The organism is Mesorhizobium sp. CA15 (assembly GCF_020165215.1).
Taxonomy (GTDB): Bacteria; Pseudomonadota; Alphaproteobacteria; order Rhizobiales; family Rhizobiaceae; genus Mesorhizobium.
The window spans coordinates 114,950-172,620 of sequence record NZ_JAIUHQ010000002.1; the positions used below are offsets into that span (position 1 = coordinate 114,950).

A 57,671-nucleotide genomic window follows, 5' to 3' on the forward strand; every position below is an offset into this window, starting at 1 on the left:
TGCTGGCGAGCAAGTCGCGCCACCAGCAGAGTAGGGATTTGCGATTCGTCGGCGAACGGCTCGTCCCAGGCACTCGGCAATTCCGGAATGACATCGCGCGCGGAAGCAGGGGAAAGGTGCAGCTCTGTATGATCGCTGCCTATGTACTGAGCGACCGCAGCAGCATGAGGAGCTTCATCAAATCCGTGCTCCCCGAAGGCGATCGTAAAAGTGCGAATAGATTTTCGGGATTGGACCTGCATTAGCGCGGCTACGGTCGAGCTATCTACGCCGCCCGACAGGAAGGCGCCGAGCGGCACATCCGCGCACATGCGCTCTCGAACAGAAAGCCGAAGCAGCCGATCGAGTTCATTCGTTAAATCCTCGTCGCTGCCGACGATCGGGTCTTGCCGGCCCTTCGCGGCGACGTCCGCCAACGACCACCAGAATCGAACTTTGTTTCGAACAGTTCCCGTACGGCGCGCTTTCGCGAAATCCGCTGCAGTCAAAGATAGGGCCGATCCCGGCGGCAATTTGAAAACGCCGCGCCAGATACAACTGTCGTCCGGCACCCAACCTTGCGACAGCATAGCCCTTACGGCGCTGGGATTGAGTTCTGGACGGAAATCCGGGAAACACCGAATGGCCTTGAGTTCGGAGCCAAAAACCAGGGCATGGCGGGTCGGAGCGACGTAGATCGGCTTTTCCCCCATCCGGTCGCGGGCCAGATGAAGAGTTCTCGTTTTTGCGTCCCACAATCCGAACGCGAACATGCCGACAAATCGCTTAAGCGCAGCTTCGAGCCCCCACTGCTCCACGGCCCCAAGCACAACTTCTGTATCGCATGTTCCGCGAAAGCTGTGGCCGGCATCCTCAAGCTCTCGGCGCAAGTCCCGAAAATTGTATATCTCCCCATTGAAGGTGATCACGTACCGGCCGCTGTCCGAGCGCATGGGCTGGGCGCCGGTTTCCGACAAATCCACGACTGCCAGCCGGCTGTGGCCGAAAGCGATACCAGCCTCCACATCTTTCCAGAAGCTTTCGCCGTCGGGCCCTCTGTGACGGAGGGCTGTTGTCATCTGCGCTATAGCTGCGAGCGGCCTTGTGCTGGGCGAGTCTGGCGCAAGAAGGATCCCGGCGATTCCGCACATATCAACGGCTCCTCGCTCCTGCAGTTGCCGCGATAAACTTGGGCTGCCCGGCTACGAGGCAAAGTGTGATCGAGAACCAAACGATCGGGTGGCGAATGACCAAATGCGGGAAGCCGAAGATGCCGATCGACAACGCAAGTGCCACCAGAGCGTCGAGCCTTGCACGCCAGGCAGAGATGGCCGCGAGGCCAAGGATCCACAACAGGGCGAGAACCGCTAGAATGCCTCCTTGAGTATACAAGTCCAGTAGCGTGCTGTGAGCCTCGAAAGGCAGGTCGATAAACTCCTTGGTCACGACAGATCTGTCGACATGTGGTCCCGGGCCGAGGCCCAGCGAAGCAGACCCCAACCCCTTGCCCAGAGCATTGGTCCAGATATTGATGCGCAGATTGGCTGTCTCGGCTGTCGCCTCACCACCCTCGCCTTTGGTCAGGCTCTTGGCGAAATTTTCAACAGTGCTCGTTTCCGCAAGCACATAGGGTGTTGCGGAGATTGCAAGAGGGACCAAAGCAAGCAACAGCAAAAGGCTGATTTGACGACCAAGAGTGACCCTTCCGCCAACCGCGACCCATCTCCGGACGCGCAACATCAGGAAAACCAAACCGGTTATCACTATTGTCAATAGATAGGTATCGCTCTTAGTCAATCGTCCGACGTATACTATGAGAACAATGCTTACTATGCCAAATGTCCTGGCTATCATATTACTTGTTGTCATTGAAAGGTATAGTGCAAGGGGACCGAACAGCGCGCAATAAAGTGCCAGTTGATTTGGGTTGTCCGACCATCCTGTGAACCTGTCCCAAAACCAAGGGTTCACTCCGGACTGGTGGAGTAAGCCGAATCCAAGCGCCAGCTGGAAAACAAAACACGCGTTCGCAATGACGATCACCCACCACGCGGTGCGACGCAGATGGCGATCCGCCTGAGGATCAGCCGCAAGCAGACATGTAACGAATGCCAGCAACAGATAGGCAATCATGTCGTGAACCGGCGCGTCCATGTACTGAACGCTCGTAAGCATGCCGACAATCATGCCTAGCCCGAGAGCGAATGCCATGATCCCCCAGAGGGCGGCAAAAATCGACAGGGCCGGCGTGGCTTCAAGTCGACCACCGGCAAGTACGCGGCCAATCGAAATCAGTATCCAAACCGCCAGCAACAATTCGCTGATTCCGAACGGCGCGCCTGGAATTTCGAGTTGCGATGCATAAGCCATTGCAACGCCGCCGGCCAACAGGACGTCTCGGATCATTGGCGCACCTCGCCCAACGGACCAAATGCGGCATTCTTTTCGGTCTGCGAGGCCTCAACTGAGGCGCCAACGGCTTTGTCATCGAGAATATGCCGGTAAAGATCGCAATACTGGGCGACCACCAGCGGCAGCGCGAAATGCTGCTTGACGAATTCGATGGAACGAGCGCCCATGGCCGCCCCGGCGGGGCGGTCGGCCAAGACTTGATTTATCCTGGAAGCAAATGCCTCGGCATCGCCAGGCGGAACCAGGTATCCGTTCCAACCGGGCTGGACCACTTCGTTGCAGCCCGGCATATCTGACGCCACGATAGGCAGCCCAGCCAATCCCGCCTCGAGCAGGACGCGTGGCACTCCCTCCCGATATTGTGTCGGAAAGGCAAACAAATCCGCCATGCCAAGAAGGGCAGGAACATCGCGCCGTGGACCCAGGGCAATGACGTGAGGGGAATGGCGTTCGATTTCCGATTTGTCGACGGCGAACGGCCCCTCGGATTCCCATGGACCAACAAGCACGAAACGCGCATTCGGCCTTTTTTCAAGAACGCGGGGTACTGCCTTAAGCAGCGTTGGGATGCCCTTCTCGCGCGTCAGCCGGCCGACAAAAATGATCACTTCAGCCGATGACAGCCCAAGCTGCTCGCGCATGGCCTGCGATGACGGAGCGCTCTGTCTTGCCCTGGTAAAGCCATCGACGTCGATGCCGGAACTGCAGATCAGGCGACCAGTCCCGCGCCCGATGAGCCGGTAGCGCTCGAAGAACGCCTTGTCATCACGGTTTTGGAAAACCGTGGCAGCCGTCCAGCGCGACGAAAGCCACTGCAGCCCCGAGAAGATCGGGCGCAGCGCCATAGCCCTCGGCTCACGGGAAGAAAACGTCCAGCCAAGACCATTGATGGTGCGGATGACCGGAACGGCCCCCCTTATCGCCAACGGCGTCAAGAGATTAGGCTTGGTATCAAAGCTCTGTACAATGTCCGGGCACAGGTCCGAGATCAGTTTTCTGATCGTCCTTACGGCGCCTCCACTCCCGCTGGAAAATCGGTCGAAGCCGTAGCGTCGATGCGGAATGTCGTGCTGCGAGAATGCTGTATCCGGACCGCTCGACACCGCAGTGACTTGGAAGCCCTTCTGACGCAGCGACAGCAGAAACGGAATCCTGAAGGCGTGGTCCTCGCCTCCAACACACACAAGATGCGGATTCATGCTGTCTCCCCCGACCGCCCGTCTGACTTGGGTCGCGTGCACTGGCCAGCATTTCTTCGTGCTTCCATGATCCTGGTTCGCTACTCAGATACATGTTTTGCGCCAAGGTTCACGGTACGGGCAGGCTTGCCCAATGTCCTCGTCCGTTTGAATGAGCGGACCGATCTCGGGGTGCGCGCGGCTGCGTCGGAGCGCGAATTGAATGTCCATTTCGGCGAGAGGATTCGAGGCTCGGCTGCCTCTGAGCCGGTGACAAGGCCTCAGCTTGAATTGCGTCGGTTCAACCGTTCCTCAAGTCCAAGTTCGGCGAACGCGGTTGATCGCAGAACCCCGGATCTGACGAGCTATCGACGAAGATACGTTCCTAGCAAAATGCCTAGAGGAAGAGAGCACTCAAGCGAAGTGTCCTTCGCTCGAAAAAAGGGAGTGCCTCGCACTGGGCACACCCGAGAAAATTTCAAGTTTTCCCAAAAAACCGGGAATTGATCCTGACAACCGTTTCCTTATTGCTGTGTTCTGTGCCCAGCATCAATGATTCTACCGGTATCGGGTTGTTTTGGTTCCAGCAGCGTTTCGGTCGCCGCATCGTCGGTCTTTGTGGCCTGAAGGTTGAGTAACGGAATCGTGTTATCCCCGGCTAATTTGATGCATCATCGAACACCGAAATTCGATGCAAATCACTGTAAGGTTAGGCGTTTTTGGTGCTGGTAAAGTACTCGATCAATCATTCTATCAACATATTTCCGTATTTGATTTGGCGCTAATGTACCCTCTCGGTTAGGCAGGGGGTGGGGCGCTTATCAATCAGAAGAAGGATGTTCGCATGGCTACCATGCATTACGCCTATGGCGCCCCCGCCTCCGGCGCCATAGCTAATGGCTTCAACTTGATCGACCTTCAGTACGCGTCATCGGTCAACGCGCTGCCTGACGGCACCAAGGCTTTGATATATCTCAACGAGAGCAGCGGGGTGACCCAGTCTTTCATAGACAAGGTGACGCCCCTCCTCGGCAATTCCAAGGTTTTTGGCTTTTATCTCACTGACGAGCCTGATCCCACGGGCAAATACCACACACAGGTCAGCGCTGCGAATCTGAAGGCTGAATCCGACTGGATTCACTCTCATTTCCCGGGTGCGAAAACCTTCATTACGCTGATGGATATGGGGTCGTTCACGGCCTCCGATTACACCAACACGTACAATCCCGCCAACACGGGGATCGACTATTACGGGCTCGATCCCTACCCCGTGCGCTCGACCGCGGTCGACTTCAACTACATCGACAGAGCCGTCGCTGCAGCGGAGAAGGCGGGCATTCCGCAGAGTGCGATCATTCCTGTGTTCCAGACGTTTGGCGGCGGCGGGTGGTCGACCAATACGGGCGGGTCTTATGTGATGCCTACCACCGCCCAGGAACAGACCATCATGGACCATTGGGCAAAGCTCGTCCCGTCGCCAGCCTTTGACATGGCCTATAAGTGGTCCTCGCAAAATGGCGAGACCTCGCTTGGCAACACGTCGTCGATGCAGGCGTTTTTCCTGGATCACAACACCCATACCAGCACCAGCACCAACACCAGTACTGGTAGTAGCACTGGCACCAGTAGCGGCACGACAACCCCACCTCCCGTCACGGCCCCGATCGCCGACATAAAAGGCACCAGCGGCAACGACGTTTTACGCCCGGCCGACAACGCCGCACACACGATGGCGGGCTATGGGGGCAATGACGACTTCTATGTCAACAATGCCGCCAGCAAGGTGGTCGAGGCCGCTGGCCAGGGCCAGGACAGGGTGTGGACGTCGGTGAGTTATGCGCTTGCTGCCGGCTCGTCGATTGAGGTCCTCGGTACCCAGAAGGATGCCGGCACGACGGCAATCAATTTGACCGGCAACGAACTGCGTCAGCACATCATCGGAAATGCCGGCGACAACGTCATAAAGAGCGGCGGCGGCGGCGATTGGCTGACCGGCAATGGCGGCCACGACACCTTCGTTTTCAACAGCACCCTCAGCAAGAGCAATGTTGCCACGGTTACCGACTTCAGCCCGTCTGTGGACAAGATCCACTTGGATGACGCTGTCTTCAAAGGGCTCAGCGTTGGGGCGCTCGCAAGCAGTGCTTTCTATACCGGTACCGCCGCTCACGACAGCACCGATCATATCGTCTACAACAGCACGACCGGAGCGCTCTACTTTGACAGTGACGGCGCAGGCGGCGCAGCTCAGATTCAGTTCGCCGCCCTTTCCCCGCATCTTGCGGTTACGGCGAGCTCGTTCGCTGTGGTCTAGGACGGGCATGCTCTGGCGGTCTAGCGCGTACCTGCCATAAGATCGCCGTCGATAGGAGCCTGCAAGCTCCGCAAAGCAGGCATTACCGGCGACAATGTTCGCCGGTAATGCCTACTCCACCGTCACCGACTTCGTCAGATTGCGCGACTGGTCGACGTCGGCGCCCATGAAAACGGCGCTGAAATAGCCAGCATCTGGATCTGCAGCGCATAGATGATTGCATGGATGCCACCATTATACTGGCTTGGCAGCAGCTCCGCCTCGAAGCTGGTCCATCGATCGAACAGATGAAGCCGAATTTTTCCGTACAGCCTAAAAAGGAGACCGGTGCGGGGCGATTTGGTGGATAGTTGGAGCATGCCGACGAGTTCAACGTGCGGGTATGGCGCAGCGGTTGGAGCCGCGCAATCCATCAAGTCGGAACCCGTCGCGCCAACAGCTTGGTCGCCAAAGTTCACACGCATCAGCAATCTGTGCATATCGGCGTTGCTCATGATGCTGATCTGCAGCCAATCGGCGCTGTCTGCGGGCGGCAGCGGCAAGACGCTTCACTACACCTCCGGTGGGCCGGGCGTTGCAATCGCGAGCGCGGGCTTCGACCTCGCCGATGTACAATCCGTAGAGCAACTCAATGCCTTGCCGCCAGGGATGAAGGGGCTGATATGGCTAAATGAATCCAGCGGCGTGACGCCACGCTTCATTGCCAAGGTGAGGCCATTTATCGGCAATCCGCGGCTGTTCGGTTTTCGCCTCTGCGATGAGCCGGACATCACCGGCAAATACCATTCTCCAGCAGTTAGTCCGGCGGCCCTCAAGGCGGAGACCGAGTGGATCAGAGCCAATGTCCCCGGGGCGGTTACATTTGTTACTTTGATGGACATGGGGTCTTTCGAAGCCCCCGCCTTCATGAATACCTTTAATCCCGCCAACACGGGGATTGATCTTTTCGGCCTGGATCCATATCCGGTCCGCGGCAAAGCTTTCGATTTGGACTTCATCGATCGAACGGTCGAGGCAGCCGTTGCCGCTGGCATCCCTCTCGACAGGATTGTGCCTGTATACCAGGCCTTCGGCGGCGGCAATTGGAAGACCCGTACCGGAGCGGCTGCGGACGTCTATGTACTGCCGACACCGGACCAGGCAAAGCAGATCTTCGCGCGCTGGGCCACCTACTCTCCGGCTCCTGTATTCGACTTTGCCTATGCCTGGGGTTCACAAAACGGAGACACCAAGCTAGGCAGCGCCAGCCCTGAGGCGCTCGAACTTCGCTTGGCGTTCAAAGCGCACAACACGGCGCCGTAGCAACTGCCGCGATCATTTCACCGAAGATACCCCAGCTGTTGCAGAACGCAGATCCCCATTGCTGCGCATCAGCCATTCAACAGCTAGGAGCAATTCCAGGAAAAGTGTGAGCGGTTTTCCGTCCGGAATTGCGTAAAAAACAAAGAGATAGGGCGTTTCGCCGTTTCCGTGTAACGGTGAAACGCACTAGCCGAACAGACGATGAACTTGGCCGTTCAGCTGTATGCCGAGTCCTCGGCTGCGAAACTTATGGACGATTGACCTCTTCTCTTGCCAGCGACGCTTCTCAGCTTGGCGCTCATGGAACCAAAGGAGACCGCCAGCAAGAAGACAACATACGCCAATGCCGAATATGAAGAGAGGATCGCCCTGTTCACCGCCACCAAAAAATATCGCCGAGACGATAAACACACCGCCCGCGAGCGCGCCGACCCAGGCTGCTATGCCGCATCTGGAAAGCCCATCGTGCTGGCCGCAAAGAAAGCGGTAGCGCTCAGCAAGGCGCGCTTCGTCTTCGCTCAGATTTAGCGCGCAGTCTCCGTTGGCTTCATGCAGCATATTTCACCCCCTGCTTACTTTGCATACGGGGTATCGGCGACAAATGTTTCATTCAAGCGAGGGACAAGTTGCAATTTTTCGCACCGTTATGATGCCGTCGCGATGCAATGTGCAATAACCGGGTCAGCGGCAATGCTGAGCGTGGCTGGGCCGCTCTACGGAAGCCGCGACAATCCGTATGGCACTTTGCTTGGCCGTGATTCAGGGGCGGTGTTGTTGAGAGCGGTCCTTCATTCGCACGGCGGAGGCTCCATCGAGATTTGTTATAACAACATCAGCCGGCGCCCTGTATCTAGTCCGTGCCCCCGCCGGTCAGGCCCGGCCCGTGGGCTCCCCCGTTCTCGTGCCGGGCCGCTCGCTTATTGAGCAGCGATACGCAACACCGGGCCGATTTCTCAGAGGTCGACCAGGCGCGGCGGTTCAACTAACGCCACTCCAGCGGGCGAGTTGTCGAGCCGCCCTTCGCGGTCCGGCTTGCGATCAGCCAAACGCCGCTGAGTGCTTTTCGAACAACGCCAATTTGTCGGCATACCCGATGCGGTTCGCAGCTCCGCAGCCCTCGCATTTGAAGGTCGAGATCACCTTGAACCACGACCCTTTCCTTTTGAAGGCATGGTTACATTCCAAGCACTTGAATTCCAAGTCGGCATCATTCAGCGCCGCGGACAGGGGCATCGCTCACCTCCAATGACGTGTTCCTCATTCGCAATCATGCTGCCCGAAGACTATGAGCAAGATCACATGTTGATGCTGGGCCTGTTGCGGCTTGATGACAGGACCTCAGTCCCAATCGGCGTGCCCGCTCGCGATTGACGCCGCTCTCCTATCGCCCGATCAGCGTCAGCCCGAAAAGAATGGCGAGCCAAAGGCCGGTTGCCGCGACGGCGAGCCGCGGCAAGGTGCCTGTCAGATGCATGAACAGCAGGGCGATCAGGACCGCCTTGGCGGCCGCGATCGCCAGGTTGAGGGCGACATTGAAGCCGCCTAGATCGAGGAAGGAGGAAGCCACCGTCAGCGCCAGCAGCGCAAGCAGCCCGAGATAGCCGAAGGTGAGTTTGCGCAGTTCGCTCATCGGTTGATCAGGTAAAGGACGGGGAACATGAACACCCAGATGACGTCGACGAAGTGCCAATAGAGGCCGACGGCAAACACCCGGCGCAGGCGGTTGGCAGGGCTGGAGGGCCGCCAGAATGCGATCATGCCGGCGATGACGACGATGCCGCCGATCAGGTGCAGCGCATGCAGCGAGGTCATCGCGAAATAGAGGCCGAAGAAAAGCTGGGCGTGCACGGGATCTGGTCCTGCATAGCGGAACGGCAGGTCCAGGACCGGTGCCAGTCCTTCGCTGATCTCCTTGCCGTATTCGATCCCCTTCACGATCAGGAAGGATACGCCCAGCGCCGCAGTCGCGACCATCGCCCAAATTGTCGGGCGCCAACGTCTATGAAGCGCAAGCATATGCGCCAGCGCCATGGTGAAGCTGCTGGTGATCAGCACGGCCGTGTTGAAGGTGCCGAGCGGCAGCGAAAGATGCTTGGAAGCCGCCGCGAAGGCCGGGCCGAAATCGATATGCGCGATGAGGAAGACCAGGAAAATCGCGCCGAACAGCATCGCCTCGGAGCCGATGAACACCCACATCGCAAACGTGTTGGCGCGCCTTTCGCGCTGGGGCGTGTCGAAAGCGACGCTTTCGGTGCCGCTCATCGCGCCGCTTCCTCCCGGTGCGGGCTGAAGCGCTCGTGCTCGAGCCCCTTCATGTCGTAGGCATAGGCGGGTCGCGTCACGACCGGCATGGTCTCGAAATTATGTGGTGGCGGCGGCGAACTCGTCTGCCATTCGAGCCCCGTGGCGTTCCACGGATTGTCGGGCGCGCGGGCGCCGCGAAACAGCGACCAGCCGAGGTAGAACAAGGGCATCAGATAGCCGATCGCCAGCACCACCGCGCCGCCCGAGGACAGGACGTTCCAGAACTGGAACTCAGGCGGATAGGTATGATAGCGCCGCGGCATGCCGTCGAAGCCCAGCACATATTGCGGGAAGAAGGTCAGATTGAAGCCGACGAAAGTGACGGTCGCCGCTATACGCCCCGCGGTTTCCGAATACGTGCGGCCGGTCAATTTCGGCCACCAGAAATGCAGGCCCGCCATGTAGGCCGTCACCATGCCGCCGACCATGATGTAGTGGAAATGCGCGATGACGAAGTAGGTGTCGTGGACATGCACGTCGACCGCCAACGCCGCAAGGAACAGCCCCGCCAGCCCGCCGAAGGTGAACAGCGCCAGGAAGAACAGCGCGTAAAGCATCGGTGTCTCGAAGCTGATCTCGCCCTTGCGCAGCGTCAGGCTCCAGTTGAAAACCTTGATCGCCGACGGGATCGCGACGCAGAAGGACAGGAGCGAGAACACCACGCCGGCATAGGCCGACTGTCCGCTGACGAACATGTGGTGGCCCCAGACCAGGAAGCCGAAGACGGCGATCGCCATCGACGACATCGCCACCGCCTTGTAGCCGAACAGCGGCCGGCGGCTGAAGCAGGGCAGCACCTCCGACACCACACCCATGCCGGGCAGGATCATGATGTAGACGGCCGGGTGCGAGTAGAACCAGAAGAGATGCTGGAAGAGCAGCGGATCGCCGCCGAGATCGGGATTGAAGATGCCGATGCCGAACACGCGCTCCAGCACGATCAGGATCAGCGATGCGGCGAGCACCGGCGTTGCCAGCACCATCACCAGGCTGGTGGCGTAGAGCGTCCAGACGAAAATCGGCAGTCGGAACCAGGTGAGCCCCGGCGCGCGTAGCGTGTGAACCGTGACGATGAAATTGATGCCGGTCATGATCGTCGAGAAGCCGACAATGAAGACGCCGAAGGCCGCGGTCGAGACGAAGCCGTTGGCATAAAGCGTCGACAGCGGCGTGTAGAAGGTCCAGCCGGTATCGACGCCGCCGGCCACCACCGCGAACAGCGCGAACAGGCTGCCGAAGATGAAGACGTACCAGCTGGCGAGGTTGAGCCGCGGGAAAGCGAGATCGCGCGCGCCGATCATCAGCGGCAAAAGGAAATTGCCCATGGTCGCCGGGATCGACGGCACCAGGAAGAACCAGACCATGATGATGCCGTGCAGCGAGAACAGCCGGTTGTAGACATCGTCGGAGACGAGGTCGCCTGCCGGTGTCGCCAGCTCGATCCGCATCAGCACCGCCATCGCGCCGCCGAGGAAGAAGAAGGCCGTCAGCGAGACGAGATAGAGCCATGCGACGCGCTTATGGTCGGTGGTGAGAAGCCATGCCCGCAGGCCGCTGCCTTCGCCGAGATATGTACCCTGCATCGCCGCGTTGGTCATGGCTTGGCTCCAGCCGTTGGCTGAGGCGAAAGTGACTTCAGATAGGCGAGCAGCATCTGCAGCTCGCCTTCATCGATCAGGCCATCGAAGCTCGGCATGACCGGCTCGTAGCTTGCGGCGATCTCCTTCTTCGGGTTGAGGATGGAGTCGCGCAAATAGCGCTCGTCGGCGATCACCGTCTGCTGATTGTCGAGCGCCACCGGCCGGCCGAAGATGCCGTCAAGCGAGGGCGCCCTCGCCTTGCTGCTCGCGCCATGGCATCCGGAGCAGCCCAGCGCGCGAAACAGTTTCTCGCCGCTTGCGGCAAGCGTCTCGCCTTCGCCCTGGCTGTTCAGCCACGCGGCATATTGCTCGGGCGCCATCACGGTCACCCAGCCGCCCATTTCGGAATGCTGGGTGCCGCAATATTGGGCGCAGAACAGGTGGTAGCGGCCGGGCTCGGTGGCAATGAACCAGATATGCGTCGTGCGTCCAGGCACCGCGTCCTGCTTGATGCGAAACGCCGGCACGTAGAAGGAGTGGATGACGTCCTGCGAGGCGAGCGACACGACGACCGGTTTGCCGACCGGAACGTGCAGCTCGTTGATCTCGCGCTGGCCGCCGGGTTGCCTGAACTCCCACATCCATTGTTTGCCCAGCCCGGTGATCTCGAGCGCGTCCGCCGGCGGATGATCGCGGCGAACGAAAAGCACTGCGCCCCAGCCGAAGAAGATGAAGGCAATGATCAAGCTGGCGATGGTCCAACTTGTTTCCAGCCACAGGGTACGGGAACGCTGTCCCGTGCGATCCGCCGGCGACCCGACGCGGTATTTCACCGCGTAGCCGACGACCAGCCCGGTGAGCGCCAGCCCGAGCACGGCTGAGAAAACGAGCAGCGTGTAAAACAGCGCATCGACATGGCCGGCTTCCGACGAGGCTTCCTGTGGGAAGAAGGGAACGCCGAAGCTCACCTTGCCCTCCCCCGCATTTGCCAGAGCACCGTTGCTCCCAGGCCGAGCACCGTTGCCAGGCTGGCCACTTTCAGCGCCGCCCAGACTACGGGAGTATACTGGCCTTTCGAACTGTCGAACCCCGCGCAGAACAGGAAGACATGATCGGCAATCGACCCGAGCTTGTTGGCTGATGCTTCGACCAGCGCGAGCTGGAGATCGCGCGGCGTGAAGGTCAAGGCCGGCAATACCTGCGAAATTCGGCCGGAAGGCGTCAGCGCAATGACCGCGATCGGATGAACGAACTGATCGATACCCTTACGTCGGTCGAAAGTGATGCCGGCCTCGTTGGCCAGCGCTGCACCGGCGCCATCACTGCTTGTCAGGAACCGCCAGGCGGACAGTCCCGTCGGACCGGCGGCGGACGCGATTTCGGCTTGCGCCTCTGCGGCATCGGCGGAGGTCTCTTCGGGGTCGATCGAGATGAACAGCGCGCGATAATCCGCAGGGCGAAGCGATGTCTTCTTCAGATCGGATGCGACGGCCTGCTGGGTGACGCCACAAAGGTTCGGGCATTTATCGTAGCCGAAGATGACAAGCGCCGGACGTCCGCCAAGCGTCTCGCCAAGCGTCAGCTTCCGGTCGCTTGCGTCGACCAATTCTCGCTCAAGGCTGAGCTGCGCGCCGAGCTTCGGATCGAATGTCGGCCGCTCGGCGGCAAGGGCCGTGCCGGCAACGAACAGACAAAGCGCGGCCAACAAGCTTCTCATCGCCCTGCCCCACGCTGCTGTTGGCAATTCTGGGCCTGCGGCGCACGGGGAACCGCCGCCGTGAGCAGGGCGCAATCAGGCTCCGTGGCCGCTGCCGTCGGTCGCGACCAATCCGGCAGGCCGTGGCTGACCACCGCCCACATGGCGTCGTCGATCGGGATGCGGGCGATGCCGGCGTTGCGATCGACCCAGCCAAGCGTCTTGAGCTGGCGATCCTCCTCGGCGCGGAGTGCGGTCAGATCCTGCTGCGGCGTGGTCTGGAGATCCGGGTTCTCGGGATTGGTATTGGCTCGCAGCGGCAACCAGGTCGGTGCGGTGTTGAAGATGAGCTTCACGCCGATCGCAGCTAAAGCGATGAACAGCAGCAGCCCGCCGCCGAAGGCGAGCAGCACACGCGGCTGGACATCGCGCGTCTCGGGGTGACGGCGCGCCTTAGCCATGGGCGACCTCCCGTTTCCACCAGACGATCTTGTCCGGTCGTCGGAGCAGGAAAAGGAATAGCGCGAGCCACAGCCCGCCCAATCCCATCCAGGCGGCCGCATCGTGCCACAATGCCGGGACTCCGCCGGAAAGGAGTGGCGGGCGTATACGCCAGAACACATCGGCGAAATGGCCTGCCAAGGCAGTTCCGGCGAGCCAGACGAGGCCGGCATGGCTGCGTTTCAGGTTCCGGCTGAGCAGGCCTGCGAAAGCCGAGACATGCAAGGCAATCAGCAGCCAAAGAAGATATAGCCAGCCGCCCGTGGAGCGCATGCCGTACCAGCGGATCTCATCGGGCAGATCGCCGCCCCAGACCACCAGCCATTGCATGAAAGTGAGATAGATCCAGGTCAGCACGAAGCCGAGCAGCATGTTGGCAATATCTTCGCTGAGCGCGACATCCTCCTCGCCGCCGGGCATGACTTCCACTGCCCGCCTTGCCGCCAGCACCAAGATCGCCAGGGCGAATGCCCCGACCACCTCGGCCGAGGCTTCGCAAAGCCCATAGATGGTCGAGGTGAATTCCGGCTCGAGCGACAGCATCCAGTCGATGGCAAAAACGCTGACGGCAAGCGCGTGGAGAACGAGGCCAAGGGCGAATTTCTTGCCGTTGTGTTCATTTGAATTGACCGGGGCCTCGGTCGTGCCGAGCACTATCCAGGTAAGGACGAGCCAGATCGCCGCGCAAACCGCAAAGCGCAGCAGGAAGAACGGCAGGTTGAGATAGACAAGCTTTTCACGGACGGTCTCCGGCAGTTTGGCCGGGTCGGCGCCGGCCCACGGAAAGACGAGGTCGAGGCTTATCAGGACGGGCACGAGGGAAACCAACGCCAGCGGCAGCAGGGCCGTTATGGTGCGGAGCGGCTGGCGGACCGCTTCTCCCCAGCGCCCGCCGGTCAGCCCGTGCACCATCAATATGGTCAGCGCGCCGAGCGGCAGGCTGAGCGCGAAGAGAATTGCGGGGAGCCAGGCGCTCAGCATCGCCTTGGCGTCGAGCGATACGCCCAGACCGCAGACGACAAGTCCTACGGCGCCCGCCGACAGAAAGCCTTGCTCGAGGCGGCTCATGGCGAGGCCTCCGCTTCGAGCCGCGCGCGCATGCTTTGCGGAAGTTCGGCGACCGGAGCGTCGCGCGAATATTGCAGCGCGCGGATATAGGCGATGATCGCCCAGCGGTCCTGCGGCGGCACCCTGGCTGCATAAGAATACATGGCGCCATAGCCGTTGGTGATGACGTCGTAGAAGTGCCGGTCCGAGGCCTTGCGCAGGGCTTCCTGGTGGTAGCTCGGCGGCGCCGGAAAGCCGCGCTGGACGATTATGCCGTGACCATCGCCGGTGCGGCCGTGACAGGGCGAGCAGAAGATGTCGAAACGCTGCTGCCCGCGCTGCAGCAGCTCGATCGTGATCGGATAGGGGATTTTGTCCGGGACCGGCGTCAGATCGGCGTCGCGCGCGACGGTGCCAGTCACCGGTGTCCGCGCCGACATGCCGTCGGGGAACTGGTTGCTGGCCTCCAGCGGATCGTAGCGCGGCTGGTCCTCCATATCCTGCCGGCAGCCGGCGACGCCCAGCGCACCCAACATTAGGGTGAGGCCGAGGCGGTTCACGCCTCGACCTCCTCGACCATCTCGGCGCCGAGCCGTGTCAGCTGGCCCCTGGTCACGCCCTTGCGGTATTTGGGATCGGCCGTTTCGATCAGCAGATAGAACTTGCCGCCGCGCGCGTAGCTGAAGCTCTCGGCGTTGAAGACCGGATGATGATAGCGTGGCAGCCCATTGGCCGCGAGCACGCCCAGGAAGCCCGCGAAGGCGGCGCCGAGAATGCCGGCCTCGAACGCGACGATGACGAAAGGCGGCCAGGAATGCAGCGGCCGGCCGCCGACATTGATGGGATAGTCGACTTCGACAGAGTACCAGATCAGCGCATAAACGAGAGCCGCGCCGGCAATGCCGCCGGCGAGCACGGCCCAGGGCAGGCGCGTCTTCGGTATCTCCAATATCCCTTCCAGGTCCTTCATCGGAAACGGCGAGAACGCATCCATGCGCCGATAGCCGCGCTCGCGCATGCCGCGCGCCGCCGCGATGAGCGCTTCGGGACCGGCAAACACCGCCATGAGGCCGTAGAGGCTCATCGGATCTTGCCCTCCTCTTCGGCCAGTTCCTCGACCTCGAAGATGGTGATCGCCGGCAGGATGCGGATGAACAGGAAGACGAGCGCGAAGAAGGTGCCGATCGAACCGAACAGGATGCCGAAATCGAGCCAGGCCAGCGACTGCTCGCCCCAGGCAGAAGGCAGGTAGTCGCGGCTCGGCCCCGTCACGACGATGATGTAGCGCTCGATCCACATGCCGACATTGATGGCGACGGCGATCGCGAACAGCAGCGGCATGTTGCGGCGGATGCGTCTGAACCACAGCAATTGCAGCACGCCGCAGTTCAGGCTCAGCATAATCCAGAACAGCGGCGCATAGGGACCCAGCGCGCGCTGCGCCATCATGGTGCGTTCGTAAGGCTCGCCCGAATACCAGGCGAAGAATGCTTCCGAGAGATAGCCATAGGCGACGACCATGCCCGCGGCGATCATCAGCTTGGCGGCATTGTCCATGTGCCTGAGCGTGATCAGGTCCTTGACCGAGAAGGCCCACCGCAAGGGGATGGCAATGGTGAGCACCATGGCGAAGCCGGAGAGCAGCGCGCCGGCGACGAAATAGGGCGGGAAGATCGTCGAGTGATAGCCCGGCGTGATCGCGAAGGTGAAGTCGAGCGAAACGATCGAATGAACCGAAACGACCAGCGGCGTGGCGAGCGCCGCGAGCAGGAAATAGACGACCTGGTAGCGCGCCCAATGATAGGCAGAGCCGCGCCAGCCGAGCGCCAATATGCCGTAGAAGAGCTGCGCCGGTCTCGACCTGGCACGGTCGCGCAGCACTGCAAGGTCCGGCAGCAGCCCCATATACCAGAACAGCAGCGAGACGGTCGCGTAGGTGGCGATTGCCGCGAAGTCCCAGACCAGCGGGCTTCGCCATTGCGGCCAGTGCATATGCACATTGGGCAGCGGCAGCAGCCAGTAGAAGAACCACGGTCGCCCAAGATGCAGGATGGGAAACAGGCCGGCCATGGCGACGGCAAACAGCGTCATGGCCTCGGCGAAGCGGTTGATCGAGGCGCGCCAGGGTTGGCGCAGCAGCAACAGCACCGCCGAGATCAGCGTGCCGGCATGACCGATGCCGATCCACCAGACGAAATTGGAGATCATCGTGCCCCAGACCACCGGCATGTTGATACCGAGGCCGCCGACGCCGACCGCGATGAGATAGGTGATCGAATAGAGCAGCAGCAAAACCAGCAGGAAGCAGAGCAGGAACGCTGTCCAGAAATGGCGCGGCAGGCGGCCGTTGAGCACAATGGAGCCGATGCGGCCGCTGATCTCGGGAAAATCGTGACGGCCGCGCAGGACAGCCGGGCTGTTCGCGCTCGCTTCAGCCATCGGTCGCCTCGCCCGGCTTGGCAAGCTTGCCGTTCGGATTGGAGATCTTGCCGAGATAGGTGGTGCGCGGCCGTGTGTTCAGTTCCTCCAGCAGCGCGTAATTCTGCGGCGCGCTTTTCTCGCGAACGACCTTTGTATCTTTCTTGTTGCGGTCGCCGAAGGTGATGGCCTGGGTCGGGCAGGCCTGCTGACAGGCGGTGACCACTTCGCCATCGGCGATGTCGCGGTTCTCGATCTGCGCCTGGATGCGCTTGGCGCTGATGCGCTGGACGCAATAGGTGCATTTCTCCATCACCCCGCGCGAGCGCACGCTGACATTGGGGTTATGGACGCCCTGCTCCGGACCTGCCACGTCCTTGTCGAAGGATTGATGGTCGAGGAAGTTGAAGCGCCGCACTTTGTAGGGGCAATTCTGCGAGCAATAGCGCGTGCCGATGCAGCGGTTATAGACCTGCGCATTCAATCCATCATGCGTGTGCACGGTGGCGTTGACTGGGCACACCACCTCGCACGGCGCCTTCTCGCAATGCATGCAGGGCACCGGCTGGAAGAACGTCTCAGGCGCATCGACCGGTCCGGCATAGTAGCGGTCGACCCGCAGCCAATGCATCTCGTGGCCGCGTTCGCATTCCTCCGGCCCGACCGGCGCGATGTTATTCTCCGCCTGGCAGGCCGAGACGCAGGCCATGCAGCCGATGCAGGCCGAGAGGTCGATAGCCATCGCCCAGGCTTCCTGGTCGTAAGGCCAGTCGGGATAGAGCGATTCCGATGGCGCCGGCGGCGCATTCTTGCGCACGAAATCCGGATTCCGCCGGAATGCATCGAGAGACGCGTAGCGCACGATGGCGCGGCCTTCCATCGCCTGGTGATGCTGCGTGGTGATGACCCGCACGCTGTTCCCGCGCGGCGCGATGGCCGCGCCGGCCGCGAACCATTCCGAACCACGGCGCAAGTGGAAGGCGTCGTAGCCTTGCGATAGCGCAGCAACGGAACCGACCTTTCGCCCGAAGCCGAAGGACAGCGTTATCGTCTCGTCCGGGTGGCCGGGCACGATCCAGGCAGGTGCATCGACATTCGCCCCATTGGAGGCGATATTGACGACCTCGCCATTTCCGATCTTCAGCCGCTCGGCGGTGGCGGGCGAGACGAGCGCAGCGTTGCCCCACACAATCTTCGTCAAGGGTCGCGGCAGTTCCTGCAGCCATGAGGCGTTGGCAAAGCGGCCGTCGCGCAACCAGGGATCCGCGACGAAGCGGACATCGATGCCGCTGCCTGCCTTTGCTGCCGGCTTCAGTCCCGCCAGGTCCGGCGACACTGTGACGGATACCGGCTTGGCAGCGCTGTCCGCCATGACGCCGTCGCGCAGAGCCTTTCTCCAGGCATCATCATCGAGTTGCGTCCAATGCTGCCGCATAAGCGAAAGCGGATCGGCCTCGAACCCGCCGCCAAGCACGGCAAGAAGCTGATGCGCGGTCTTGCCGTCGTAAAGCGGCGTGATCAGCGGCTGCACCAGGGAGGTGCTGCCGTCATAGGCGCGGATGTCGCTCCAGCTTTCGAGCTCGTGCGCCGCGGGCACATGCCAGTGCGCCAGGAACGCCGTCTCGTCGCGGTAGAGGCCGTGATGGACCAGCAGATTCAGTCCCGAAAAAGCCTTGCGCATATCGAGGTTTGCCGGGCCGGTGTGCAGCGGGTTTGCACCCAGCGCCACGACGGTGTCCACAGCCCCATCGCCGATTGCCTCGCGCAGCGCTCCGAGATCGCCGTCGCCCGACAGCGAATCCGGCGGCTCGATCAGCTCGACCGTGTTGCCAAGCGCGCCAAGCTTCGCATTGGCGGCAAGCGCGACCGCATGAACGAAGGCGCTGTGCTGCGCTCCGGCAATGACCAGCGCATTGCGGCCTGCCGCTTTCAGGTCGTCGACCAGCGCCGCCATCCACGCCGGGTCGACCGGCGGGCCGGAAGCTCCGGTTTGGCCGGTCAACGCCGCGTTCAATCCGGCAGCCACGGCTTCGACGTCGCTTGGCTTGATCGCAAGCCGGTGATCGGCGGCGGCTCCGGTGATTGTCGGCGTCGACTCCACCGCATAAAGCCGGCTCATCCGGTCGGACGGATCGCGTACACGTCGCCGCGCAGCAAAGTCGCGCGCATAAGCGAGCCGCCCAGGCCCTTCGCCGAGGAAATCGGCGTCGAGGCTGACGATCGTTTCGGCACGATCAAAGCGATAGACCGGCGTCAGCGCCGACCCGAACAGGGTTCGCGACGCCTCCATCGCGGCCGGCATCGCCAAGGGATCATGGCGATAGAGTTTCAACCTCGGATAGCGTGTCCGCAGCGCATCCAGCTGCGCCGCGAGCGTCGGCGAGGTGGTCGCTTCAACCAGCAAGGCCCCGCCCTGCCCTTGCGATGCCGTCCATCGCGAAACGAGCCCCGCCATTGTCTTCAGGAAATCGCCGTACGATGCCGGCTGGCCATCCTTGAGCGGCGTGCGTGAACGGTCCGGGTCGAACAGCGTCAGCACGGCTGCCTGCATCACCGCGTCGGTGGCGCCGCGCGAGGCCGGATGGTCGGGATTGCCTTCGATCTTGGTCGGCCGCCCTTCATGGCTTTCGACGATGGCGCCGATACCGAAGCCGTCACTCGACAGCGTCGTCGCATAGTAGACAGGCTTGCCGGGGACCAGGATTTCCGGCTGGCGCACATAGGGCACGATGTTTTCCGCCCTGCTGCAGGCGGCCAGCCCGGCAAGCGACAGCGAGGCGCCCATCAGCTTCAGCAGCGTGCGCCGGTTCGGCTTTGCCGGCAGGCGTTCCGCGATTGCCGGGAACTCGGCCTCGACGAAGCGGCGGAAATCGGCAGCGCCGGCGATCTCGTCGAGGCTGCGCCACATTTTACCGCCATGCGCCAGCCGCTTGCGCAGAGCCTCAATGTCGATGGCGGAACCAGGCCTGTCAGCGATGGCAGACATAGCAATCCGTCATCGTCTCGGGATGGATGTCGAGCACGCCGATCAGCTGCCGCCTGATCTCAGCGATGTCGGCGGGCGGCTGCCAGTGCATCAGGAACACGTCCTGCAGGGGACGTAAATTCGGCTCCGGGTTGCGATGACAGCCGAGGCACCACTCCATGCTCAGTGTGCGCGCCCGCATTGTCAGCGGCATCTGGTCGACCTCGCCATGGCAGGTCTCGCAGGCGACGCCTTTGTTGATGTGGATCGCATGATTGAAGAAGACAAAATCCGGGACGCCGTTGACGCGCTGCCATTCGATCGGCTTGCCGCCGGCCAGGCTTGCACGCACCGGCGCCAGCATGCCGGCATTGGTGAAAAGCTGCGAATGGCAGGTCATGCAGACCTCGGTCGCCGGCAAACCCGCCGACGACGAGGTCTCGACGCCATTGTGACAATAACGGCAGTCGATGCCGAGCTGGCCGACATGGTGCTTGTGACTGAACGGCACCGGCTGGGCCAATGGCTCACCTACTCCCGTTACCAGGTCCGAACGGGGAAGGATTGTCCCGACCGCCGCGGCGATCAGCAAAACGGCAAAACTTCCCCAGATGACAAAGCGCGCAACGCCATTGGCGTTTTTCGAGAAGATTTGCGGCATCCCCTCGCCGATTCTGCTGAAGGCAAACCCAGAGTTGACGCCCCCTAACGGTGCTTTCGCCGCCAAGGTTCCGCGCCCGCGTCGGAATCACAGAATGGTGACTGCAACCGGGAACAGGTCGCGGATTTAATCCGCAACCACCGCCGCTCCCATGCGTTCGGCGTTTGGCGGCCGCCACTTCACGGAAACCAAGGTCGGCACGAAGTCATCGCCCACGCTTTGCCGACCGGGTGACAGAGATCGGCCACCCGGGCTAAAGACTTCAGCGCTTCAGGTCGTTGCGACGCCGCCCCGTCGGCTGTGACGGACCGCCCTTCCGCTCCGCCGGCCGCCGGCTTCGGCGCCTGGCGAGGAAATACATCCAGATCAGAATGAGGATCAGAGGGATACCCGCGATGGGCAGCATCCACACCCCAAGGTGAAACATGGGTTTCGCCCTATTAGAGAAAATGCGCATGCATCGCAGGCATGCTCAAGCGAGCAACTGCTCGATCCTGATCGGCAAATCGCGGATGCGTTTGCCGGTGGCATGGTAGACTGCGCTGGCAACAGCCGCGGCCGTGCCGACATTGCCCAGTTCGCCCAAGCCCTTCACGCCGGCCGGGTTGACCGCGTGGTCGACTTCCGGAACCAGGATCACCTGCAGGTCCTTGATGTCGGCATTCACCGGCACGAGATAGTCCTGCAGGTCGCGGTTGACGTAACGGGCATAGCGGCTGTCGACTTCCGTCGCTTCATGCAGCGCCTGGCCGATGCCCCAGATCATGCCGCCCATCAGTTGGCTGCGCGCGGTGCGCGTGTTCATGATGCGGCCGGCCGCGAACGCGCCGACGATGCGCGGCACGCGGATCTCCCTCGTGTAGCGGTTGATGCGGACTTCGACGAACTCGGCGCCAAAGGCGTATTTCACCGAATCCTCATCCTGCTCGCCACCGTGGAATTCCGGCATGCCGGCATAGAGCTTCTTCAGCGCTTCGGGCGTCGCACCCTTGGGCGCGAACTCGGCATATTCCTCGATTGCGCCAACCTGCATGGTCTTCAGGACATCTTCGACCTTTGCCGAAGCGCCGCCCTTGGCCACGATCTTTCCGTCGGCGAGGTCGAGTTCCTCGTTGTGAGAGCCCGCCAGCGGCCCGCCCTCGGCGGTCGCGCCGGCATATAGCTTGGCGCGGATGGCATCGCAGGCCTTCAGCACTGCCGAGCAGACGCTCGCGGTGGAGATCGAGCCCCCCGAGACAGGAGCGGGAGGCAGGCTGCTGTCGCCCATTTCGACGCTGATCCGATCGATGCTGACGCCGAGGCGTTCCGACGCCATCTGACCGGCCACAGTGCGCACGCCGGTTCCGATCTCATGCGAACCGCATTGCAGCCGCACATCGCCATCGACGGTCAGGCGCACCCGTGCCGCGCATGGCGCGACTGCGGTTGGATAAATCGCCGTCGCGCAGCCCATGCCGACCAGCCAGTCGCCGTCGCGCATCGCTCCCACTTTCGGGTCCCGCTTCGCCCAGCCAAAAGCCTCGGCCGCTTGGTCATAGCACTGGATCAGCGAGCGGCTGGAGAACGGCTTCTTGCCGATCGGCTCTGTCTTCGGTTCATTGATCCGGCGGAATTCCACCGGGTCCATGCCGAGCGCTACCGCCATTTCGTCCATGGCGTTTTCCAGCGCATAGACATAAGGCGTCTCGGGCGGCGAGCGCATATAGCCGGGCGTGTTGCGGTCCGCCTGCACCAGCGAGACATGTGTCAGCACAGAACCGTAAGCATACATGCGGCCGGTTGCCGACGTGCCGCCCACGACATAGGAGTCCGGCCGCGAGGTGACCTCCCAGCCTTCATGCGCGAAAGCAGTGATGCGGCCGTCCTTGCCGGCGCCGATCCGGATGCGGTGCCTTGTCTCCGCCCTATAGGTCTGGGTGCCGAAGGCCTGCATCCGGCTGGTCACGCAACGCACCGGTCGGCCGAGCCGCCTGGCGGCAACCGCGACGATGGCGGTGCGCGGCGTCATCGGTCCCTTGGAACCGAAAGCGCCGCCGATGAAGGGGCTGACGATGCGCACCTTTGCGGGATCGATCTTCAACTGCCTGGCAAGCTCGACCTTCCAGCCGGTCACGTTTTGCGAGGGCTCGTGGACGATCAGTTGGTCGCCCTGCCAGAAGGCGGTGGTTGAGAACAGCTCGATCGGATTGTGGTGCTGCGTGGGCGTCGAATAGCGCGCGTCGATCTTCACCGCGGCCTCTCGATAGGCGGCATCGAAGTCGCCGGCCTTCACGTCTTCCTTGAACAGAGGACTCTTGCCGGCGGCGGGAATGGTCGCCGTGCCCGGACTGTCGAAGCTCGCCGTGGGCGTCTCCGCATCATATTCGGCGCGGATCAACTGCGCCGCCTCTTCGGCGGCTTCGAATGTCTCGGCAACCGCAAGCGCGATGATCTGGCCGTCATGGAAGATCGTCCGGTCATGCAGCGGCCCGATCGAGGTGGCGCCGGAATTGCCGAATTTCGGCTTCTCGACCTTGTCCATGTCGCCATACGTGACGATGTCGAGCAACCCGGGCACGGCACGGGCGTCGTCGAGATGAAGCTTGGCCACCTTGCCCTTGGCAATACTGCTGGTGGCCAGCGCGCCGTAGGCGATGTTGGCGGTCGGCAAGTCGGCTGGGTAATGCGCCTGCCCGGTGACCTTAAGCCGTGCATCGACGCGCGGCAGCGGTTGGCCCTGGTTCTCTTTCGGTCTCGGAGCGGCAGTGTCCATGGTCACACCTTCATGTCGCGGGTTTCGAGCAGCGCGCGCACCAGCGTTCGCTTGCCGAGCTCGATCTTGAATGCGTTGTGCTGGCGCGGCTCGGCCCCGGCGAAGGCGGCATCTGCCGCCGCTCCCGCCGAAGCCTCGTCGAGCGTCTTTCCTTGCAGGGCTTCCTCCGCCGCTTTGGCGCGCCACGGCACGGTCGCCACGCCGCCCAGGGCAATGCGCGCCTCGCGTACGTTGTCGCCGTCCAGGTCGAGCGCAACGGCCGCCGAAGCCAGCGCGAACGCGTAGGATTCGCGGTCTCGGATCTTCAGATAAAGCGAGCGCCGCGCCCATGGCACAGCCGGCACTTCTATGGCGGTGATGATCTCGTCAGCAGCGAGATCGGTCTCGATCTCAGGCGTATCGCGTGGCTGACGATGCAGCTTGGCGAGCGGTATCTTTCGCGCTCCACGCGAGCCTTCGGCACGCACGACGGCATCGAGCGCGATCAGCGCCTGGGCAAAGTCGCCGTGATACGTCGCGATGCAGGCATCGCTGCCGCCCAGCACCGCATGCTGCCGGTTGAAACCCTCCATCGCAGCGCAGCCGGATCCTGGCACGCGCTTGTTGCAGTGCCAGGATGTCTCGCGAAAATATTCGCAGCGCGTGCGCTGCAGGACATTGCCGGCGAGACTTGCCATGTTGCGGATCTGGCCGCTTGCGGCCAGCCGCAAGCTGTCGGCAATAACGGGATAGCCGCGCTTAAGCTCAGCGTGATCTGCCGCCTCACCCATCCGCACCAGAGCCCCGAAGCGGATACCATCGTCGGTCACCCGGATTTGCCTGAGGCCTGGATCCTTGAGCCGGTTGAGGTCAACCAGCCGGTTCGGCTCGGCAACGCCGAGCTTCATATAATCGGCAAGGTTGGTGCCCCCGGCGATGAACTGCACATTCGCTCGCGTCGGCTGGTCGTCCTCGGTCGTGAAGCGGGATGCGATCGCGACGGCCGCGGAAATGTCGGTCGGCTGTTCGTAGACGAAGGGACGCATATCAGGCTCCCTTCATCTGATCGCGTGCCTGCAGGATGGCAGCAACAATGTTTGGATAGGCGGCGCAACGGCAGATATTACCGCTCATATAGTCGCGGATGTCGTCTTCGGATTTTGCGTGCCCTTCATTGATGCAACCAATGGCCGACAGGATTTGGCCCGGCGTGCAGTAGCCGCACTGGAAGGCATCGTGGTCGATGAAGGCCTGCTGCATCGGATGCAGCTTACCGTCGCTGGATGCCAGCCCCTCGACGGTCGTCACATCCTTGCCGGCATTCATCACCGCGAAACTGAGACAGGAGAGCACGCGTTTGCCGTCGACAAGAACCGTGCACGCCCCGCACTGTCCATGGTCGCAACCCTTCTTGGTGCCGGTTAGCCCGATATGATCCCGCAAGGCGTCAAGCAGGCTGGTTCTCGTATCGAGCGACAGCTCATAGGCCTGCTTGTTGATCCGCATCGACGTCACCACTGGCTCGCGAAGCGCCGCGCCAGCGGCGGCAGGGACTTCGGCTTTCGCCGATGAAACGAGCAATGGTGCTGCGGCGGCCGAGACTGTGCCTGTCATGAAATTGCGCCGGCTGAGGCCAAGCGTGGATGGGACGGAAGGCTGGGACATGGCTCGCTCCTGGCTGGCTGCTCATCGGGGCTAACCATTCATGCAGGCCATTGTTCCGGCCTGGCCGGCGCGGGATCCTAGGCCTCACAGAAGTGTGATCCTGCCCTTCGAAGATGCTCATCATGCGGGAACATGCATGCCGGGTTCGAGTTCTACGGCCAATACCAACGCTGATGGCGGGCCGATATGAAATCGAAACTGGTCGCACAGACTTCTGGACAAAGGACATTCGTGGTTGTGCTGGACCCAGGCGAGGAAGCATTTGCTGCCCTGTCCGACTTCGCCGACGAGCAAGGAATTGCCGGCGCCTCGCTGACCGCGATCGGCGCATTCGAGAAGGCGACCGTTGGCTGGTTCGACTTTGGCTCGAAATCTTACCGCAAGATCCCGGTCGGCGAGCAATGCGAGGTTCTGAGCGCTGTTGGCGACATCGCGGTCGACGACGGCGGCAGACCGAGCCTGCACATCCATGCTGTCCTGGGTCTAAGCGACGGATCGACGCGCGGCGGCCACCTTGTTGAAGGCATCGTCAACCCTACGCTCGAAGTCACGGTGACGGAATCGCCCGTTCACCTGCGGCGCACCAAACGCCCCGGCCTTGGCATCGCCTTGATCGATCTCGACGCCTGAGGGTCGACGATGGCAGCGGCCGCGACCGACGCGTTCCCTCTCCCCCTCGATACATCCCCGATGGAGGCTCGGATCGACGAAAAACTGCCGCAGGACAAAGGCGTCTGGCAGTTCGAACCGAAATGGGATGGGTTTCGCTGCCTCGCTTTCAAGAATCGCAAAACGGTCGATCTCAGGGCGAAGTCGGGCAAGCCGCTTGGGCGTTACTTTCCCGAACTCACAGCAATGATGCAAAACCCCGAAGCCAAGGATTTCGTGGTCGACGGCGAAATCGTCATCGAGATCGACGGCGCCGCATCCTTCGACGCGCTGCAGATGCGGCTTCATCCGGCCGAGAGCCGCATCCGCAAGCTGAGCGCGGAAACGCCGGCGCGGCTGATCCTGTTCGATATGCTGGTCGCGCCGGGCGGCAAATCGCTGCTCGAAGTCGCATTGACGCAAAGACGCACGGCAATTGAAAACTTCGTTGCGCAAGCAAACACAGACGCTCTTCAGCTCTCGCCCTGCACCACCAGTTTCGCGACCGCCAGGCGATGGCTGGAGGACGCCGGGCATGGCTCTACCGACGGCGTCGTCGCCAAGCGGCTGAGCGATCCCTATCAGCCGGGCGAGCGCGCGATGATCAAGGTCAAGCGGCTGCGCACTGCCGACTGCGTGGTCGGCGGCTTCCGTTATCTGAACGGCAAGTCGCAGGTCGGATCGCTATTGCTTGGCCTCTACAATGAACGAGGCTTGCTTGACCATGTCGGCTTCACCTCGACAATCGCCAACGAGGAACGAGCCACGCTCACGAAGAAGTTGGAGGCGCTGCGTGGCGGGCCTGGCTTCACCGGCAAGGCGCCGGGCGGGCCGAGCCGCTGGAGCACCGAGCGCAGCGGCGAATGGGAGCCGTTGCGGCCGGAACTGGTCGTGGAAGTCCGCTTCGACCACGTCACCGGCGAGCGGTTCCGGCATGGCACTCGATTCATTCGCTGGCGGCCCGAAAAAGCGCCGCGCCAATGCACGTTCGAGCAGATCTCGTAGCAGCGCCCCTCCGGAACAACCGACCCCATCAAACGGTTTATGGTTAGAACAGCCCGCGTCACGGACGCACCTATCTTGGAGACGAGAAATGGATCCGCGCGACAAACAGCGAGCCGCAAGGCGGGATGAAACCGAAGCTCCCGGCATCGAACAACAGGACTGGGACGCTCTTGATAATGGTCGGGTGCCGCCTGGCAGCGTCGCCGTAAACGGCGATCCGGAGGACGATGCCGAAGCACAAGGCGTCCTCCCCGAAGAGGATGACGACAACCCCTATCAGGAGAGCGACGAAGCCTTGCCCGACGACGAGGAAGAACGTGTGCTGTCGCGGGACCCTTCCAAGGAAGGCAGTCGTTTTGACGAAGCATAGCGAAAGCTAGCAGCGATGGGATTTTCCCGCCTTCGATTGCCTGCAAAGCTCCGCGGGCTGCGCGAGAAGGCATCGCCGCAGAGCAAGGCGGTCGCGGCGCCACATCAGAAGACCGGCCATTGATCAAGGTTACGTGGGATCCCTACCCATGGGCCGTCAAAAATCGGGGGCGCAAATCGGCAGTGGACCCTTCACTGTTTGTAACTGGGGGGAACAACGGAGTGTGGAACAAGTTTTTGATCAAGCAAGCCGCCTCATGTTTGACCTGCAGCCATGGCCGACAAACGCGACAACAAATCCACAGCCGCTCTTCTTAGGCGGCAATTCTCGAATGAAACCATGCGCCGATATCTACGCAGCTTGCCCTTGTTTCACGTAAACCGCTGGCTTCCTGACAAACTGCGCGAATCACTCAAGCGTCTCGACCGCAAGCGTAAGTGAAACCAACCGCGATCCAACAAAAGGCGCGGGCCACGCTCTTGCCGTTTCAGACGAACGCGCCATCAGCTCTCCTTCACATTACGATCACAGTCCTTCGAGAGGGACAGAGACTATGCATCCTTGCTTAAGCGTCCGCGTTTGTAATTCACAAATCCGGAGTTCAAGTCATGAAGGTCGACACTCTCCCTGCGCCTAAAGTCAACCCAGACCAGGTCGATATCCTCGTCAACAAACCGGGACACTTCGTCGAGGAGTGGATCGAGGGCCATGCGGTTAGACCGGCCGCCGAAGCATCCCCGGAGGCCGCGGCAGAAAGACTGGCGAGAGCTTGCATCGCGGACGCGGAGCGGGAAGGCATCCTCGCGGAAGAAATCAGCGATGAGGTCGGCGACTTGAAAGAGTACCTCGCCGACGCGCTCCTCGCCGAGGCCGGCCGCGAAACGGGCGTCGACACCGGTCCGACGGCGCAAGCATTGGGTGACACAAAGGCTTAGCTTTCACGGCAGGGAAGTTTGGATCGCGATGACGCCAATCTCAACACGAGCCGTCCACATTTGCGTTGACATGCAGATGATGTTCTTGCCGCCTGGGCCATGGGCGGTTGAGTGGCTGCCCGCCATCCTGCCGAAGGTGCTTTCGCTTGTCGATGGCAGGCCTGAGCGAACGATTTTCACCAGGTTCATAACGGCGAGAAGACCTGGCGAAGGCCAGGGCCATTGGCGTCAATACTATGAGCGCTGGTCGCAGATGACTATCGAATGTGCCGGCCCGGGCAGCCTCGAGCTGCTGCCCGAACTGCGTGATTTCGTGCCGCCGGCTCGCGTTTTCGATAAGTCCGTTTACTCTCCCTGGCTGACCGGCGAGCTCCACCGGAGCCTTCAGGCGGAAGGTGTGACCGAGCTTATCGTCAGCGGAGGCGAGGCCGACATGTGCGTGTTGGCGACGCTGCTCGGAGCGATCGACTTCGGTTACAGAACGATCCTGGTCGAGGATGCGATCTGCAGCACATCGGACGAAGCCTACGAAAATATACTCAAGCTGTTCACGACGCGATATTCGCATCATGTCGAAGTCGCCGCTGCGGAGGAGGTTCTGGATTTCTGGCGCTGACCCATCGCTCATCTCGCCCGGCACATGCCGGCCAAGGTGCCGCCCGCCAACGGATGAGCAGCCGTCCCTCGAATGCTCAGTCGTATCAGCGGGTGCGGTCGTCCGGCGCGAAAGACCGGTTGGCCACTGCCAAGTCTGGATCTAACCGGAACCGGCTGTCGGCCGGCCGCCGACTGGTTTCAAGGCGCTGACCCGCAAGATGCTCTCGATGAGATCTTTTTCCCGGAACGGCTTGTTGACCAATGGCACGTCCGATGGGCGGTTTGAAATTGCGTCAGCGTCGGCATAGCCGGTTATCATAACCGCTGGCCAATCGGAGCGCAGGTTGCGCGCGAAGCGAATTACCTCGATTCCGGACACGAGCGGCATTGCGAAATCGGTGACAATGACGTCGAACTCATGCGGTGTCCGTTCAATAATTGCCAGCGCCTCGGCACCCCCTGCTGCGCATGTCACTGTAAACCCGTGTTGCCGAAGCGATTCCGCGGTTAGCTGCCGCAATCCGCTGCTGTCGTCAATCAATAGAAGCGAAGGGAAAGCCTTCCCTGCAGTCTCGACCAGGACTCTCTCTCCATCCAGATCTGCCACATTGTCGGAAGGCTGCTCCGCTGAACGCGGCAGCCACAGCTCCATGGATGTTCCGCGCCCGACGAGGCTGTCTATGCGAAGCGCGCCGCCCGATTGCTTCATGAAACCGTATACCGTGCTGAGACCAAGCCCGGTGCCTTTCCCGACGGGCTTCGTCGTGAAAAACGGTTCGACGACCTTGGTCAGAATCTCCTTCGGGATGCCGGCACCGGTGTCCTTGACGGTGAGGACTACATACTCTCCGGCCGCCAGGTCTTCGGAAGGTATTTTGATGACCCGATTTTGCGCCTGCACGGCAATTGTCCCGCCGGAGGGCATCGCGTCGCGCGCGTTGAACACCAGATTCATCAACGCCAACTCCAATTGGCCGACGTCGACATGCGCGGGCCAAACGGAGTTGTCGACCTTCCACTCAAAGCGGATCAGGCCGCCGAGCACGGGAGCCACCAAGCCGTTCATCGTATCTTCCAGCGCGGCCAGCCGCACTGCCGTCGGCTTCAGATTCTGACGCCGCGAAAAGGCAAGCATGCGGTTGACAAGTTCGGCGCCTTGCTTCGCGGAGCGGCGAGTGAGTTCAACGATCTTCTTTGCTTGCTCGTCAAGCGTAAGCTGCCTCTCGAGCAATCCTAGTCCGCTCAGAACCGCGGCAAGCAGATTGTTGAAATCGTGTGCCAGCCCTCCGGTGAGTTTCCCGACCGCTTCGAGGCGCTGTGACTGAAGAAGTTGATTTTCGAGCTCACGCCGCTCGGTCACGTCAAGCAAAGTGCCGAGGATTTCAGGTCGGCGTCCGTCGACACCTTTCGACAGGATTCCTTGGTCGAGAAAGATACGATATTTGCCATCGGCGCACTGCCAGCGGAACTCGCATGTGTAGGAGCCTGTCACCTTTGCCGCCAATAAAGCTTCCCGCACCCTGGGTAGATCTTCCGGATGCACCCGGCTCAGCCCAAACCGCGGCTCGGACGTCAGTCGCTCAGGCGGGAATCCGGTCAGACGTTCGACACCTTTTGAAACAAACCGGGCTGCAAAGGGCGGCTCGGCGAACCTGGCGTGAAAACAGACGGGCAAGGATCCAAGAATGGCCTCCTGCCGTTCTTCGGCGCCGCGCAGCGATCGTTCGGCCTCGAGCTTTTGCTTTTCGGCCTGCAAGGCTTTCGCCAGCAGTGCCTGTTCGGCGACCGCATTGCGCTGGATCTCGAGCGTCTTTTCGTGAAGCTCGACGAATACAGCCACTTTCGATCGCAGCATGGCGGGGTCGAAGGGCTTGAACATATAGTCCACTGCGCCGGCGTCGTAGCCACGCAGCATATGAGCATCTTCCTTGTTGATGGCCGTGAGGAAGATGAGAGGGGTTCGTCTGGACTGTTCGCGCTGGCGGATCAACGCGGCTGTTTCGTAGCCGTCGAGGCCCGGCATCAAAACATCCAGCAAGATAACGGCGAAATCCTCCTTTAGGAGGCAGCGCAGAGCCTCCTCGCCGGATTGCACAGCGACGACTTCCGCGAGTGGAGTGAGAACTTCTTCGATCGCCAACAGGTTTCGTTCGTCATCATCGACCGCCAGGATGCGTGCCTTTGACTGATTGTCCGCCAACTGCACAATCTCCAGTTTCTTCGAACGTATCCGCGACAGCCTTTGCATCGGGCATCCCGTCAGCTGACTGACCTAAGCAGATTTTGGGATGTCTCGACCCGATCCCGAGAGCGACCGATCCAGACCCGCAGCAGTGCCAACAGCAGGTCGAGATCGACAGGCTTGGCAATATAGTCGGAAGCCCCGGCTTCCAGGCATTTCTGCCGGTCGCCTTTCATCGCCTTTGCTGTCACCGATATCAACGGAATATGCGCGATGGAGGGTGTGTTGCGGATACTCCTCATCGTCTCGTAGCCGTCCATCTCCGGCATCATGATGTCGATCAAGGCTGCGTCGACGTCGGCATTCTCCTCCAGCAAAGCTATCCCATCGCGACCGCGCTCAGCGTGAAGGACTTCGATATCGTAGGTCTCAAGGACGCTCGTCAGCGAATAGATATTTCGAATATCGTCATCGACGATCAGGACTTTCGCGCCCGCAAGATTCGACCTGTTGTCAGCTCGTTCGGCACCTGCCCCGCTTTCCTCGCGCAGTCCTCCCGGAAGCGTCGCAGATATATGGAGAGCCAATTGAGCAAAATTCTCAGCTCGCGGGACTGAGGACAAAGCGGGATTCAACGCCAGCACCTGTTCAACTGCCTCCGAATGAGGGGCAAAAAACAGCAGCGGCGGAAGGCCGTCTGAAAACTGGTTGGTGAGTTCGTCAAGGGCCCGCGCATTATCCCTGGCAGACTTTCCAAGCCCAAGGACAACCGCATCGAATGAGGCGAGGTCGATGTCCTCTGCGGTTGCCGCGCGACTGATTGCGGTGACCGAGGTGACGCCGTCCCGGATCGTCTCGACCAGGGAAAGTCGGCGCTCGGGATCGGAGTCAGCCACGAGCACCCGGCGCTGGACGCGCAGGTTCCTCGAATGAATTTCCTGGAACACCTTCACCAGCTCCTCGGATGACACCGGTTTGGTCGAGATGCTCGATGCCCCTTTGCGAGCCAGGCTATCGATGTCTTCCGCTCCGGAAATCACATGAATGGGAATGCCGGCGGTCTTCGGATCATGGCGCAGCAGGTCGAAGAGCACCCATCCATCGATGTCCGCAAGGCCGAGGTCCAGCGTGATCGCGTCCGGCACCAGTTTGCGGGCCAGCGCCAAGGTTCCTGAGCCTGCGGTCGACAGGACGCCTTTCAACCCGGCAGACCGTGCCAGGCCCAGCAGCAGACCGCCAAAGGTCGGGTCGTCCTCGACGATCAAAACGACCCTGTCTTGCGCCGATATAGCGTCGCGATCGTCCATCAATTCCGCCGATGGCAAACCGCTGGGCGCCGCTGTCGTCGCGATTGCCTCGGTGGCCGGAAGCAGTTCCGGCTGGCTGGCGGCGGCAACCCTGGGACCATCGATCGGAATGACGAGCGTGAACGTCGATCCTTTGCCGGGAATGCTTTCAACTCTTAGCTCACCGCCGAGCAAACGGGCGATCTCACGGCTGATCGAGAGCCCAAGTCCGGTTCCTCCATATTTGCGGCTGGTCGTGCCGTCGGCCTGCTGGAACGCCTCGAAAATCAGTTTCTGCTTGTCTTCCGGGATGCCGATACCGGTGTCGGTCACCGCTATGGCAAGCGCTTTCCTGGGCAGCTTGGCGCCGTTGCGGCGTCCCGCCTTTTCCATTCTGAAACTCAGGCTGACCTTGCCTTCGGAGGTGAACTTGAAGGCGTTCGACAGCAGGTTGAGCACGATCTGCTGCAACCGCTTCTCGTCCGTACGCACGGTTTCCGGAAGAGCGGGATCGACATTGATGGTAAAGCCCAGACCCTTGTCGGCTGCAAGCTGGCGGAACGTGCGCTCCATATGCTGGCGCAAATGGGCGACTGGCATATCGTTGATGTCGATCGAGACCGTGCCGGACTCGATCTTCGACAAATCGAGAATGTCGTTGATCAAGCTGAGAAGGTCCGTACCGGCCGAATTGATGGTGCGAGCAAACTCGACCTGCTTTTCGTTGAGGTTGCCCTGCTGGTTCGTAGCAAGCAGATTTGAAAGAATGAGAAGCGAATTGAGCGGGGTTCTGAGCTCATGGCTCATGTTGGCGAGGAACTCGGATTTGTACTTGGAGGTAAGCGCCAGCTGCTCGGCTTTCTCCTCAAGCGCCCGGCGCGCCATCTCGATTTCGAGATTTTTGTTTTCGACCTGCTTCTTCTCATTCTCCAGAAGTTGAGCCTTCTCCTGGAGTTCCTCGTTCGTGGCGTGCAGTTCCTCCTGCTTTTTCGTCAGTTCGGTCTGGCGCGCCTGCAGCTCGGATGTCAGCAATTGCGATTGCTTGAGCAGGCCCTCGGTGCGCATCGTCGCCGCGATCGTGTTGAGGACGATGCCGACCGATTCCATCAGCTGATTGAGAAACGATTGGTGCGTGTCGCGGAACTCGCTGAAGGATGCGAGCTCGATGACGGCCTTGACCTCATCTTCGAACAAGGCAGGTAGAATGATGACGTTCGCCGGCGAGGCGCTGCCAAGCCCCGATGTGACGCGCAAAAAGTCCGGCGGAACATTGTCGAGCATAATGGCTCGCTTGTCGGCAGCACTTTGTCCGACGAGACCCTCACGCAGATCGAGGCGTTGCTTGATTGCCGCCTTGCTCTCGGCACCATAGGACGCCGCCAGTTCCAGATAGGACTCCTCCTCGTCCCGATTGGTCACATAAAAGACGCCGTATTGCGCGTTCACAAGCGGAGCGAGCTCGGACATGATGAGACGCGACACGGTGGCGAGATCGCGCTCTCCCTGCAGCATGCGGGAGAAACGCGCGAGATTTGTCTTCAGCCAATCTTGCTCGGCGTTTTTCAACGTCTGATCCTTGAGATTGCGGATCATCTCGTTGATGTTGTCCTTGAGCGCGGCGACCTCTCCGGAAGCCTCGACGCTGATCGAGCGCGTCAGATCACCCTTCGTCACCGCTGTCGAGACCTCGGCGATTGCGCGGACCTGGGTGGTCAGATTGGCCGCCAACTGATTGACGTTGTCCGTAAGATCGCGCCACAGACCGGCGGCGCCAGGCACGCGTGCCTGGCCTCCAAGCTTGCCTTCGATGCCGACTTCGCGCGCGACATTGGTCACCTGGTCGGCAAAGGTGGCGAGCGTTTCGATCATCCCGTTGATGGTGTCCGCCAGGGAGGCGATTTCGCCCTTCGCGTCCACAGTCAGCTTGCGTTTGAGATTGCCTTGCGCAACCGCAGTCACGACGTCGGCGATGCCGCGCACCTGGTTGGTCAGATTGGTGGCCATCAGGTTGACGTTGTCGGTCAGATCCTTCCAAGTGCCGGCCACGCCGCGCACTTCGGCCTGACCGCCAAGCTTTCCTTCCGTGCCGACTTCACGTGCGACGCGTGTCACCTCGCCGGCGAAGGAGTTCAGCTGGTCGACCATGGTGTTGATGGTCGACTTGAGCTCGAGGATTTCGCCCTTCACGTCGACGGTGATCTTCTTCGAAAGATCGCCTCGCGCGACCGCCGTCGTCACTTCGGCGATGTTGCGAACCTGGCCGGTCAGATTCTCGGCCATGGAATTCACGTTGTCGGTCAAATCCTTCCATGTACCGGCCACGCCTCGCACCTGGGCTTGGCCGCCGAGCTTTCCTTCGGTGCCGACTTCGCGCGCCACGCGAGTCACCTCGCCGGCGAAGGAGTTCAGCTGATCGACCATGGTGTTGATGGTCGACTTGAGCTCAAGGATCTCGCCCTTGACGTCCACGGTGATCTTCTTGGAAAGGTCGCCGAGCGCCACGGCCGTGGTCACTTCCGCGATGTTGCGCACCTGGCCCGTCAGGTTGGCCGCCATCGCATTCACATTGTCGGTCAGGTCCTTCCAGGTGCCGCCCACGCCTCTGACCTGCGCTTGGCCGCCGAGCTTGCCGTCCGAACCGACCTCGCGCGCCACGCGCGTCACCTCCGAGGCAAAGGAATTCAGCTGATCAACCATCGTGTTGATCACATCCTTGATCTGCAGGATCTCTCCCAAGGCATCGACGGTGATCTTCTGCGTCAGATCGCCGGTCGCGATCGCGGTTGCGACCTTGGACACGTCGCGCAACTGCACGGTCAGATTGCCGGCCATGGCGTTGACGTTGTCGGTCAGGTCTTTCCAAGTGCCGCCGACGCCTTCCACATGGGCCTGGCCGCCGAGCTTGCCTTCCGAACCGACCTCGCGCGCCACGCGCGTGACTTCGGAGGCGAAGGAGTTCAGCTGGTCGACCATCGTGTTGACGGTATCCTTGAGCTCGAGGATCTCGCCTTTGACGTCCACAGTGATCTTCTTGGAAAGGTCGCCTCGGGCGACGGCTGTCGTAACTTCGGCGATGTTTCGAACCTGGCCAGTCAGGTTGGCCGCCATCAGATTGACGTTGTCGGTCAGGTCTTTCCAGGTGCCCCCGACGCCCCTCACCTCTGCCTGCCCGCCGAGCTTGCCTTCCGTGCCCACTTCGCGCGCAACGCGCGTGACTTCGGAAGCGAAGGAGTTCAGCTGATCGACCATCGTGTTGATCGTATCCTTGAGCTCGAGAATCTCCCCCTGCACTGCCACCGTGATCTTTTTCGACAGGTCGCCCGAAGCAACCGCCGTCGTGACCTCGGCAATGTTGCGCACTTGGCCGGTGAGGTTCTCGGCCATGGAATTGACGTTGTCGGTCAGGTCTTTCCAGGTACCGGCGACGCCGCGAACCTGGGCCTGGCCGCCGAGCTTGCCCTCGGTGCCGACCTCGCGCGCGACGCGCGTGACCTCGGATGCGAACGAGTTCAACTGATCGACCATCGTGTTGATGGTGTTCTTGAGTTCCAGGATCTCGCCCTTCACGTCGACGGTGATCTTCTTGGAGAGATCGCCCAGCGCGACCGCCGTCGTCACCTCGGCGATGTTGCGGACCTGGCCGGTCAAATTCTCGGCCATGGAGTTCACATTGTCGGTGAGGTCCTTCCACGTGCCGCCGACGCCTTCGACCCGCGCCTGGCCCCCGAGCTTGCCTTCCGTGCCGACCTCGCGCGCGACGCGCGTCACTTCCGATGCGAACGAGTTCAACTGATCGACCATCGTGTTGATGGTGTTCTTGAGCTCGAGGATCTCGCCCTTCACATCGACAGTGATCTTCTTAGACAAATCGCCTGACGCCACCGCAGTGGTCACCTCGGCGATGTTGCGCACCTGGCCGGTAAGGTTGGTGGCCATGGCGTTGACGTTGTCGGTCAGGTCCTTCCACGTGCCGGCCACGCCCTTCACCCGCGCTTGTCCGCCGAGCTTTCCCTCCGTTCCAACCTCACGCGCGACACGTGTCACTTCGGAGGCAAAGGAAGCCAGTTGCCCCACCATCGTGTTGACGATCTTGCCTATGCGCAGGAACTCCCCGCGCAGCGGGCGGCCGTCGATTTCGACCATCATTGTCTGGGAAAGGTCGCCCTTGGCCACTGCCCCGATGACGCGGGCCACTTCGGCGGTCGGTTGAACCATGTCTTCGATCAGGTCGTTGACCGACCTGACGCTTGATTCCCAGCTGCCGGTGGCATTGCGGACATGACCCCGCTCGCCAATTCTCCCGTCCTTGCCGACGACCCTGCTCAGTCGCTCAAACTCCTTCGTCACCTGATCGTTGAGTTCGACGATCTGGTTGAAGGCATCGGCAATATCGGAATCGATTCCTTCGTAGATGTTATCGATCCGGATGGAGAAGTCGCCTCGCCTGAAGGCCTTTAAGGAATTGAGAATCTGACGACGATCTAATTGCGCCCTTGATGCCTGCACGCTCACAGTGCCCCTCCCCAGTCCATCTGCTTTTGAAGAAACTGATGATCAGATGAAGTCCCGCCCTCGCGGCGAGGTATACAATTCACCGCAAGCTCCACAACGTGGTGGGCGCCAATTTGTTCCGACGCGAGATCGAATCTTATCCGCACGCCGGCAAACGCTTAAAAAAGCGCGAAGGCTCGCCCGTTGTTTGGCTTGCTTTGCCCTGGAATTGCTTGGCGTATTCAGCCCAATCGGAAGCTGCGACACCGCCGCCCGCGGGCTCTTGTCAACTTTGGCGAACCGCTTCGTAAGCTATTGACGGATGAGGATTATGTTAGTCGCAGAGGGGCGATACCGCAGGCAGCCGGCAAGGCCGGCTCGCCTCATGCCATTTCGGGGCGTCTTGAAGCTTCGCGGATCGCCTTGTGAACATTGCGCTGCAGGTCCATGAACTCCGCGCTTTCCATGACCTCTTCCCGGCGCGGGCGCTCTATGTCGACGTTGAAGGTTCGCATGATGCGTCCCGGGCCGATCCCCATGACGACGATGCGGTCGGACAGATAGACGGCCTCCTCCACGTCATGGGTGACGAAGAGCACGGTCAGCCGGTGCTCCTCCCAGATCTGCGTCAGCAGCTCCTGCATCTGGTGCCTGGTCAAGGCGTCGAGCGCGCCGAAAGGCTCGTCCATGAGCAGCATCTTGGGCCGGTAGGACAGCGCCCGCGCGATGGCGACGCGCTGCTTCATGCCGCCCGACAGTTCGGACGGGTAGAGGTCGGCGCAGTGCGGCAGCTTGACGAGATCGAGATGCTCGCGCGCGATCCTGCGGCAGGTCGAGCGATCATAGCCGGCGGCCTTGAGGGCAAATTCTATGTTCTGCTGCGCCGTCAGCCAGGGCAGCAGCGTGTAGGACTGGAAGACGACGCCGCGGTCGAGCCCGGGCTTGAGGATCGGCGAGCCGTCGATGTCGAGCTCGCCCGCGTCGAAATCCTGCAGCCCGGCAACGATCGACAGCAGCGTGCTCTTGCCGCAACCCGACGTGCCCACCAGCGAGACGAACTCGTTATCGGCAAGATCGAGATTGATGTCGCGCAGCACCTCGGTGCGCCGCTCCCCGGTGCCAAAGCTCTTGTGCAGGCCTTCGATGCGCAGTTTGGGCACACTCATCGGCCGAACCTCATTGCGCGTGGCCTTCCTGCCGGAACAGCACCTTTCCCAGCGCCTTCATCACCTGGTCGGTGATGAGACCGAGCACGCCCAAGAGCAAGATGTAGCCGATGATGGTGTTTGTCTGGAAATAACGCTGCGACACGGTGATGCGGTAGCCGAGGCCGGATGTCGCCGCGACGAGCTCAGCCAGTACGAGCCAGGTCCACGCCCAACCCAGGCTGATGCGCAGCGTGTCCCAGATGCCCGGCAAGGCGCTGGGCACCACGATGCGCGTCAGGATCTTGCGGTCCGGCAGGCCGAGCGTCCTGCCGAGGCCGACGAAATCCGTCGGAACCCGCTTCACATTGTCCATGATCATCAGGACCTGCTGAAAGAAGGTGCCGATGAAGATGATCAGGAACTTCTGGGCGTCGCCGGTTCCCGACCAGAGGATGGAAAGCGGCACGAAGGCGACCACCGGCATATAGCGGATGAAATCCACCAGCGGCTCGACGGCGGCTTCCCAGACCCTGAAGCTGCCGATCAGCACGCCGATCGGAATCGCCAGTGCCGAGGCGATCAGGAAGCCGATGGAGATGCGGTATATCGAGGCCTTGAGGTCCAGCCACAGCGTGCCGTCGCTCCAGAGCTTGCCGAGCTGCCCCGCCACGCTTTCCGGCGAGGGCAGGAAGATGGGCTTCACCAGCTCCAGGCCCGTTGCCGCCCACCAGGCAAGGCCGAGGCCGGCAAAAACGGCCACGGCGATCATCAGGAAACGCGACCGCGTGATGGGCGCGCCGATTCCGGAGGATCGGCGGCGCAATACCGGTCGCGCAGCCGATCTTTGTGCGGGGCCGGGCTGGCTCGTTTTGGCGGCGCGCTGCTCGGACATCCGCGCTACCACCGCGACGCAGCCTTCGTCATTCCGCGGCCTTGACGAATGACGGGTCGATCATCTGCTCCGGTGTCACGTCGGCCTGGAGCAGCCCGGCATTCTTGGCGGCGGCTTCGACATCGGCGAATGTCTTGGTGGAGAACTCGCCGGTCAGAGCGCTCTTGTTCTCGGCGAGAGAATAATAGCGCACGCCGTCGAAGGCCGTGTTGAGGTCCTCGACACTGGAACCGACGGCCTTGGAAATGATGGCGCGGCCACCGGCGGTATCGCCGTTGTAGTCCTTCAGGGCCGCATCCCAGGTCTTGATCATGGCAAGCACCTGGCCGGGTCGCGACTTGATCACCTCGTCGCGCACCACAAGCACGTCGCTGATCAGGCCGGGATCCTCGCCGGCGGTGAAGAGCAGCTTGACGTCCTTGTTCTGCGCCCTGGCCGCGGTGAGATAAGGTTCGTAGGTGACCGCGACCGGGACCTGTCCGGCAATCAGCGCGCTGCCGGCGTCGGCCGCCGGCATCGGCACCGGCTGCACATCGGCGATGGACATGCCGTTCTTGGCAAGGGCGTATTTGAGCAGGATGTCGCTGGTCGTGCCCTCCTCGAAGGCGACCTGCTTGCCCTTGAGGTCGGCGACGGAGGAAATATCCTTGCCGGCGATCATGGCGTCGGCCGTCATGCTGACGTCGAGCAGCAGCACGATCTTCACCGGCAGGCCCGCCGCAACCATACCCATCGCGGTATGGGTCGCGATGTTGGCGGCATCGAGCTGGCCGCTCGCGAGCGCGGCATTGATGTCCTTGTCTTCCGCGAAGTTGACGATTTGGACGTCCGACAACCCACTTGCCTTGAACAGGCCCTTGGCCTCGGCGACGTGCCACTGGCCATAGCCGAGCCATGGCTCGATGCCGATCTTGAAGGTGCCCGCTTCAGGCGTCGCGGGAATGGCCGCGTCGGCGGCAAAGGCCGCCGGGGCGAACCCGATGACAGCAGCCGCGACGAGTGCACGAAATTGTCCTGCTAGGTTACGCATCATCTCTGTTCCCCTTTATGATCGCGCCGCTCTTTGAACTGCATATCCGGCCTGGATGAGAATGCGGGCTTATGCTCTTGCGGCACTGTGCCTCGGCGTCTTACCTGCCGCTTCAACGGAAGCGCAAGGATACTCGACGTCGGCGGCGGTGAATGTCAAGACTAAAATACATACATGCATATACAAGTTGGACGGGTTGGGTTCGCAACTTTCGGAACATCAGACCGCATTCGTTTGCCGCATGGCGTTATGGCCGATGGCATCCAGGAAGTCCGTCACGCGATTTGCGCCGGAACAGGGCTCGCCTTGCCGCGATCAGCCGCTTTTGGAAGGAGAGTACCGGCTGCCGAGCGAATAGCGGCTGCCGACATAGGTCAGCTTGCTGATCGTGGCGACGATCGCTCCCGTCCACGTCCGGCGGTGCAGAAGCAGGCAGCAGCTGCCGGCATCGATGCCTAGATGCCGCGCCGTCTCGGCATCGGCTGGGATTGCCGAGATGATGTGCTCGACCTCGGTCACCGGTGTTTTCTGCATCAGATAGTCGTAGGTCGCGGTCTTGGAAAAATCCTGCTTGTCGTAGTCGGGTATCAGGCTCGGATTGACGAAGCGCTCTTCCAGTTGCACAGGCAGATCGTTCTCGAAATTGACGACGACGGAGTGGTAGACCGACGAACGCCTGGCGAACTCGAAGGACAGCGCAAGCTCCTTTTCCGGCATGATTTTTTCGAGGACGAGAACCTCGGAACGATGCTTGTTGCCGCGTGCCAGGATCTCGGCCGCGATGTTGTTGATCTCGATCAGGGCCGATTGCGGCCGCGGCGGCGCAATGAATGTTCCCACGCCCTGCAGCCGGATCAGAAATCCCGCCGAGGTCAGTTCCCGCAAGGCACGGTGGATCGTCATCCTGGAGACGCCAAGCGCTGCCACGAATTCATTTTCGGACGGCAGCTTGCGGTCCTTGCTCCACCGGCCGGTTCCGATGTTCGTCAGGATGTAGTCCTTGACCTTCTCGTAGAGGGGGCTGGCCGTATCGGGCAGAGTGTTCATTTCAGATGTCCTTTCCGGCAAGCACGGAAATCAGGAATGCTCAAGGGGTTGCCGCATCCGGATGATTGTTTTCAAGCCGTCGCCCTGGCCTTCCAGCAGCCGCCGATAGGCTGCGGGGACGTCATCCAGGCCGATCTCGCGGTCGATCAGGCTGATCAGCGGCTCGCTCAGCTCACCCAGCATCCGGATGGCATCGGGAAGCTCGTCGGCGAAGGCGTGGCAGCCCAGCAACGCGATCTCCCGCTCGACCAGCATGTTGGGGTCGATGTCGAGCCGGCCGTGGAAGATGCCGACCATCGCAATGGTGCCGCCCGGGCCGAGAACACCCAGCAACTGACTGAGCGCGGCGACGCTGCCTGTCGCCTCGATGGCCGCGAGCAAGGGGGTATTCGCAGTCGCTGAGGCGATGGCGTGCGGGTCTAGATCGACGATCGTGGCGCCGGTCACGCGCGCGACGCGAGCGCAGCGAGCCTGGTTGCGGTCGGCGATCAGCACGGTGCCCGCTAACGTCCGCGACAGCAGCAAGGCGGCAAGGCCGCCGATGGTCCCGCAGCCGAGGACAAGCACCGAGCCTGCTGTTTTCGGCAGGCGCCGTACCGCGTGCAGCGCAACGGCGAGCGGCTCGGCCATCGCCGCCACCCGTGCATCAAGCGCGGCATCGACGCTATGCAACAGGCGCGCGGGGAGCACGGCCTGTTCGGCAAATCCGCCGTCGCATATTTCGCCGACGAAGCCTAGCGACGTGCAGAGATGGCGCCTGCCGGCACGGCATTGCGCGCACTCTCCGCACCAGAAGCGTGAATCGGCGACCACCCGGTCGCCAATGGCGATGGTGTCGACGCCCTCTCCGACGGCGATCACCGTGCCCGTCAATTCATGGCCGGCCGTCGAAGGCGAGCGGCTTATCCATTGACCGGTGCGGAAATTGTGCAGGTCGGAACCGCAGATGCCTGCGGCGTCCACCTTGAGCTTCACCCAGCCCGCATCGGGGACGCCCGGGGCGGCGATATCCTCAACGCGCAAGTCGCCGGGTCCGTAAAGTCGCGCGGCCTTCATAGTCTTCGCTTCCGCTCAGACCGAGAGATAGCGGCTGCGGATTTCCGACACCGCGTTTTCATGCGAGCTGAAGCCTTCGTAGCGGGCGAGCCTGCGCGCATGCCGGGCGAGTTCCGGATAGGCCGCCGACGTCACATAACCGACCGACGAGCGCTTGACGAAATCCGTGACCGACAGCGGCCCATAGGTGCGCGCCCACCGGCTGGTCGGCAACACGGCATTGGGCCCGAGGACAAAGTTGGCGAGCGTCACCGGCGTATGCGGACCCATGAGGATCTCGGCCGCTTCGGTGATGTGCCCGAGATGCGCGAACGGTTCCTTCGACAGGATCTCGAGATGCTCCGGAGCATAGTCGTTGATGAAGCGATAGCTGTCCTCCAGGGACGCGGTCAGCACGATGCCGCCGCGCTTTCCGGTCAGCACAGCGCGCGAGAATTCGACGCGCTGTTCGCTCATGCGGGACCAATGCTGCGGCAGCGCGGCAAGCGCGGCCTCGGCGACCTTGCGGCTGTGCGTCACCAGATAGGCCGAGGAATCCGGCCCGTGCTCGGCTTCGATCAAAAGGTCCAGCGCGGCAAGGCCGCCATCGACGCTCTCATCGGCAAAGATAATGGCTTCGGACGGGCCGGCCGGAAGGCCGGTGTTGATGACCGTGGACAGCAGGCTCTTTGCCGCCACCACCCAGGGACTGCCCGGCCCGACGATCTTGACGGCGGGCTTCACCGTCTCGGTGCCATAGGCGACAGCAGCGACCGCCTGGGCGCCACCGCATTTGTACACGGTCTCGACGCCGGCGAGGCGTGCGGCAACCAGGGTCGCGGCATCGACGGATCCATCGGAAGTCGGCGGCGTCACGATCGCTATCTGGGGCACGCCGGCAATCACAGCCGGGACCGAGGTCATCATCGTCACCGACGGGAAGGCGCCCTTGCCGCGCGGAACGTAAAGCGCCACGGAGGCGATCGGGGTGTATCTGTCACCCGCATAGGCGCCCGGCCGGACTTCCTTCAGCCACATCGTTTCCGGACGCTGCTCCTCGTGGAAATGCCTGATGTTCTCGATACCGAACCGGATGCTCTCCACGACATCCTTTTCGACCTTGTCGAATGCCGCGTCGAACTCCGCTTCCGAGACCTTGAGCCCGCCATCGGCCACATCGGCCTTGTCGAGCTCGCGCGCGAACCGAAGCAGGGCCGCATCACCTTCGGTCCTGACCGCCTCGATGATCGGACGGGCTTTTTCGATGAAGACCGAAAGATCGGCTTCGGCGCGCCTCAGCAGGCTGGCCCGCCGGTTGGCATCGAGGGTCGACAGGTCGTGGAAGCTGATATCGGACATGGCTGCTCCTTCTCCTGGAATGCAGTGGCGGTTGGCGATGGCCGGTCACACGCCTGGAAGACCTTTGAGACCGGCAATACGGGACAAGGACCGCAGATAGAACCATTGCCAGCCTATAAAGTATATACATGTACGTATAACGGCTGCCAGCATTTTCTGCGTCCAGCAAACTCGAGCTCAGCTGATGAGAGGCCACTCAGATCGACGCGAGAAAGCCGCCATCGACCGGGATGGACTGACCGGTGATGTAGGCCGAGGCATCGGAGGCGAGGAATACCGCAATCCCGTGCAGGTCCGACAGGTCGCCGAAGCGATGCTGTGGGATTTTGGCGAGCATCGATTGCCGCCATGCCTCATTGCCGTAGAACACTTCCGTCATTGCCGTCCTGAAATAGCCGGGGGCGATGGCGTTGACCCTGATCCCCAGATCCGCCCACTCGGCCGCCAGAGCGCGCGTCATGCCGAGCAGGCCCGACTTCGACGAGCCATAGGGCACAGCCGTCGGAATCCCGACTTCGGAGGTGAGCGAGCAAAGATTGATGATGACGCCGGGCCGACCGGTGTCCTTCATGTGCCGCGCGGCGGCCTGGGCGCAGAAGAATGCGCCTTTGAGATTCGTGTCGACGATCCTGTCCCAAAGCGCTTCGTCGACATCGAGCGAGGGGCGGACTTCCTCCATCCCGGCATTGTTGACGAGAATATCGAGACCGCCGAGCAGGCCGGCGGCCTCGGCCGTCGCCGCCCTGCAGCGGCCGACATCGGTGACGTCCAGGGCGATGGCGTGCGCCACCCCGCCGGCGGCGCGGATGGCTGCCGTCGTCTCCCCAAGCGAGGCAAGGCTGCGTGCCGTGACGGCGACATCGGCGCCGGCCGCGCTCAGCGCCTCGGCAATGGAACGCCCGATGCCGCGGCTTGCCCCGGTGACGAGCGCTTTCCGGCCCGACAGGTCGAAGAGCGGAGCGTTGCGCATGCGATCCTCCTTGGCACGGCCGGCTTGGCCGATCTCCCACGAGGCTAGCCGGTAGAACTTACCTATACAAGCATATACAAATCATTTGGGTTGCGATAGTGATTGAGGGGTATGCACGATAACCGGTCGATCTGGAACCGAGACTGCGAAGTCGCTCTGTCATTCATGGATTTGAGAGGCACGATCGATGCGCCGCTTGGTTGACCATGGAGCGATGAGCGCGGTCGGCTATACCACACCCTGGAGCGTGAGGCCCGGCCAGCGGGTAGAACTTTGCCTCTCCTGCAGTCGATCGATAAAGAGCGTGCGGATATGCCGGCTGGACACGCAAGCCGCGGATTTTGTGGATTGGCCAATCGAGGCGACATCCGAGCCCGACGCGCATCGCAGCTTCGATCAAGGATCGTACCTCCGCCTGCGTGCCGAGGAGCTTGCGAAGGGGCCGGCGATCAAGGGCATCCGCTTTGAGCTGCTTCTCACCCGCAATATGGGGCCGCGCACCATCCTGGAAGCGGGGTCCTTTCTGCTGAGCCTTCGCGATGGGGCAATCACTTTGGAGGTGCGGAACGATCGCCTGTTCACTGCGCAGGCTCTGCCAGGGGTTTGGCTGACCGTCGAGCTCGGCCTGGATGAGGACGAGCCGTTCTTCAAGCTGAAATCTCACGACCTCCTTGCCCCTTATGAATTCAAGCGGCGTTTGCCCAACGCCGAATGGCATTCGCAAGGGACCGACATCCTCTTCGGAGCGAGCGATTGTCGAAGTGAGCTAACGCTCAACGCGAGATTTGCGGCTATTCGGCTGGAGACTTCTCAGGGGCCAATCGCCTGGGAGTTCCCGACTCTGCTGCCGACTGGACCGATCCTGTCTTCCGGCGGACCGGTTCCGCTGGCGCTCGATGTGATCAATCAGCCTACATTCTGCGTGACATCGGAGCGCTGGGACGGATCAAGCTTCGACCCCCGGCTCGTGCCTTCGCACTACGATGCCGTCCATTGCCATGATGATGACATGGGACCGCTCGATTGGCCCGCTTCCCACCGCGCCGCGGTGCCCGAGAATGCAAAGCCGGGCGTGTACGCTTTCCAGGTGGAATGGGACGGCGGCTACGAGCGCATCGTGTTCTTCGTCACCTCCGCGCGTGCCTCCTCACCGCTGCTTTATCTGCTGCCGACCGCGACCTATCTCGCTTACGCGGACGAGTATCTCCCCGACCATCTTTATGAATGGAAGTGCGACGATCGCGGACACCGCTTTGCCATCGCAAACAGCCTCAAGTCGCTCTACGACTATCACTCCGATCTCAGCGGCGTGTCGATCTGCTCCTATCGCAAACCCAAAGTGACATTGCGGGACGACTACAACTACCCGCTATGCGGCTGTCCTCACAACTTGCCGGTCGATCTGCATTTCCTCAGATTCTGCAACGAGAACGGCATAGCGCTCGATATCGTCACCGATCACGATCTGCATCGGCAGGGGATCGAGGCTCTCCGCGGGTATCGGGCCGTCGTGACCGGAAGCCATCCGGAATACATGTCGACCGAGATGGAAGGGGCGCTGCGGCAATTCGCGGCCGAGGGCGGCAGCATCGCCTATCTCGGCGGAAACGGCTTTGCCGGAACGGTCGCCTTCAAGGACGACCTGATGGAATTGCGCCGCTCGCCCCTGGAACCTGGCCGCACTTGGGATGGTCCGGTCAGCGAACAATATCTGTCGATAACCAACGAGCCTGGCGGCCACCTTCGCTCCCGGGGCCGTGGCGAGTTTTCACTGGTCGGCGGCGCGATTTCGCTGATGGGTTTCGACGGCGCGCGCCCGTTCACGCGAACGCCCGAAAGCCACGCGCCGGAATGCGCATGGTTGTTTGAAGGCATCGAGGACGAAACCTTCGGTTCGGAAGGCATCGTATTGGGTGCCGCCGCGGGTTACGAGGTGGATGCGACGAACCCGGCCCTGGGCACGTCGGCCGACACCGTCGTGATCGCCCGCGCGACGGACTTTCCGGCCGGCTTCTTCCAGGATCCCTCGCGCTGGTACGCGGGCGGGGATGAAGAACGCGTCGGCCGTCGCTGCGCCGAAATGACGTTACGAAATCTTGCTGCGGGTGGCCTGATCTTTTCGGCAAGTTCGGTCGCCTGGTGCGGTGCGCTGCCTGCCGGCAAAGCAATGAACGACGTGGGGAGGATCACCCTGAACCTGCTCAACCGTCTCTCGCATTGCAAAGCAGGAGGCCAACTCCGACGCCCGGCGATCAAGCCTGATGAGGAGCACTGAAATGCTGAAGAGATTGGGACTGGTGGTCTTCGTGGTCGCGGCAACCATGAACTCCGCCTGCGCGGATACCATGGCGCGCCCGAAAATTGTGGAAGGCCATGCGGGCTTGAGCATTCATTGCTGTCCTGTGAACGCGGCCACGCGAACGTGATCGCAGTTACGCTCGATCTGATCGGGTCGGAAAGGCTCAAACGATCGCGAGGCCGGTAGCATCAGACACAGCCAGTTCGTTAACGCGGCGGAACTGGCAATTGGCCAGATCGCCACCGACTTGCGCCCGTCACGGGCGCTCGACCATATCCTGCCGGCGCGAGAAAGCGCTCTCGGCAGCGGCGTGCTGGAGATCGCGGGAGTCATTCTGGTCGGCCCTGAGCGTGAATATGCTTTTTACCGACCCCAGAGATTTCGCCATGTCCCTCTGCCATTCCTCTGTCGCATGGCTACGACGCGGCGGCAGGCCTCCACGCCGAGGCGCCGCTCGAAAAAGGTTTGAGCCGCCATATTCCGTTTAGCTTCCGGTCTTGATCTGGGTCCAGAGGCCCTCGATCCGCCAGGATAGGTCGCGCTGGGAAGCCAGCGGCCTATACGATCCCTCAATCCCGTAGCGGGTCGTCGAAGGCATATCAACCAGGTCGTGAGCGCGACTAGTTGGAACGAAACCTGTCTGTCGATCTTGGGAATCAACTCGCATATAGCGGTCTTCGACTTCAGGTCTGGCGTAACGACGCTCTCAAAAGCAGATGCTTCAGCGATTGAGCACGATGTAGATAGATAGATAGATAGATAGACAGATCAGCTTCATGCCGAGGTTTTCTATGAGCGAGCAAAATCGATGTTCCTGGCGGGAGCGCATGACGATCCTCGGCGATGTCCAGGTGGCATCCTTTCTTCCGTGGATCGAGCGCCATGCTGCCAAGCTCGGGCTCGCGCAGGAAATATGCTTTGCCGGTCCCGACCGCATTGAACTCGATATTGCCGGTCCGGCCGAACTCATCGACATGATGGAGATGGGGTGCTCTCTTGGACCAATCGATGTCTGGGTCGAGACCATCCGCCGGGCGCCGATCGAGAGCGAATCGGGCTAGGTTTCTGGGCCTGCGGCCCTCTGCCTGCCGAGGTGTGATGCACCTTTTTTAGGCATTATTGCCAGTGAGGAAATGTTGTGCAAACGTAACCCGGCGTATTGGCATATCCTTGACCGCGAAGCTTCGCTCGGGAAGATGCTGGTGCCGTTTTGAAAGTTGATGCATGCCGTCTTATCCCACCGGCTCATGGATGCCTGTTGCCCTCTCCGCGGACTTGCCGGCGGGAACCGTTATGCCGGCGCAATCCCCGGCCGGACCGGTTGCCCTTTGGCGAACCCGCTCCGGCCGTGCGGCGGCTTTCGCCGACAGATGCCCTCATCGCGGCATGCGACTTTCCCACGGCTTCGTACGCGGTGAGACCCTGGCCTGCATTTATCACGGCTGGAGCTACGCCAAGGCGGGAAACTGCCAGCGCATTCCGGCCCATCCGGCATTGACGCCGCCGGACACGATTCGTGTCGCGACGCAGCACGTCGAGGATGGCGGCGGCATCATATGGATTTCGGTTGGCGAACCCGCCGCCGGGCCGCCGCGGTTCGAGGGCCTTGCGCCGCTCCGCTCCATGGTGGCGGAAGCGGACATCGCGGCGCTGGAGGCGGCCGCGGGCACGACGGCCGCTGGAGACCTGCTCGACTACACCTATGATGACCGGACCGTCCGGCTGCTGCTTGCTCCCGATGGACAGGCGCGCACGCTGATGCATGTTTTGGTGGACGAGGACAGCAATCCGGACGAGCGCATCGCCGCGTCGAGGGCCGCCGAGGCGCTGCGGCGGGCGGCCGAGGATATTGCACGCGCCGGAATCGCCCGATGACCCGCAACACGATGATCGACGGATGGTACCCTGTCGGCCTTGCTAGCCAGCTCGATGCGCATGGGCGCAGGACGGCCCTGATGGGCGAGCCGATCGCGGTGAGGCGCGGCGAAGATGGAAACGCGAAGGTCACGGGCGGCAACGGACGTGACCTGCCGGCCTGCATCCGCTATGGCCATGTCTGGTCGTCGCTCGGCAATCCACAAAAGCCGCTGTTTGCGATCCCCGAGGCCGATCAGCCGGGCCGCCGGCTCGTCGATGTCGGGGTGGTACGCGTGCGCTGCTCGCCATTGCGTGCGGTGGAGAACTTCCTGGACATCGCGCATTTTCCCTTCGTGCATACCGACATACTGGGGGCCGAGCCGCATACGGAGGTGCAGAACTACAAGGTCGAGATCCGAGAGGACGAAGACGAGGTTTGGGCCACTCAGGTGAAGTTCTACCAGCCGCAGGCCGCCAAGTCGGCGGAAGGTGGCATCACCACGGAATACATGTACCGCGTGCCCGCGCCGACCTGCTCGGTGCTCTACAAGACCTGCCCGCCTCGCCCGGCGGAATGGGACGTCATCACACTTTTCGTGCAGCCACTTGCCGAAGACCTATGCGACGTCTGGCCATGGATGGCGCTGTTCGATGACGAAACACCGATGGCCGACCTGATCCATTTCCAGCAGACGATCTTCGTTCAGGACCGATCGATCCTCGAAAACCAAATTCCGACGCTGCTCCCGCTCGATCCCGGCATGGAGATTCCCACGCGCGCCGACCTTACCTCGGTTGCCTACCGGCGCTGGCTGAAACGCCACGGCTACACCTACGGCGCGCAACTGGTGGCGCAATGAAGCTCTACGACTACGTGCTGTCGCCGAGCTGCTATAAGGTGCGCCTCATGGCTGCGCTGATCGGGGTGACGCTCGACATCCGTCCTGTCGACTTCCATCCCGGTCGCGAGCATCGCGGTCCTGAGCTCATGGCGCTCAATCCGGCCGGTTCGATCCCGATCTTGGAGGATGGCGACCTCGTGCTGACCGAATCCTCGGCCATGCTGGTCTATCTCGCCGCGAAGGCGGCACCCCAATGGCTGGGCAATGATACGGTCGGGCGGGCGGCGCGCGTCCAGCAATGGCTCTCCTTCTCGCACCGGCTAACCGCGAGCCTTGGGGCGGCGCGCTTGCACGAGATGCTGCTGCGTCCGGGCAATATCGCCGCCCTTCGGGAGCAGGGAATAGCGGCCCTGCGGGAGCTGGAAGCCGGCCTCGTCGAACAGCATATCCGCGGCCAGCGCTTCCTCGCGTCGGATCGACCGACGATCGCCGACATTGCCTGCTTTCCCTATGTTGCGCTGGCGCCGGACGGCGGCGTTTCGCTCGACCCCTATCCGGCAATCCGGCTCTGGTCACGGGCGGTCCGCAGTCTCGAGGGTTTCATCGAGATGCCGGGCATCCACCGGCTGCACGAACTGACGCCCGCGCCCGTCCTCGAAGTCGGCGAGGCCTGACGTGGCGGGCTATTTGCTGAAGGGCTGCGCTGCGGTCATCGTGGACGAGGGCAACGGTCCGGATATCCGACGCAATGTCGATGTCTTGACCGACGGCCCGGCAATACGGGCCATCGGCGCAGGCCTCGACAAGGCAGAGCTGCCCGTTGGAACAATCACGCAGGACGCCGCTGGCTGGTTCGTCTATCCCGGCCTCGTCAACACCCATCACCACTTCTTTCAATGCTTCGTGCGCAACCGCGCCGATCTGGACTGGACGAAGCTGTCGGTCATCGAATGGCTCGACCGCATCTATCCCATTTTCTCGCGGCTGACCGAGGAATGCTTCTACCACGCATCGGTCACGGCGATGGCCGAGCTGATAAAGCATGGCTGCACGACGGCATTCGACCATCAGTATTGCTTTCCGCGGCAGGCGGGCAAGCGGCTGATCGACCGGCAGTTCCAAGCAGCCGAACTGCTCGGCATGCGCTTCCATGCCGGACGTGGCGGCAACACGCTGCCAAAATCGGAAGGCTCGACCATCCCCGACGCCATGCTGGAAACGACCGACGAATTCATCGCCGACTGCGCCCGGCTAATCGACGCCTACCATGATGCCGGTCCCTTCGGCCTGCGGCAGGTCGTCGTCGCGCCGTGCCAGCCAGTAAACTGCTATCGCGACACCTTCGTGGAATCGGTGGCGCTGGCGCGCGACCGCGGAGTGCGCATGCATACCCATGTCGGCGAGGGCGAAAGCCCGGTAATCGAGGCCCGTCACGGCATGCGCACGGTGGACTATTGCGCGGACATCGGCTTCTGCGGGCCGGATACCTTCTATGCCCATTGCTGGGAACTGACCCACGACGAGCTGCGCAAGATGGCCGCGAGCGGCACCGGCGTCGCCCACTGCCCGGAACCGGTCTATCTCGTCGGCGCCGAAATCACCGACATTCCGGCGATGTCGGCCTTCGGCCTCCGTGTGGGTCTGGGCTGCGACGGCGCCGCCTCGAACGACAATTCCAACCTGATGCACTGCATCCATTCCGCCTACATGCTGCAGTGCCTGTCGGCGTCGACGCGCGACCATCCGGTGCCGCCGCCGGCCGATTTTCTCGGCTATGCGACGACCGGAGGCGCGGCATTGCTCGGACGCGGCGACATCGGAAGGCTGGCGCCCCGCATGGCCGCCGACCTTTTCGCCATCGACACGCGGCGCATGGACTATGTCGGCACGCGGCACGATCCGCTGAGCCTGCTGGCCAAGGTGGGCATCGGCGCGCCGACCGACATGACCATGATCAATGGCCGCATCGTCTGGGCCAAAGGCGAATTCCCGGGGCTCGACGAGGCCAGGCTGTTCGCGCAAGCCGAGGCGGCGCTTGCGACGGTAGAATTTTAGAAACCAAAACAAGGGGAACCGACATGCTGACAAATCTTACCCGCAGAACATTGATGAAAGGCGCGGCCGCCTCTGGGCTCGTCGTGGCGGTGGGCGGCCGCGCGCTCGCCGCCGACGAACCTCTGGGCATCGTGCTCGTGGTCCCGTCGCCGGTCGGCGATGTCGGCTGGGGCCGTGCGCTCGCCGACGGGCTTGAGCCTGTGAAGGCAGCCTACGGCGACAAGGTGAAGGTGACCATCATCGAGAACATACAGGAAGGACCCGATGCCGACCGGATCATGAACAAGGCGGTCGCCGACGGGAACAAGTTCCTGGTCGCCGGCTCCTTCGGCTATCAGAACGGCGCCCTGCAGATCGCGCGCCGCAATCCCGATGTAACCGTGCTGCACGCTTCCGGTTTCCAGGTGGCGCCGAACTTCTCGCCCTTCGCGGCCCAATATTCCCAGGGTACCTACCTTATGGGCATGGCGGCAGCCGCGCTTTCGAAGACTGGCAAGCTCGGCTCGGTCTCTGCCTTCGCCATTCCCGAGCTGATCACCTCCATCAACGCTTTCACGCTGGGAGCGCAGGCGGTAAAGCCCGATGTAGAGGTTTCGGTCGTATGGGTGAACTCCTGGTTCGATCCGGCCAAGGAGCAGGAGGCCGCCAAGGCGCTGCTGGCGCAGAAATGCGACGTGATCTTCTCCAACGCGCAGGACACACCCTCCGTCGTCTCGGCCTGCGAGGAAGCCGGCATCCCCGCCTTCAACCTCAACTCGTCGATGAAGAAATACGCGCCCAAAACCTATCTCGGCTGCGTGGCGACCGACTGGTCGCCCTTCTTCAAGGCCTCGGTCGATGCCCACATCGCCGGCACCTTCAAGGGCGCAAACGCTTTCCTGGGTGTGGGCGACAAGGTGGTCGAGGTCGTTGACTGGAACCCGGGAATCCCGGCCGACATGATGGCCAGGATCAAGGACGTTGAAGCCAAGATCGCCGACGGCAGCTTCTCGCCCTTTACCGGTCCGATCGTCAAGGCCGACGGCAGCGAGGGCGTGCCCGCCGGCAAGACGATGACCGGAGCCGAGATCGTTGCCATGGACTGGCACGTCAAGGGTGTCACCACGCCGCTGCCCAAGTGACCGTGACCGTCCCGCTCCTGTCGCTGCGCGGCATCTCCAAGAGCTACGGCCAGATCCATGCCAATCGAGACATCGATCTGGATGTGGCTCCGCGCTCGATCCATGCGATCCTCGGGGAAAATGGAGCGGGCAAGTCGACGCTGATGAAGCTGATCTACGGCGTCGAGCAGCCGGACGCCGGAATGGCGACCTGGAAAGGAGACCCCCTGGCCCTCGCTTCCCCCGCGGATGCGAGGCGCAAGGGGATCGGCATGGTCTTCCAGCATTTCTCCTTGTTCGAAACACTGACGGTGGTGGAGAACATCCGCCTGGTCGTGCCCAAGGGCAAATCGGAAATCGCGGAACACATCCGTGCGCTCGGCCGCGACTTCGGACTCGAGGTCGATCCGCTTGCCCATGTGCACGCGCTGTCGGTGGGAGAACGGCAGCGGGTGGAGATCATTCGCTGCCTGATGACCGAACCCCAGCTTCTGATCCTCGACGAACCGACCTCCGTCCTGCCGCCGCAATCGGTGGACAAGCTGTTCGAGACTTTGCGGCGGCTGCGCGACGGCGGCGTTTCGATCCTGTTCATCTCGCACAAGCTGGAGGAGATCCGGGCGGTCTGCGACCGAGCGACCATCCTGCGCGGCGGGCGCGTCACCGGCCACGCGGACCCGCGCGACCATGACGCGCACGACCTCGCCCGCATGATGATCGGCCGCGACATGCCGCAGCCCATGCCGGCGTTGGCGCATTCCGGTGGCGAAAAGCGCCTCGAAATCGTGGGCCTGGACCATCAGCCCGATGATCCCTTCGCCGTGCCGCTTTGCGACGTCAATCTGACGGTGCGTGCCGGTGAGATCCTCGGCATAGCGGGCATATCGGGCAACGGGCAGAGCGAACTCGCGGCGCTGATCTCTGGCGAAACGGTGCTGCCGCGCCAAAAGTCCGATTGCATCTACATGATGGGAAAGGATGTCGGCGCGCTCGATACGGCCGCCCGCCGCCGGCTGGGCTTCGCTTTCGTTCCGGAGGAACGGCTCGGCCGCGGCGCGGTGCCGGAAATGTCGCTCGTCCTCAACAGCCTTCTGACCGCCCATCCATTCGGCCTGCTGAAACGCGGCCTTGTCGACACAGCCCGGGCGAAGGCTTTCACCGAGGACTGCATCCGGCAATACGACGTGCGCACGCCCGGTTCCGAAGCGGAGGCTGGCGCGCTTTCGGGGGGCAATCTGCAAAAGTTCATAGTCGGCCGCGAGATCATGCTGTCCCCGAAATTGCTGTTCGTGGCGCAACCCACCTGGGGCGTGGACATCGGCGCGGCCTCCGCCATCCGCCGGCGCCTTGTCGCCCTGCGCAACGAAGGCATGGGCATCCTCGTCATCTCGGAGGAGCTGGAGGAACTGTTCGAACTCTGCGATTCGATCCAGGTGATCCATCAGGGCCGGCTGAGCCCGCCGCTGGTGACGCGCGATACCAGACCCGAGGAGATCGGCCGCTACATGATCGGCGCGCATTCGATGGCCACGAAGGTCCCGGCATGAGCGCTCTCTCCGGTCCGTTCCTTCCGGTTCTGGTTCGCCGGGAGCATGCCTCGCTTACCGTGAAGCTGGTCGCCCCGCCCATGGCGCTCGCCCTGGCGACGCTGCTTAATCTCGGCCTCTACCTCCTGATGGGCCGCGATCCGGCCGCTATTTTCCACGCGATGCTTCTGGAGCCTTTCCTGTCCTGGGCCTCGTTCTCGGAAGTTCTGCTGAAGACGGGGCCGCTCCTGCTGATCGCGCAGGGGCTTGCGATCGGCTTTCGCGCGAAGGTCTTCAACATCGGCGCCGAGGGCCAGTTCATCCTCGGCGCGATCTTCGCATCCGCCATTCCCGTCTGGTTCCCGCAGGCAACGGGCCAGTGGATCTGGCCATCGATGCTGGTCATCGGCGCGCTGGGCGGCGCGCTGTGGGCGTCGCTAACGGCTTTCTGGCGCGTGAAGCTCAACGCAAACGAGATTCTCGTGTCGCTCATGCTGGCGCTCGTTGCCGCGCAATTGCTCAATTATCTGCTTCTCGGCCCCTGGAAGGATCCGAATGGCTTCAACTTCCCGCAATCAGTGATGTTCCAGTACGACGCGATGGTGCCGATCCTGATCCCCGGCACCCGCGTCAACGTCTCGCTGCTTGTCGCCTGCGCCTTCTCCCTCGGCGCCTGGGTGTTCATGCAGAGGAGTTTCGCGGGGTACAAGCTGCAGGTCGGCGGCCTCGCGCCGCGCGCCGCCGGATACGCCGGCTTCAACGAAGGACGCGCGATCTGGCTTTCGCTCCTCGTCGGTGGCTTCGCGGCGGGCCTCGCCGGAGCGGCCGAGGTCGCCGGGCCGCTCGGACAGTTGCAGCGCTCCATCTCGACCGGCTACGGCTATGCCGCCATCATCGTCGCCTATCTCGGAGGCCTTCACCCCGTCGGTATCGTCTTTTCCGCGTTGCTCATGGCGGCCCTCTATATCGGTGGCGATAACGCCATGGTCTCGGCAAATCTGCCGGTCGCTGCGGTCAGGGTCTTCCAGGGCAGCCTGCTGCTTGCCTATCTTGTCGCCATCGCCTTCGTCCGCTATCGGCTCGAATGGCGCCATGCCGCCCACGCAAGCACGCCATGAACGCCGTGGAGTTCATCATCGCCGGGATGTTGGCGGCGGCTACGCCGTTCCTTCTGGCGGCGCTCGGCGAACTGGTGGCAGAGCGCGCCGGGGTCCTCAATCTCGGTGTGGAGGGCCTGATGGCCCTCGGCGCAGTCATCGCCTTCATCATCGTCTATCAAGGCGGCGGGCATCTCCTGGGCTTCCTCGCCGCTGGTCTCGCCAGCGCCGCTCTTTCCCTTGTCTTTGCGGTCGTGGCGCTGGGATTCCGGGCGAACCAGGTTGCGACGGGCCTTGCCATAGGCATCCTCGGCCAGGGCCTGTCGGCGCTGTTCGGCAAGAGCTTTGAGAGCCTCACGGTCAAAGGGCTTCCGAAGCTCTCATTGCCCTGGCTTTCAGATATCCCGGTCATCGGCGGCTTGTTCAGCCAAGACATTGTCGTGTGGCTTTCGCTTGCTGCGACCGTCGCCATTTGGGCGGTGTTCGCCTACACCAAGACCGGCCTCGTCATCCGCGCCGTCGGCGAGAATCCCAAGGCGGCCCGTGCGCTCGGCTATCCGGTAATCGCCGTGCGCTTCGCCGCGGTCGCTTTCGGCGGCGCGTTGGCGGGTTTTGCCGGTGCCTACGCGGCCGTGGTCTACACTCCGCTCTGGGCCGATGGCATGATCGCCGGGCGCGGCTGGATAGCGATCGCGCTCGTCGTCTTCGGCACTTGGCTTACCAGCCGTATCTTCCTTGGTGCTTGCCTCTTCGGCGCCGTGTCCCTCGCAAGCCTCGCGGCCCAGACAACTGGGCTCGACGTTTCCTCGCAACTTCTATCGAGCCTACCTTATCTCGTGACAATCGTCGTGCTGGGCATCATTTCTTCGAACCGGCGTCTGCTCAAGCTCAACGGCGTGGCTTCGCTGGGAGAGCCTTTCGAACCATAGTGTCGCTCGCCGCCCGGGCGCTATAACCCGACATCTGAGCTCAGGTCGCACCATACCCCTGGCGCATGAAGGGTTGACGAGTTTGAGAATGCCGAGCAGCTCGCCGCATAGCTCGGCATGGACCTCGCCGCGCTTGTCGCCGGGCGTGAGCACGATCTCTCCTATCAACGAGCGCAGCGCAGCGGCGGCCGGACGTCCACGGTTGCCCTGGGCAGCGCGAAGCTGATGATAGACGGGCACCACCTCAATCGTCCGCTCGGTTCAAGGCTGTCCGGCATCGCCCTTCGGCCCTCTTGGTGGAGATCGGCAGCGCCTCCTTGGACACAATTGAGCCATCCGACACGACCGTGCGCTACCGTTAGCGAGCCTGAGCACTGGCGGCCTACGATGAGTCACTGACGAGGCAAGCTGGAACAACTGAGGCCCGCTTTGGTTTTCTCTTTGCTTTCCTCTTTTTTGGACGACTCACATGGAACCTGCTGTCACCGATCGCGTCGAGATCAAGAAATACAATCATCCGACCGGCGGATGGGGCTCGCTCAAGTCTCTGATCCGCAACGCGCGGGACCAGGGGCTGCTGCTGTCCGACATATGGAGCACGTTGCTGAAGCAGAACAAGGCGGACGGCTACATGTGCGTCTCCTGCTCATGGGCGAAGCCGGCCGAGCCGCGGCCTTTCGAGTTCTGCGAGAACGGCGCCAAGGCAACGATGTGGGAGCAGACCAGCAGGCGCTGCGAGCCGTCCTTCTTTGCCACCCATAGAGTGACCGAACTCCTGGATTGGCCGGATCACGATCTTGAGAAACAGGGACGCCTGACGGAGCCGATGCGCTATAATCGCGCCACCGACAGATACGAGCCTGTGGCGTGGCCGGACGCGTTCGGCGATATGGGCGCTCAGCTCAGGCGCCTCGACCCGAAGTCCGTGGTCTTCTACACGTCCGGACGCGCCTCGCTCGAGGCCTCGTTCATGTATCAGCTCTTCGCCCGCATCTACGGCTCTTCGAACCTGCCCGATTCCTCGAACATGTGTCACGAGTCGACGTCGGTCGGCCTACCGGAATCGATCGGCTCTCCTGTCGGCACGGTGCAATTGGAGGACTTCGCCAAATCCGACATGATGTTCTTCTTCGGCCACAATACCGGTGTCACCGCGCCGCGCCTGTTACACCCCATCGAGGACGCTCGCCAGCGCGGTGTCCCGGTGATCACCTTCAACCCTCTGCGGGAGCGGGGCTTGGTGAGATTCAAGAACCCGCAGAACCCGGTCGAGATGCTGTCGCCAGGGCCAGGAACGAAAATGTCGAGCGATTTCTTCCAGATCCGGGCGGGCGGGGATATTGCGGCCATGACTGGTATCGCCAAGGCTGTGCTGGAGCTCGATGACGCAGCCCGAGAGCGAGGCGGAAAACGCGTCCTCGATACCGCTTTCATCGAGGAGCATACATACGGCTTTGCCGACTTCGAAGCCTATCTGCGCGCGACCGGTTGGGAAGACATCGTTCGACGTTCCGGCATCTCGCGGGCGGATCTCGAACATGTCGCTGAAATATACAGTTCGGCCAATGCGGTCATCGGCAATTACGGCATGGGGCTCACTCAGCATCGCCACGGCACCGAGAATGTGCAGATGCTGTGCAACCTGCTGCTCATGCGCGGCAATATCGGCAAGCCCGGAGCCGGCATATCGCCGTTGCGCGGACACTCCAACGTGCAGGGACAGCGAACGGTCGGCATTTCCGAAAAGCCGGAGCTTGTTCCGCTCGACAAATTTCGCGACTTCTACGGCTTCGAGCCGCCGCGGGATAAGGGGCTCGATACCGTCGAGACGTGCGAGGGCGTGATCGACGGGCGGGTTCGCGGTTTTGTCGGACTCGGCGGTAATTTCGTGCGGGCCGTTCCGGAAACCGGACTGGTCGAGAAGGCCTGGCGGAACCTCGACCTGCACGTCGAGATCGCGACCAAGCTCAACCGCAGCCATTTGATCGCCGGGAAAGTCACGTATCTGCTGCCATGCCTGTCTCGGCTGGAGAAGGACATTCAGGCCAGCGGGCCGCAATGGGTCTCGATGGAGGATTCGACCGCCTGCATTCACGGCTCCTTCGGGTCGCGGCCAAAACCGAGCGAGCATCTCATGTCCGAGCCGAGCATTGTCGCGGAACTCGCCAAGGCGACCGTCGCCGGCATGAGTTCGGTTCCCTGGGACGACTGGGTCGCT

The 57,671-nt window shown here is 62.1% G+C and carries 48 protein-coding genes (2 of these 48 running past the window's edge); 19 read left to right on the plus strand and 29 right to left on the minus strand.

Features of this window, described 5'->3' with window-relative positions; genetic code table 11:
- The 3 genes in view from asnB to LB515_RS04030 are tightly spaced (at most 1 nt apart) and all read right to left on the minus strand, a layout consistent with a single transcriptional unit that may run on beyond the window.
- Window positions 1–1,130: the 5' portion of an asparagine synthase (glutamine-hydrolyzing) gene (gene asnB, locus LB515_RS04020; RefSeq protein ID WP_224706822.1), read on the minus strand. 865 nt of this gene lie to the left of the window's left edge; only the first 1,130 of its 1,995 coding nucleotides appear in the window; its start codon is at window positions 1,128–1,130; its stop codon lies off the left edge, out of view.
- 1 nt (window position 1,131) lies between these two features.
- Window positions 1,132–2,385 (minus strand): O-antigen ligase family protein, encoded by a 1,254-nt coding sequence (locus LB515_RS04025; RefSeq protein WP_095768660.1) that lies wholly within the window; start codon window positions 2,383–2,385, stop codon window positions 1,132–1,134.
- A complete protein-coding gene (locus LB515_RS04030; RefSeq protein WP_224706823.1) occupies window positions 2,382–3,590 on the minus strand; it encodes a glycosyltransferase family 4 protein in 1,209 nt (402 codons plus the stop codon). Before LB515_RS04030 ends, LB515_RS04025 begins: the two co-directional genes overlap by 4 nt.
- An 823-nt stretch (window positions 3,591–4,413) precedes the next feature.
- Here LB515_RS04030 and LB515_RS04035 point away from each other — a divergent pair.
- On the plus strand, window positions 4,414–5,883 hold the full coding sequence (locus LB515_RS04035; protein WP_224706824.1) for a calcium-binding protein: 1,470 nt from the start codon (window positions 4,414–4,416) through the stop codon (window positions 5,881–5,883).
- Between the two features lie 134 nt (window positions 5,884–6,017).
- Here the strand turns inward: LB515_RS04035 and LB515_RS04040 are convergent, their stop codons facing one another.
- A complete protein-coding gene (locus LB515_RS04040; protein ID WP_224706825.1) occupies window positions 6,018–6,377 on the minus strand; it encodes a hypothetical protein in 360 nt (119 codons plus the stop codon).
- On the opposite strand from LB515_RS04040, the gene LB515_RS04045 reads away from it, so the two are divergent.
- Window positions 6,376–7,185 carry a hypothetical protein gene (locus tag LB515_RS04045; protein WP_224706826.1) on the plus strand — a complete coding sequence of 270 codons (810 nt, stop codon included), beginning with the start codon at window positions 6,376–6,378 and terminating at the stop codon, window positions 7,183–7,185. The two genes, LB515_RS04040 and LB515_RS04045, sit on opposite strands and share 2 nt — an antisense overlap.
- A 186-nt stretch (window positions 7,186–7,371) precedes the next feature.
- On the opposite strand, the gene LB515_RS04050 is transcribed toward LB515_RS04045, so the two are convergent.
- From LB515_RS04050 to LB515_RS04125, 16 genes are all read right to left on the minus strand, one after another.
- A complete protein-coding gene (locus LB515_RS04050) occupies window positions 7,372–7,743 on the minus strand; it encodes a hypothetical protein (RefSeq protein ID WP_224625644.1) in 372 nt (123 codons plus the stop codon).
- A gap of 823 nt (window positions 7,744–8,566) precedes the next feature.
- Complete coding sequence (locus LB515_RS04055) at window positions 8,567–8,815, minus strand: cytochrome C oxidase subunit IV family protein (protein WP_140543006.1); 249 nt, start codon at window positions 8,813–8,815, stop codon at window positions 8,567–8,569.
- Entirely contained in the window at window positions 8,812–9,447 is a 636-nt protein-coding gene (locus LB515_RS04060; protein ID WP_224706827.1) for a cytochrome c oxidase subunit 3, read from the minus strand. Before LB515_RS04060 ends, LB515_RS04055 begins: the two co-directional genes overlap by 4 nt.
- Window positions 9,444–11,087, minus strand: a complete 1,644-nt coding sequence (gene ctaD, locus LB515_RS04065) for a cytochrome c oxidase subunit I (protein WP_224706828.1) — start codon at window positions 11,085–11,087, stop codon at window positions 9,444–9,446. The genes LB515_RS04060 and ctaD overlap by 4 nt, the downstream gene beginning before the upstream one ends.
- Window positions 11,084–12,037, minus strand: a complete 954-nt coding sequence (gene coxB, locus LB515_RS04070) for a cytochrome c oxidase subunit II (RefSeq protein ID WP_224706829.1) — start codon at window positions 12,035–12,037, stop codon at window positions 11,084–11,086. Before coxB ends, ctaD begins: the two co-directional genes overlap by 4 nt.
- A complete protein-coding gene (locus LB515_RS04075) occupies window positions 12,034–12,786 on the minus strand; it encodes an SCO family protein (RefSeq protein ID WP_224706830.1) in 753 nt (250 codons plus the stop codon). The genes coxB and LB515_RS04075 overlap by 4 nt, the downstream gene beginning before the upstream one ends.
- The gene (locus LB515_RS04080) at window positions 12,783–13,226 is read right to left on the minus strand and encodes a hypothetical protein (RefSeq protein ID WP_224706831.1); all 444 of its coding nucleotides are present in this window, start codon (window positions 13,224–13,226) and stop codon (window positions 12,783–12,785) included. The genes LB515_RS04075 and LB515_RS04080 overlap by 4 nt, the downstream gene beginning before the upstream one ends.
- Window positions 13,219–14,334 carry a hypothetical protein gene (locus LB515_RS04085; RefSeq protein ID WP_224706832.1) on the minus strand — a complete coding sequence of 372 codons (1,116 nt, stop codon included), beginning with the start codon at window positions 14,332–14,334 and terminating at the stop codon, window positions 13,219–13,221. The genes LB515_RS04080 and LB515_RS04085 overlap by 8 nt, the downstream gene beginning before the upstream one ends.
- Window positions 14,331–14,849: a c-type cytochrome gene (locus LB515_RS04090; protein WP_263490187.1), complete on the minus strand. Its 519-nt coding sequence runs from the start codon at window positions 14,847–14,849 to the stop codon at window positions 14,331–14,333. Before LB515_RS04090 ends, LB515_RS04085 begins: the two co-directional genes overlap by 4 nt.
- Before the next feature lie 20 nt (window positions 14,850–14,869).
- Complete coding sequence (locus LB515_RS04095; protein WP_224706834.1) at window positions 14,870–15,397, minus strand: DUF3341 domain-containing protein; 528 nt, start codon at window positions 15,395–15,397, stop codon at window positions 14,870–14,872.
- Window positions 15,394–16,752: an NrfD/PsrC family molybdoenzyme membrane anchor subunit gene (gene nrfD, locus LB515_RS04100; protein WP_224610007.1), complete on the minus strand. Its 1,359-nt coding sequence runs from the start codon at window positions 16,750–16,752 to the stop codon at window positions 15,394–15,396. Before nrfD ends, LB515_RS04095 begins: the two co-directional genes overlap by 4 nt.
- Window positions 16,745–19,717, minus strand: a complete 2,973-nt coding sequence (locus LB515_RS04105; RefSeq protein WP_224706835.1) for a TAT-variant-translocated molybdopterin oxidoreductase — start codon at window positions 19,715–19,717, stop codon at window positions 16,745–16,747. The genes nrfD and LB515_RS04105 overlap by 8 nt, the downstream gene beginning before the upstream one ends.
- Window positions 19,701–20,357, minus strand: a complete 657-nt coding sequence (locus tag LB515_RS04110; RefSeq protein ID WP_140839511.1) for a cytochrome c3 family protein — start codon at window positions 20,355–20,357, stop codon at window positions 19,701–19,703. Before LB515_RS04110 ends, LB515_RS04105 begins: the two co-directional genes overlap by 17 nt.
- Before the next feature lie 472 nt (window positions 20,358–20,829).
- Window positions 20,830–23,109 carry a xanthine dehydrogenase family protein molybdopterin-binding subunit gene (locus LB515_RS04115; protein ID WP_224706836.1) on the minus strand — a complete coding sequence of 760 codons (2,280 nt, stop codon included), beginning with the start codon at window positions 23,107–23,109 and terminating at the stop codon, window positions 20,830–20,832.
- A 2-nt stretch (window positions 23,110–23,111) separates the two neighbouring features.
- Entirely contained in the window at window positions 23,112–24,134 is a 1,023-nt protein-coding gene (locus LB515_RS04120; RefSeq protein WP_224706837.1) for an FAD binding domain-containing protein, read from the minus strand.
- A 1-nt stretch (window position 24,135) separates the two neighbouring features.
- Window positions 24,136–24,753, minus strand: coding sequence for a (2Fe-2S)-binding protein (locus tag LB515_RS04125; RefSeq protein ID WP_224706838.1), 618 nt, complete (start codon window positions 24,751–24,753; stop codon window positions 24,136–24,138).
- Between the two features lie 186 nt (window positions 24,754–24,939).
- On the opposite strand from LB515_RS04125, the gene LB515_RS04130 reads away from it, so the two are divergent.
- The 5 genes from LB515_RS04130 (at window position 24,940) to LB515_RS04150 (ending at window position 28,327) form a co-directional block, all read left to right on the plus strand.
- A complete protein-coding gene (locus LB515_RS04130; protein WP_224706839.1) occupies window positions 24,940–25,383 on the plus strand; it encodes a PPC domain-containing DNA-binding protein in 444 nt (147 codons plus the stop codon).
- A gap of 9 nt (window positions 25,384–25,392) precedes the next feature.
- On the plus strand, window positions 25,393–26,406 hold the full coding sequence (locus LB515_RS04135) for an ATP-dependent DNA ligase (protein ID WP_224706840.1): 1,014 nt from the start codon (window positions 25,393–25,395) through the stop codon (window positions 26,404–26,406).
- Between the two features lie 88 nt (window positions 26,407–26,494).
- Window positions 26,495–26,776, plus strand: coding sequence for a hypothetical protein (locus LB515_RS04140; RefSeq protein ID WP_095768638.1), 282 nt, complete (start codon window positions 26,495–26,497; stop codon window positions 26,774–26,776).
- Window positions 26,777–27,384: 608 nt separating this feature from the next.
- Window positions 27,385–27,711 carry a hypothetical protein gene (locus tag LB515_RS04145; protein ID WP_224637471.1) on the plus strand — a complete coding sequence of 109 codons (327 nt, stop codon included), beginning with the start codon at window positions 27,385–27,387 and terminating at the stop codon, window positions 27,709–27,711.
- A 28-nt stretch (window positions 27,712–27,739) separates the two neighbouring features.
- Entirely contained in the window at window positions 27,740–28,327 is a 588-nt protein-coding gene (locus LB515_RS04150; RefSeq protein ID WP_140839082.1) for a cysteine hydrolase family protein, read from the plus strand.
- Between the two features lie 141 nt (window positions 28,328–28,468).
- On the opposite strand, the gene LB515_RS04155 is transcribed toward LB515_RS04150, so the two are convergent.
- From LB515_RS04155 to LB515_RS04200, 9 genes are all read right to left on the minus strand, one after another.
- Window positions 28,469–30,556, minus strand: coding sequence for a response regulator (locus tag LB515_RS04155; RefSeq protein ID WP_224706841.1), 2,088 nt, complete (start codon window positions 30,554–30,556; stop codon window positions 28,469–28,471).
- A gap of 11 nt (window positions 30,557–30,567) precedes the next feature.
- A complete protein-coding gene (locus tag LB515_RS04160) occupies window positions 30,568–36,282 on the minus strand; it encodes a HAMP domain-containing protein (protein WP_318011855.1) in 5,715 nt (1,904 codons plus the stop codon).
- A 368-nt stretch (window positions 36,283–36,650) separates the two neighbouring features.
- A complete protein-coding gene (locus LB515_RS04170; protein WP_095768634.1) occupies window positions 36,651–37,433 on the minus strand; it encodes an ABC transporter ATP-binding protein in 783 nt (260 codons plus the stop codon).
- Between the two features lie 10 nt (window positions 37,434–37,443).
- Window positions 37,444–38,307: an ABC transporter permease gene (locus LB515_RS04175; protein ID WP_411969120.1), complete on the minus strand. Its 864-nt coding sequence runs from the start codon at window positions 38,305–38,307 to the stop codon at window positions 37,444–37,446.
- A 28-nt stretch (window positions 38,308–38,335) separates the two neighbouring features.
- The gene (locus LB515_RS04180; RefSeq protein ID WP_095768689.1) at window positions 38,336–39,337 is read right to left on the minus strand and encodes an ABC transporter substrate-binding protein; all 1,002 of its coding nucleotides are present in this window, start codon (window positions 39,335–39,337) and stop codon (window positions 38,336–38,338) included.
- A gap of 315 nt (window positions 39,338–39,652) precedes the next feature.
- Entirely contained in the window at window positions 39,653–40,384 is a 732-nt protein-coding gene (gene hutC / locus LB515_RS04185; RefSeq protein ID WP_095768633.1) for a histidine utilization repressor, read from the minus strand.
- A 30-nt stretch (window positions 40,385–40,414) separates the two neighbouring features.
- Window positions 40,415–41,440 (minus strand): zinc-dependent alcohol dehydrogenase, encoded by a 1,026-nt coding sequence (locus tag LB515_RS04190; protein ID WP_224706842.1) that lies wholly within the window; start codon window positions 41,438–41,440, stop codon window positions 40,415–40,417.
- Window positions 41,441–41,455: 15 nt separating this feature from the next.
- Window positions 41,456–42,778 carry a histidinol dehydrogenase gene (gene hisD / locus LB515_RS04195; protein WP_224706843.1) on the minus strand — a complete coding sequence of 441 codons (1,323 nt, stop codon included), beginning with the start codon at window positions 42,776–42,778 and terminating at the stop codon, window positions 41,456–41,458.
- Window positions 42,779–42,974: 196 nt separating this feature from the next.
- Window positions 42,975–43,748, minus strand: a complete 774-nt coding sequence (locus tag LB515_RS04200) for an SDR family NAD(P)-dependent oxidoreductase (protein ID WP_224706844.1) — start codon at window positions 43,746–43,748, stop codon at window positions 42,975–42,977.
- Between the two features lie 187 nt (window positions 43,749–43,935).
- Between LB515_RS04200 and LB515_RS04205 the strand changes: the two genes are divergently transcribed.
- The 12 genes from LB515_RS04205 to LB515_RS04260 all read left to right on the plus strand — a co-directional run.
- A complete protein-coding gene (locus LB515_RS04205; RefSeq protein ID WP_224706845.1) occupies window positions 43,936–46,023 on the plus strand; it encodes a N,N-dimethylformamidase beta subunit family domain-containing protein in 2,088 nt (695 codons plus the stop codon).
- A gap of 1 nt (window position 46,024) precedes the next feature.
- Window positions 46,025–46,174, plus strand: a complete 150-nt coding sequence (locus LB515_RS04210) for a hypothetical protein (protein ID WP_224706846.1) — start codon at window positions 46,025–46,027, stop codon at window positions 46,172–46,174.
- Window positions 46,175–46,838: 664 nt separating this feature from the next.
- Window positions 46,839–47,108 carry an acylphosphatase gene (locus LB515_RS04215; protein ID WP_224523003.1) on the plus strand — a complete coding sequence of 90 codons (270 nt, stop codon included), beginning with the start codon at window positions 46,839–46,841 and terminating at the stop codon, window positions 47,106–47,108.
- Window positions 47,109–47,271: 163 nt separating this feature from the next.
- Window positions 47,272–47,922, plus strand: a complete 651-nt coding sequence (locus tag LB515_RS04220; RefSeq protein WP_224706847.1) for a Rieske 2Fe-2S domain-containing protein — start codon at window positions 47,272–47,274, stop codon at window positions 47,920–47,922.
- Entirely contained in the window at window positions 47,919–48,764 is an 846-nt protein-coding gene (locus LB515_RS04225; protein ID WP_224600629.1) for an aromatic ring-hydroxylating oxygenase subunit alpha, read from the plus strand. The genes LB515_RS04220 and LB515_RS04225 overlap by 4 nt, the downstream gene beginning before the upstream one ends.
- On the plus strand, window positions 48,761–49,420 hold the full coding sequence (locus LB515_RS04230; protein ID WP_224523006.1) for a glutathione S-transferase family protein: 660 nt from the start codon (window positions 48,761–48,763) through the stop codon (window positions 49,418–49,420). The genes LB515_RS04225 and LB515_RS04230 overlap by 4 nt, the downstream gene beginning before the upstream one ends.
- Before the next feature lies 1 nt (window position 49,421).
- The gene (locus tag LB515_RS04235) at window positions 49,422–50,801 is read left to right on the plus strand and encodes an amidohydrolase (RefSeq protein WP_224706848.1); all 1,380 of its coding nucleotides are present in this window, start codon (window positions 49,422–49,424) and stop codon (window positions 50,799–50,801) included.
- A 26-nt stretch (window positions 50,802–50,827) separates the two neighbouring features.
- On the plus strand, window positions 50,828–51,922 hold the full coding sequence (locus LB515_RS04240) for a BMP family ABC transporter substrate-binding protein (protein ID WP_181174715.1): 1,095 nt from the start codon (window positions 50,828–50,830) through the stop codon (window positions 51,920–51,922).
- Window positions 51,923–51,924: 2 nt separating this feature from the next.
- Window positions 51,925–53,448, plus strand: coding sequence for an ABC transporter ATP-binding protein (locus LB515_RS04245; protein ID WP_224707156.1), 1,524 nt, complete (start codon window positions 51,925–51,927; stop codon window positions 53,446–53,448).
- Window positions 53,445–54,545 carry an ABC transporter permease gene (locus tag LB515_RS04250; protein ID WP_224706849.1) on the plus strand — a complete coding sequence of 367 codons (1,101 nt, stop codon included), beginning with the start codon at window positions 53,445–53,447 and terminating at the stop codon, window positions 54,543–54,545. Before LB515_RS04245 ends, LB515_RS04250 begins: the two co-directional genes overlap by 4 nt.
- Window positions 54,542–55,453, plus strand: coding sequence for an ABC transporter permease (locus tag LB515_RS04255; protein ID WP_224706850.1), 912 nt, complete (start codon window positions 54,542–54,544; stop codon window positions 55,451–55,453). The genes LB515_RS04250 and LB515_RS04255 overlap by 4 nt, the downstream gene beginning before the upstream one ends.
- A 469-nt stretch (window positions 55,454–55,922) precedes the next feature.
- Window positions 55,923–57,671, plus strand: partial view of an FdhF/YdeP family oxidoreductase gene (locus LB515_RS04260; protein WP_224706851.1) — the 5' portion only. 552 nt of this gene lie beyond the right edge of the window; the window shows 1,749 of its 2,301 coding nt (coding positions 1–1,749); its start codon is at window positions 55,923–55,925; the stop codon falls past the right edge of the window.

Bases quoted from the DNA above. Each gene is read 5' to 3' on its own strand.
- LB515_RS04150 (WP_140839082.1), top strand. From the start codon at position 27,740: ATGACGCCAATCTCAACACGAGCCGTCCACATTTGCGTTGACATGCAG.
- LB515_RS04090 (WP_263490187.1), bottom strand. From the start codon at position 14,849: ATGTTGGGTGCGCTGGGCGTCGCCGGCTGCCGGCAGGATATGGAGGAC.
- LB515_RS04045 (WP_224706826.1), top strand. From the start codon at position 6,376: ATGATGCTGATCTGCAGCCAATCGGCGCTGTCTGCGGGCGGCAGCGGC.
- LB515_RS04225 (WP_224600629.1), top strand. From the start codon at position 47,919: ATGACCCGCAACACGATGATCGACGGATGGTACCCTGTCGGCCTTGCT.
- LB515_RS04250 (WP_224706849.1), top strand. From the start codon at position 53,445: ATGAGCGCTCTCTCCGGTCCGTTCCTTCCGGTTCTGGTTCGCCGGGAG.
- LB515_RS04190 (WP_224706842.1), bottom strand. From the start codon at position 41,440: ATGAAGGCCGCGCGACTTTACGGACCCGGCGACTTGCGCGTTGAGGAT.
- LB515_RS04135 (WP_224706840.1), top strand. From the start codon at position 25,393: ATGGCAGCGGCCGCGACCGACGCGTTCCCTCTCCCCCTCGATACATCC.
- LB515_RS04040 (WP_224706825.1), bottom strand. From the start codon at position 6,377: ATGAGCAACGCCGATATGCACAGATTGCTGATGCGTGTGAACTTTGGC.
- LB515_RS04055 (WP_140543006.1), bottom strand. From the start codon at position 8,815: ATGAGCGAACTGCGCAAACTCACCTTCGGCTATCTCGGGCTGCTTGCG.
- LB515_RS04220 (WP_224706847.1), top strand. From the start codon at position 47,272: ATGCCGTCTTATCCCACCGGCTCATGGATGCCTGTTGCCCTCTCCGCG.
- LB515_RS04140 (WP_095768638.1), top strand. From the start codon at position 26,495: ATGGATCCGCGCGACAAACAGCGAGCCGCAAGGCGGGATGAAACCGAA.
- LB515_RS04080 (WP_224706831.1), bottom strand. From the start codon at position 13,226: ATGGCTAAGGCGCGCCGTCACCCCGAGACGCGCGATGTCCAGCCGCGT.
- LB515_RS04230 (WP_224523006.1), top strand. From the start codon at position 48,761: ATGAAGCTCTACGACTACGTGCTGTCGCCGAGCTGCTATAAGGTGCGC.
- LB515_RS04180 (WP_095768689.1), bottom strand. From the start codon at position 39,337: ATGCGTAACCTAGCAGGACAATTTCGTGCACTCGTCGCGGCTGCTGTC.
- LB515_RS04210 (WP_224706846.1), top strand. From the start codon at position 46,025: ATGCTGAAGAGATTGGGACTGGTGGTCTTCGTGGTCGCGGCAACCATG.
- hutC (WP_095768633.1), bottom strand. From the start codon at position 40,384: ATGAACACTCTGCCCGATACGGCCAGCCCCCTCTACGAGAAGGTCAAG.
- LB515_RS04105 (WP_224706835.1), bottom strand. From the start codon at position 19,717: ATGTCTGCCATCGCTGACAGGCCTGGTTCCGCCATCGACATTGAGGCT.
- LB515_RS04025 (WP_095768660.1), bottom strand. From the start codon at position 2,385: ATGATCCGAGACGTCCTGTTGGCCGGCGGCGTTGCAATGGCTTATGCA.
- LB515_RS04095 (WP_224706834.1), bottom strand. From the start codon at position 15,397: ATGAGCCTCTACGGCCTCATGGCGGTGTTTGCCGGTCCCGAAGCGCTC.
- LB515_RS04120 (WP_224706837.1), bottom strand. From the start codon at position 24,134: ATGCGTCCCTTCGTCTACGAACAGCCGACCGACATTTCCGCGGCCGTC.
- LB515_RS04130 (WP_224706839.1), top strand. From the start codon at position 24,940: ATGAAATCGAAACTGGTCGCACAGACTTCTGGACAAAGGACATTCGTG.
- LB515_RS04030 (WP_224706823.1), bottom strand. From the start codon at position 3,590: ATGAATCCGCATCTTGTGTGTGTTGGAGGCGAGGACCACGCCTTCAGG.
- nrfD (WP_224610007.1), bottom strand. From the start codon at position 16,752: ATGGCTGAAGCGAGCGCGAACAGCCCGGCTGTCCTGCGCGGCCGTCAC.
- LB515_RS04205 (WP_224706845.1), top strand. From the start codon at position 43,936: ATGCGCCGCTTGGTTGACCATGGAGCGATGAGCGCGGTCGGCTATACC.
- hisD (WP_224706843.1), bottom strand. From the start codon at position 42,778: ATGTCCGATATCAGCTTCCACGACCTGTCGACCCTCGATGCCAACCGG.
- LB515_RS04155 (WP_224706841.1), bottom strand. From the start codon at position 30,556: ATGCAAAGGCTGTCGCGGATACGTTCGAAGAAACTGGAGATTGTGCAG.
- LB515_RS04115 (WP_224706836.1), bottom strand. From the start codon at position 23,109: ATGGACACTGCCGCTCCGAGACCGAAAGAGAACCAGGGCCAACCGCTG.
- LB515_RS04060 (WP_224706827.1), bottom strand. From the start codon at position 9,447: ATGAGCGGCACCGAAAGCGTCGCTTTCGACACGCCCCAGCGCGAAAGG.
- LB515_RS04145 (WP_224637471.1), top strand. From the start codon at position 27,385: ATGAAGGTCGACACTCTCCCTGCGCCTAAAGTCAACCCAGACCAGGTC.
- LB515_RS04075 (WP_224706830.1), bottom strand. From the start codon at position 12,786: ATGAGAAGCTTGTTGGCCGCGCTTTGTCTGTTCGTTGCCGGCACGGCC.
- LB515_RS04200 (WP_224706844.1), bottom strand. From the start codon at position 43,748: ATGCGCAACGCTCCGCTCTTCGACCTGTCGGGCCGGAAAGCGCTCGTC.
- LB515_RS04255 (WP_224706850.1), top strand. From the start codon at position 54,542: ATGAACGCCGTGGAGTTCATCATCGCCGGGATGTTGGCGGCGGCTACG.
- LB515_RS04125 (WP_224706838.1), bottom strand. From the start codon at position 24,753: ATGTCCCAGCCTTCCGTCCCATCCACGCTTGGCCTCAGCCGGCGCAAT.
- LB515_RS04085 (WP_224706832.1), bottom strand. From the start codon at position 14,334: ATGAGCCGCCTCGAGCAAGGCTTTCTGTCGGCGGGCGCCGTAGGACTT.
- ctaD (WP_224706828.1), bottom strand. From the start codon at position 11,087: ATGACCAACGCGGCGATGCAGGGTACATATCTCGGCGAAGGCAGCGGC.
- LB515_RS04110 (WP_140839511.1), bottom strand. From the start codon at position 20,357: ATGCCGCAAATCTTCTCGAAAAACGCCAATGGCGTTGCGCGCTTTGTC.
- LB515_RS04050 (WP_224625644.1), bottom strand. From the start codon at position 7,743: ATGCTGCATGAAGCCAACGGAGACTGCGCGCTAAATCTGAGCGAAGAC.
- LB515_RS04175 (WP_411969120.1), bottom strand. From the start codon at position 38,307: ATGTCCGAGCAGCGCGCCGCCAAAACGAGCCAGCCCGGCCCCGCACAA.
- LB515_RS04170 (WP_095768634.1), bottom strand. From the start codon at position 37,433: ATGAGTGTGCCCAAACTGCGCATCGAAGGCCTGCACAAGAGCTTTGGC.
- LB515_RS04035 (WP_224706824.1), top strand. From the start codon at position 4,414: ATGGCTACCATGCATTACGCCTATGGCGCCCCCGCCTCCGGCGCCATA.
- LB515_RS04215 (WP_224523003.1), top strand. From the start codon at position 46,839: ATGAGCGAGCAAAATCGATGTTCCTGGCGGGAGCGCATGACGATCCTC.